The sequence below is a fragment of the Vibrio sp. THAF64 genome (assembly GCF_009363455.1).
Lineage (GTDB): Bacteria > Pseudomonadota > Gammaproteobacteria > Enterobacterales > Vibrionaceae > Vibrio > Vibrio coralliilyticus.
The window spans coordinates 1324438-1382108 of sequence record NZ_CP045355.1 but is presented as its reverse complement, the minus strand read 5'-3'; the positions used below and the strand labels follow the sequence as shown (position 1 = coordinate 1382108).

The 57671-nt window shown below is 44.5% G+C and carries 57 protein-coding genes (2 of these 57 only partly in view); 29 read left to right on the top strand and 28 right to left on the bottom strand.

The window, feature by feature from the left end; translation table 11 throughout:
- The 5 genes from FIU99_RS06290 to FIU99_RS06270 form a co-directional block, all read left to right on the top strand.
- Positions 1 to 422 carry the 3' portion of a hypothetical protein gene (locus FIU99_RS06290; RefSeq protein WP_039951626.1) on the top strand. It extends 127 nt beyond the left edge of the window, so 422 of the gene's 549 nt are visible here — the last part of the coding sequence; its start codon lies off the left edge, out of view; its stop codon occupies positions 420 to 422.
- A gap of 259 nt (positions 423 to 681) precedes the next feature.
- A complete protein-coding gene (locus FIU99_RS06285; protein ID WP_006958958.1) occupies positions 682 to 1926 on the top strand; it encodes a styrene monooxygenase/indole monooxygenase family protein in 1245 nt (414 codons plus the stop codon).
- A 356-nt stretch (positions 1927 to 2282) separates the two neighbouring features.
- Positions 2283 to 3269 carry a cytochrome-c peroxidase gene (locus tag FIU99_RS06280; protein ID WP_006958959.1) on the top strand — a complete coding sequence of 329 codons (987 nt, stop codon included), beginning with the start codon at positions 2283 to 2285 and terminating at the stop codon, positions 3267 to 3269.
- Between the two features lie 234 nt (positions 3270 to 3503).
- Complete coding sequence (locus FIU99_RS06275) at positions 3504 to 4493, top strand: hypothetical protein (RefSeq protein WP_039951628.1); 990 nt, start codon at positions 3504 to 3506, stop codon at positions 4491 to 4493.
- A 20-nt stretch (positions 4494 to 4513) separates the two neighbouring features.
- Positions 4514 to 4858 carry a hypothetical protein gene (locus FIU99_RS06270; RefSeq protein WP_152472130.1) on the top strand — a complete coding sequence of 115 codons (345 nt, stop codon included), beginning with the start codon at positions 4514 to 4516 and terminating at the stop codon, positions 4856 to 4858.
- A 6-nt stretch (positions 4859 to 4864) separates the two neighbouring features.
- On the opposite strand, the gene FIU99_RS06265 is transcribed toward FIU99_RS06270, so the two are convergent.
- The 3 genes from FIU99_RS06265 to FIU99_RS06255 all read right to left on the bottom strand — a co-directional run bounded on the left by FIU99_RS06265 (position 4865) and on the right by FIU99_RS06255 (position 7142).
- Positions 4865 to 5173 carry a hypothetical protein gene (locus FIU99_RS06265; RefSeq protein ID WP_038162375.1) on the bottom strand — a complete coding sequence of 103 codons (309 nt, stop codon included), beginning with the start codon at positions 5171 to 5173 and terminating at the stop codon, positions 4865 to 4867.
- A gap of 77 nt (positions 5174 to 5250) precedes the next feature.
- The gene (locus FIU99_RS06260) at positions 5251 to 6021 is read right to left on the bottom strand and encodes an ABC transporter substrate-binding protein (RefSeq protein WP_099609846.1); all 771 of its coding nucleotides are present in this window, start codon (positions 6019 to 6021) and stop codon (positions 5251 to 5253) included.
- Positions 6022 to 6113: 92 nt separating this feature from the next.
- Positions 6114 to 7142: an AraC family transcriptional regulator gene (locus tag FIU99_RS06255; RefSeq protein ID WP_006958964.1), complete on the bottom strand. Its 1029-nt coding sequence runs from the start codon at positions 7140 to 7142 to the stop codon at positions 6114 to 6116.
- Positions 7143 to 7291: 149 nt separating this feature from the next.
- Between FIU99_RS06255 and FIU99_RS06250 the strand changes: the two genes are divergently transcribed.
- A complete protein-coding gene (locus tag FIU99_RS06250) occupies positions 7292 to 8305 on the top strand; it encodes a DUF2804 domain-containing protein (RefSeq protein WP_039951768.1) in 1014 nt (337 codons plus the stop codon).
- Positions 8306 to 8322: 17 nt separating this feature from the next.
- Positions 8323 to 9171 carry a sterol desaturase family protein gene (locus tag FIU99_RS06245; RefSeq protein ID WP_006958969.1) on the top strand — a complete coding sequence of 283 codons (849 nt, stop codon included), beginning with the start codon at positions 8323 to 8325 and terminating at the stop codon, positions 9169 to 9171.
- Positions 9172 to 9209: 38 nt separating this feature from the next.
- Here FIU99_RS06245 and FIU99_RS06240 read toward each other — a convergent pair whose 3' ends face one another.
- Both FIU99_RS06240 and FIU99_RS06235 read right to left on the bottom strand, forming a co-directional pair.
- Positions 9210 to 9674, bottom strand: coding sequence for a hypothetical protein (locus FIU99_RS06240; RefSeq protein ID WP_006958971.1), 465 nt, complete (start codon positions 9672 to 9674; stop codon positions 9210 to 9212).
- 11 nt (positions 9675 to 9685) lie between these two features.
- Complete coding sequence (locus FIU99_RS06235; RefSeq protein ID WP_039951631.1) at positions 9686 to 10021, bottom strand: DUF805 domain-containing protein; 336 nt, start codon at positions 10019 to 10021, stop codon at positions 9686 to 9688.
- A 187-nt stretch (positions 10022 to 10208) separates the two neighbouring features.
- On the opposite strand from FIU99_RS06235, the gene FIU99_RS06230 reads away from it, so the two are divergent.
- A complete protein-coding gene (locus FIU99_RS06230) occupies positions 10209 to 11243 on the top strand; it encodes an AraC family transcriptional regulator (RefSeq protein ID WP_006958973.1) in 1035 nt (344 codons plus the stop codon).
- Positions 11244 to 11257: 14 nt separating this feature from the next.
- Here FIU99_RS06230 and FIU99_RS06225 read toward each other — a convergent pair whose 3' ends face one another.
- Positions 11258 to 12004: a helix-turn-helix domain-containing protein gene (locus tag FIU99_RS06225; RefSeq protein ID WP_006958975.1), complete on the bottom strand. Its 747-nt coding sequence runs from the start codon at positions 12002 to 12004 to the stop codon at positions 11258 to 11260.
- A gap of 22 nt (positions 12005 to 12026) precedes the next feature.
- Positions 12027 to 12488, bottom strand: a complete 462-nt coding sequence (locus FIU99_RS06220) for a carboxymuconolactone decarboxylase family protein (RefSeq protein ID WP_006958977.1) — start codon at positions 12486 to 12488, stop codon at positions 12027 to 12029.
- Positions 12489 to 12763: 275 nt separating this feature from the next.
- Between FIU99_RS06220 and FIU99_RS06215 the strand changes: the two genes are divergently transcribed.
- Complete coding sequence (locus FIU99_RS06215) at positions 12764 to 14404, top strand: methyl-accepting chemotaxis protein (protein WP_006958982.1); 1641 nt, start codon at positions 12764 to 12766, stop codon at positions 14402 to 14404.
- 139 nt (positions 14405 to 14543) lie between these two features.
- Entirely contained in the window at positions 14544 to 15275 is a 732-nt protein-coding gene (locus FIU99_RS06210) for an ABC transporter substrate-binding protein (protein WP_006958984.1), read from the top strand.
- A 61-nt stretch (positions 15276 to 15336) separates the two neighbouring features.
- Here FIU99_RS06210 and FIU99_RS06205 read toward each other — a convergent pair whose 3' ends face one another.
- Positions 15337 to 16536 (bottom strand): hypothetical protein, encoded by a 1200-nt coding sequence (locus FIU99_RS06205; protein ID WP_006958986.1) that lies wholly within the window; start codon positions 16534 to 16536, stop codon positions 15337 to 15339.
- Positions 16537 to 16673: 137 nt separating this feature from the next.
- On the opposite strand from FIU99_RS06205, the gene FIU99_RS06200 reads away from it, so the two are divergent.
- Both FIU99_RS06200 and FIU99_RS06195 read left to right on the top strand, forming a co-directional pair.
- Entirely contained in the window at positions 16674 to 17030 is a 357-nt protein-coding gene (locus FIU99_RS06200) for a hypothetical protein (RefSeq protein ID WP_006958988.1), read from the top strand.
- A gap of 68 nt (positions 17031 to 17098) precedes the next feature.
- The gene (locus FIU99_RS06195) at positions 17099 to 17698 is read left to right on the top strand and encodes a thiol:disulfide interchange protein DsbA/DsbL (protein ID WP_038512417.1); all 600 of its coding nucleotides are present in this window, start codon (positions 17099 to 17101) and stop codon (positions 17696 to 17698) included.
- A 34-nt stretch (positions 17699 to 17732) separates the two neighbouring features.
- Here FIU99_RS06195 and FIU99_RS06190 read toward each other — a convergent pair whose 3' ends face one another.
- Together FIU99_RS06190 and FIU99_RS06185 are read right to left on the bottom strand one after the other, a co-directional pair.
- Positions 17733 to 18710 carry a Gfo/Idh/MocA family protein gene (locus FIU99_RS06190; protein WP_006958991.1) on the bottom strand — a complete coding sequence of 326 codons (978 nt, stop codon included), beginning with the start codon at positions 18708 to 18710 and terminating at the stop codon, positions 17733 to 17735.
- Complete coding sequence (locus FIU99_RS06185; RefSeq protein WP_006958993.1) at positions 18707 to 19006, bottom strand: putative quinol monooxygenase; 300 nt, start codon at positions 19004 to 19006, stop codon at positions 18707 to 18709. Before FIU99_RS06185 ends, FIU99_RS06190 begins: the two co-directional genes overlap by 4 nt.
- Before the next feature lie 99 nt (positions 19007 to 19105).
- Between FIU99_RS06185 and FIU99_RS06180 the strand changes: the two genes are divergently transcribed.
- Positions 19106 to 19996: a LysR family transcriptional regulator gene (locus tag FIU99_RS06180; protein ID WP_039951634.1), complete on the top strand. Its 891-nt coding sequence runs from the start codon at positions 19106 to 19108 to the stop codon at positions 19994 to 19996.
- A gap of 46 nt (positions 19997 to 20042) precedes the next feature.
- Positions 20043 to 20729, top strand: a complete 687-nt coding sequence (locus tag FIU99_RS06175) for a DNA-3-methyladenine glycosylase I (protein WP_006958999.1) — start codon at positions 20043 to 20045, stop codon at positions 20727 to 20729.
- 1 nt (position 20730) lies between these two features.
- On the opposite strand, the gene FIU99_RS06170 is transcribed toward FIU99_RS06175, so the two are convergent.
- Entirely contained in the window at positions 20731 to 21189 is a 459-nt protein-coding gene (locus FIU99_RS06170; RefSeq protein ID WP_006959001.1) for a MarR family winged helix-turn-helix transcriptional regulator, read from the bottom strand.
- 119 nt (positions 21190 to 21308) lie between these two features.
- Here FIU99_RS06170 and FIU99_RS06165 point away from each other — a divergent pair, with 119 nt between their 5' ends.
- Complete coding sequence (locus FIU99_RS06165; RefSeq protein ID WP_006959002.1) at positions 21309 to 21731, top strand: organic hydroperoxide resistance protein; 423 nt, start codon at positions 21309 to 21311, stop codon at positions 21729 to 21731.
- Positions 21732 to 21795: 64 nt separating this feature from the next.
- Here FIU99_RS06165 and metE read toward each other — a convergent pair whose 3' ends face one another.
- A complete protein-coding gene (gene metE / locus FIU99_RS06160; RefSeq protein WP_006959004.1) occupies positions 21796 to 24075 on the bottom strand; it encodes a 5-methyltetrahydropteroyltriglutamate--homocysteine S-methyltransferase in 2280 nt (759 codons plus the stop codon).
- Between the two features lie 276 nt (positions 24076 to 24351).
- On the opposite strand from metE, the gene metR reads away from it, so the two are divergent.
- A complete protein-coding gene (gene metR / locus FIU99_RS06155; protein WP_152472129.1) occupies positions 24352 to 25263 on the top strand; it encodes an HTH-type transcriptional regulator MetR in 912 nt (303 codons plus the stop codon).
- Positions 25264 to 25294: 31 nt separating this feature from the next.
- Here metR and FIU99_RS06150 read toward each other — a convergent pair whose 3' ends face one another.
- The 3 genes from FIU99_RS06150 to FIU99_RS06140 form a co-directional block, all read right to left on the bottom strand.
- Entirely contained in the window at positions 25295 to 25495 is a 201-nt protein-coding gene (locus FIU99_RS06150; protein ID WP_006959008.1) for a DUF4250 domain-containing protein, read from the bottom strand.
- A gap of 70 nt (positions 25496 to 25565) precedes the next feature.
- Positions 25566 to 26246, bottom strand: a complete 681-nt coding sequence (locus tag FIU99_RS06145) for a hypothetical protein (protein ID WP_039951635.1) — start codon at positions 26244 to 26246, stop codon at positions 25566 to 25568.
- A gap of 139 nt (positions 26247 to 26385) precedes the next feature.
- Positions 26386 to 28875, bottom strand: a complete 2490-nt coding sequence (locus FIU99_RS06140) for an EAL domain-containing protein (protein WP_006959013.1) — start codon at positions 28873 to 28875, stop codon at positions 26386 to 26388.
- Positions 28876 to 29087: 212 nt separating this feature from the next.
- Here FIU99_RS06140 and FIU99_RS06135 point away from each other — a divergent pair, with 212 nt between their 5' ends.
- Positions 29088 to 31367, top strand: coding sequence for a YgiQ family radical SAM protein (locus FIU99_RS06135; protein WP_006959015.1), 2280 nt, complete (start codon positions 29088 to 29090; stop codon positions 31365 to 31367).
- A 168-nt stretch (positions 31368 to 31535) separates the two neighbouring features.
- The gene (locus FIU99_RS06130) at positions 31536 to 33548 is read left to right on the top strand and encodes a methyl-accepting chemotaxis protein (protein ID WP_039951637.1); all 2013 of its coding nucleotides are present in this window, start codon (positions 31536 to 31538) and stop codon (positions 33546 to 33548) included.
- A gap of 53 nt (positions 33549 to 33601) precedes the next feature.
- On the opposite strand, the gene serC is transcribed toward FIU99_RS06130, so the two are convergent.
- Together serC and FIU99_RS06120 are read right to left on the bottom strand one after the other, a co-directional pair.
- Complete coding sequence (gene serC / locus FIU99_RS06125) at positions 33602 to 34684, bottom strand: 3-phosphoserine/phosphohydroxythreonine transaminase (RefSeq protein ID WP_006959019.1); 1083 nt, start codon at positions 34682 to 34684, stop codon at positions 33602 to 33604.
- A 125-nt stretch (positions 34685 to 34809) separates the two neighbouring features.
- Positions 34810 to 36078, bottom strand: coding sequence for a DUF945 family protein (locus tag FIU99_RS06120; RefSeq protein ID WP_006959021.1), 1269 nt, complete (start codon positions 36076 to 36078; stop codon positions 34810 to 34812).
- 178 nt (positions 36079 to 36256) lie between these two features.
- Here FIU99_RS06120 and FIU99_RS06115 point away from each other — a divergent pair, with 178 nt between their 5' ends.
- The 3 genes from FIU99_RS06115 (at position 36257) to FIU99_RS06105 (ending at position 39430) form a co-directional block, all read left to right on the top strand.
- Positions 36257 to 38197: an ATP-binding protein gene (locus FIU99_RS06115; protein ID WP_006959023.1), complete on the top strand. Its 1941-nt coding sequence runs from the start codon at positions 36257 to 36259 to the stop codon at positions 38195 to 38197.
- Positions 38198 to 38206: 9 nt separating this feature from the next.
- Positions 38207 to 38704, top strand: coding sequence for a response regulator (locus FIU99_RS06110; protein ID WP_006959028.1), 498 nt, complete (start codon positions 38207 to 38209; stop codon positions 38702 to 38704).
- 171 nt (positions 38705 to 38875) lie between these two features.
- The gene (locus FIU99_RS06105; protein WP_006959030.1) at positions 38876 to 39430 is read left to right on the top strand and encodes a hypothetical protein; all 555 of its coding nucleotides are present in this window, start codon (positions 38876 to 38878) and stop codon (positions 39428 to 39430) included.
- Between the two features lie 87 nt (positions 39431 to 39517).
- Here FIU99_RS06105 and FIU99_RS06100 read toward each other — a convergent pair whose 3' ends face one another.
- Positions 39518 to 40105 carry a TfoX/Sxy family DNA transformation protein gene (locus FIU99_RS06100; protein WP_029236136.1) on the bottom strand — a complete coding sequence of 196 codons (588 nt, stop codon included), beginning with the start codon at positions 40103 to 40105 and terminating at the stop codon, positions 39518 to 39520.
- A 346-nt stretch (positions 40106 to 40451) separates the two neighbouring features.
- On the opposite strand from FIU99_RS06100, the gene FIU99_RS06095 reads away from it, so the two are divergent.
- The 5 genes from FIU99_RS06095 (at position 40452) to FIU99_RS06075 (ending at position 45856) form a co-directional block, all read left to right on the top strand.
- The gene (locus FIU99_RS06095; RefSeq protein WP_006959033.1) at positions 40452 to 41372 is read left to right on the top strand and encodes an HDOD domain-containing protein; all 921 of its coding nucleotides are present in this window, start codon (positions 40452 to 40454) and stop codon (positions 41370 to 41372) included.
- A 30-nt stretch (positions 41373 to 41402) separates the two neighbouring features.
- A complete protein-coding gene (locus tag FIU99_RS06090) occupies positions 41403 to 42308 on the top strand; it encodes a lysine exporter LysO family protein (RefSeq protein ID WP_006959034.1) in 906 nt (301 codons plus the stop codon).
- Positions 42309 to 42419: 111 nt separating this feature from the next.
- Positions 42420 to 42935: a hypothetical protein gene (locus tag FIU99_RS06085; protein WP_006959035.1), complete on the top strand. Its 516-nt coding sequence runs from the start codon at positions 42420 to 42422 to the stop codon at positions 42933 to 42935.
- A gap of 141 nt (positions 42936 to 43076) precedes the next feature.
- Positions 43077 to 44723 carry a pyridoxal-dependent aspartate 1-decarboxylase PanP gene (gene panP / locus FIU99_RS06080; RefSeq protein ID WP_006959036.1) on the top strand — a complete coding sequence of 549 codons (1647 nt, stop codon included), beginning with the start codon at positions 43077 to 43079 and terminating at the stop codon, positions 44721 to 44723.
- 278 nt (positions 44724 to 45001) lie between these two features.
- On the top strand, positions 45002 to 45856 hold the full coding sequence (locus FIU99_RS06075; RefSeq protein ID WP_019276064.1) for a MurR/RpiR family transcriptional regulator: 855 nt from the start codon (positions 45002 to 45004) through the stop codon (positions 45854 to 45856).
- Between the two features lie 36 nt (positions 45857 to 45892).
- On the opposite strand, the gene FIU99_RS06070 is transcribed toward FIU99_RS06075, so the two are convergent.
- Together FIU99_RS06070 and FIU99_RS06065 are read right to left on the bottom strand one after the other, a co-directional pair.
- Positions 45893 to 47140 (bottom strand): iron-containing alcohol dehydrogenase, encoded by a 1248-nt coding sequence (locus tag FIU99_RS06070; protein WP_006959038.1) that lies wholly within the window; start codon positions 47138 to 47140, stop codon positions 45893 to 45895.
- Between the two features lie 424 nt (positions 47141 to 47564).
- The gene (locus tag FIU99_RS06065) at positions 47565 to 48263 is read right to left on the bottom strand and encodes a spondin domain-containing protein (RefSeq protein ID WP_152472128.1); all 699 of its coding nucleotides are present in this window, start codon (positions 48261 to 48263) and stop codon (positions 47565 to 47567) included.
- A gap of 642 nt (positions 48264 to 48905) precedes the next feature.
- Here FIU99_RS06065 and FIU99_RS06055 point away from each other — a divergent pair.
- Positions 48906 to 49241 carry a hypothetical protein gene (locus tag FIU99_RS06055; protein ID WP_045985114.1) on the top strand — a complete coding sequence of 112 codons (336 nt, stop codon included), beginning with the start codon at positions 48906 to 48908 and terminating at the stop codon, positions 49239 to 49241.
- 673 nt (positions 49242 to 49914) lie between these two features.
- Positions 49915 to 50232: a hypothetical protein gene (locus tag FIU99_RS06050; RefSeq protein WP_152472126.1), complete on the top strand. Its 318-nt coding sequence runs from the start codon at positions 49915 to 49917 to the stop codon at positions 50230 to 50232.
- Positions 50233 to 50270: 38 nt separating this feature from the next.
- Here FIU99_RS06050 and FIU99_RS06045 read toward each other — a convergent pair whose 3' ends face one another.
- Entirely contained in the window at positions 50271 to 50945 is a 675-nt protein-coding gene (locus FIU99_RS06045) for a Rha family transcriptional regulator (RefSeq protein WP_152472125.1), read from the bottom strand.
- 591 nt (positions 50946 to 51536) lie between these two features.
- Between FIU99_RS06045 and FIU99_RS06040 the strand changes: the two genes are divergently transcribed.
- Positions 51537 to 53102, top strand: a complete 1566-nt coding sequence (locus FIU99_RS06040; RefSeq protein ID WP_172974058.1) for a P-loop NTPase fold protein — start codon at positions 51537 to 51539, stop codon at positions 53100 to 53102.
- Between the two features lie 32 nt (positions 53103 to 53134).
- Here the strand turns inward: FIU99_RS06040 and FIU99_RS06035 are convergent, their stop codons facing one another.
- The 7 genes in view from FIU99_RS06035 to FIU99_RS06005 are tightly spaced (at most 38 nt apart) and all read right to left on the bottom strand, a layout consistent with a single transcriptional unit that may run on beyond the window.
- Entirely contained in the window at positions 53135 to 55024 is a 1890-nt protein-coding gene (locus tag FIU99_RS06035) for a hypothetical protein (RefSeq protein WP_152472123.1), read from the bottom strand.
- Positions 55025 to 55060: 36 nt separating this feature from the next.
- The gene (locus FIU99_RS06030; RefSeq protein WP_100207327.1) at positions 55061 to 55165 is read right to left on the bottom strand and encodes a GpE family phage tail protein; all 105 of its coding nucleotides are present in this window, start codon (positions 55163 to 55165) and stop codon (positions 55061 to 55063) included.
- A gap of 38 nt (positions 55166 to 55203) precedes the next feature.
- On the bottom strand, positions 55204 to 55491 hold the full coding sequence (locus tag FIU99_RS06025) for a phage tail assembly protein (protein ID WP_152472122.1): 288 nt from the start codon (positions 55489 to 55491) through the stop codon (positions 55204 to 55206).
- Entirely contained in the window at positions 55475 to 56155 is a 681-nt protein-coding gene (gene gpM / locus FIU99_RS06020; RefSeq protein ID WP_152472121.1) for a phage terminase small subunit, read from the bottom strand. The genes FIU99_RS06025 and gpM overlap by 17 nt, the downstream gene beginning before the upstream one ends.
- A 10-nt stretch (positions 56156 to 56165) precedes the next feature.
- A complete protein-coding gene (locus FIU99_RS06015) occupies positions 56166 to 56531 on the bottom strand; it encodes a phage tail tube protein (protein ID WP_019274354.1) in 366 nt (121 codons plus the stop codon).
- A 3-nt stretch (positions 56532 to 56534) separates the two neighbouring features.
- Positions 56535 to 57668: a phage tail sheath subtilisin-like domain-containing protein gene (locus FIU99_RS06010; protein ID WP_152472120.1), complete on the bottom strand. Its 1134-nt coding sequence runs from the start codon at positions 57666 to 57668 to the stop codon at positions 56535 to 56537.
- Positions 57665 to 57671 carry the final stretch of a DUF2635 domain-containing protein gene (locus FIU99_RS06005; protein WP_152472119.1) on the bottom strand. It continues 176 nt past the right edge of the window, so the window shows 7 of its 183 coding nt (coding positions 177-183); its start codon lies off the right edge, out of view; it ends in the stop codon at positions 57665 to 57667. The genes FIU99_RS06010 and FIU99_RS06005 overlap by 4 nt, the downstream gene beginning before the upstream one ends.

The window sequence follows — 57671 nt, the reverse complement described above, 5'->3', positions numbered from 1 at the left end:
TTGTTAAATCTTCTCAAACTTTCCCATGTAAAAGTCTCGCGTTAGAGATGCAAGACACCAGTTCCGAAACAGCAAAACCTCATGTCCTTAGCTTCTATGTTGACACAGAAGAACCTTACGTAGTGTTTAATAAAATTCCTCCGGGTACTTATTCTATTAAGAACGTTAGATGTAACTCTGGACATCAATCTGTTTTCAACGGAGGGTTAAACTATTTCGAAGATCATGTTGAAATCAAACAGGTCATTAAAGCAAACAAGCTGACACTTTCAGATTACGGCTTTTCAGGTGCAGAATACAGTGACAACTCCTTTAGATTCAGTTTTAATTCAGCGAGTGATAACGTCACCTTGCTCCAAATTCTGTTAGACGAAGAACTAACGAAGGATTGGGATACATATATTCAGGAACCAAGCTCATAATTCACATATCCTTCTTAAGTACCCCTTCAACCTAACAATCATGTAGAGCCATAGTCGAACCTAAAGCTCTACTTCTTAGCCCACAAAAATAGTTATTCGCGGTGATTCTTCATAATAGAGAATCACACTCTATACGGAAAAATCAGCACCTACCCGACATACCCAGTTGCATATAAAGAATGTTCATCACATACTGCTCTCAACCTTAAAAATCGAACAATAAATCATCAAAACAAATACTATTAAGCAAGGGATAGCCATGAGAAATATTACTATTCTGGGTGCTGGGCAGGCAGGCTTGCAGCTGGCGATTGGCCTACAACAACAGGGCTACCAAGTCCGACTTGTCACCGACCGACAACCGCAAGACATTAAGCATGGCTACGTAATGTCGACTCAGTGCATGTTCCATACTGCGCTGGAGTCAGAACGCAAACTCGGTCTGGATTTCTGGCAAGATGATTGCCCTAAAATCGAAGCAATTAACTTGTGCATCACAGCGCCAGATAACCCGGGCCATATCGCTATCGAGTGGCAAGGCCAACTCGACAATCACGCCCAGTCCGTCGATCAGCGCATCAAATTTCCAGCTTGGATGACGCAATTTGAGGAGTTAGGTGGAACTCTGGAATTCAAAACGCTTTCAGAGCAAGATCTCGAACACTACGCATCAACCAGTGATCTGGTCATCGCAGCTACTGGAAAAGGCAACATCGGTGAGATGTTCACACGAGACGAACAGCGCTCCGCCTTCACACAACCACAAAGACACCTTTCTCTGTTCTACATTTCTCACCCGCAATCTGGAAGCCAGCTAGATAAAGTCAAATTCAACGTGATTCCTGGCATTGGTGAGTACTTTGTGATGCCAGTACTCAGCAGCTCTGGCCCTTGTGAAGCGATGCTATTTGAAGCGATTCCAGGTGGGCCAATGGATTGCTTTGATCCTAATTCTTCCCCTCAAGAACGCTTCAATAAAGCCAGAGAGCTACTCCATACCTACCTTCCATGGGAACTTGAACGCATAGACCAAGTGACCTTAACCGACGATAGAGCCGCACTCACTGGCCGTTTTACCCCTGTAGTCAGAAACCCTGTTGCTACATTACCTTCTGGGGCAACGGTATTAGGTCTAGCTGACGCTATTTGCCTCAATGACCCTATCACAGGCCAAGGTTCTAACAACGCAGCAAAAGCGGCACAAGTCTACCTGCACAGTATCATTGAGCAAGGAGATAAACCGTTTGATGAAGAGTGGATGACGGCAACGTTCGAGCAATACTGGGAGGAGGCACAATGGGTCACTCAGTGGACCAATATGATGCTGTCACCTCCACCGCCTTTTGTGCTCAATATTCTAGGTGCAGCGAGTCAGCATCAATCGCTGGCGGACCGTATTACCAATGCGTTTGACGATCCTAAAGACCTGTTCCCTTGGTTTGCTGATGAAACGGAAGCGGCTCTTTACCTCTCTGAGTTATCCGAAAACAGAGCAAATTCGTAAACCTAGTATGCCCATCTTCGCCTTTGAAGTAAGAGCATTCAGAGGCGAAGAATGAATAAGCTCCTTCCTCTTTTTCCCTTAGTTTGGCATTGGCGCTTTTTTGACCTAAATCAACAATAGAGCCTTTAGTTTATTTATTGATTTGTAAATAAAAAGTTATAGCCACCTTGCCAAAGCCTTATGCATCAAAGCCCTTAAGATTATTGTTCATTTTAACATCGATTTTTACCATAAAATCTATCGATATTTTGCGTTTCATCGATAGCTGTTATTTCTTTATGTTGAGTTCCGAGCACGACCCGTTAGAAGCGTGCCGATCTGGTGAGAATAAACCATCACATCAAAAGGAATTCATAATGAAAACACTATTAGCAGTGAGCATATTGTCAGTCTTAACTTTCAACGCACACGCTCAGCGTCAGAACAGTGAACCAATCAAAGTCATTGAGCCCGCCACAGGGTTAGACAGTCAAAAAGTGGAACTCGGAAAAGCCCTATGGTTTGAACCTCGCTTATCCGCTTCTAATACCATCTCATGTAACTCATGCCACAACTTAGCCAAAGGAGGCGTAGACAATTTGCCTAGTTCAATCGGCCATAAATGGTCCATTGGGCCGATAAACTCACCGACGGTTTTTAACTCTGATTTGAATTTTGTTCAGTTTTGGAATGGACGTGCAAAAGATCTTCAGGAACAGGCTGCCGGGCCTATTGAAAACCCTCTGGAAATGGCGTTTAGCCACCAGCTCGCGGTAGACACCCTACAATCCATTCCGCAATATCGCGATTGGTTTAAACAAGCCTACAACGCCGACACCATAACCATCACCGAAGTGACGGATGCTATTGCCACATTTGAAAAAACGCTTAGAACACCTAACGCCCCATTTGATTTATGGCTGAAAGGTGACGATTCCGCTCTCTCAGCGGCACAGATTGAAGGCTATGCGTTGTTTAAAGCCAAAGGCTGTACCGCTTGCCATAGTGGCCCGCTTGCTGGTGGACAGATGTATCAAAAAATGGGGCTGGTTAAGCCTTATGAAACGAGCAATCCAGACATCGGACGCAAAGCCATTACAGGTAAAGAGTTTGATAAGTACGTATTCAAGGTGCCTACGCTGAGAAACATTGAGCTGACTTACCCGTACTTCCACGACGGTTCCGTTTGGGACTTAAAACAAGCGGTAGAAATCATGGCAGACATTCAATTGGGTCAAAAACTCACCAGTGACGAATCTGGAAAAATCACTGAGTTCCTGAAATCACTCACCGGTGAACAGCCACAGGTGACGCTGCCGTACCTGCCACCATCAAGCAACGAAACGACACGACCGAATATCTAGAGAAATAAAGAATTTCAGAATAAAACAAAGGAGTCGCACTGGCTCCTTTTCATTTTTCTCAATAACAACACCAATTTATAAAATTGATGGAATTTAAGTCACAATTCATTGATGAATCTAATGCTAACTTATACATCAGTTTCGCTACCGTATGTTCAGTTCTGACGTATAAACCTTGTTGTGTTGTCTGGCTTATCTCAGGATCTCCACCTTGCTTGGTCTTAGGAGAATAAAATGATAAGGATTTGGTTGATCATTGCTTCGGCAATTTTACTCTCAGCTTGTCAATCTACACCACACAACGAAATCGGGGCTTTTGCTCAAGCAACACAAGAAATTACCTTGCAAGTCGATGAGGTCATCGTCGAAATTAACCAAAGTCATATCAACAAACAACTCATGGATATCGCCACGCAACATGGTAGTGGTCGAGAACCATTGACTAGAGAGACATTGCAGTCAGTCACTCCTCTCTTTGATCAGTCAGCTCAAAAGCAAGTGGCTATCTATCGTGCCAATCACGCTTTGAATCGCTACGCTAAAGGACTTCAAGCGTTAAGCGGTGCCGTTACTCAGGCTGATATCGATATTGCGGCCGCTGAGCTAGCCAGCGCAATGAACGGGATGAATACCAGCTACACTCTTCTCACCAACAACGACGATCTGTTCCAACCCAAAGACATGTCGATTGTGGCAAGCGCTGTTGCTGCAATGGGTACCTCCATCGTTGAAAAACAACGTCAGGAATCCTTGAAATCTGTCATTACTCAGGCCGATGAAAAAGTGAACCTCATTACCGATGAGTTAGTCATCCAATTGGCGGATTCAGGCATGGAAGAGCTGTTGGTATCGAGCAGAAGTACCCACCTAAAACACGCACTTAGGGACTATAGTAAACGATCTTCCAAACAACCGATGACATTCGAACAGAGCTACAACGAGACTCAGGCACTGTACGAGCTGTACACCATCATGTCCCAGACCAAGCTCTCACTACACCAGACCCGACAAGCTATCAAAGCCGTCAAGAAAGCACACAATAGCATCACCAAAGAAGTTCAGGCGGACAGGTTTAACAGCAAAGGCATTATCGCCATCGTCGGCGAACTGAAAAATCAGTGGGAGCGATACGACGACTTCCGAGACGTTGTCACCAGTTGTGAGAAGGGCTACGAGCTAACAGGGGATGACCCTCGCTCTCAAGTTGTGGCCTGCAAACCCTGATATTTTGAAAGGAACCGAATATGGCAGAACTTCCTGAAACCAATCGCCGCTTGAAGGCCGATATCTTGTCGACCATTCTCGAACTCGATAAGCGCTATGAGTTGGAAATGAATGATCAGCTTGCGCTCAACCTAAACAATGCCAGTGCTGAGCTTCACCTGCGGTTGGCTCATATCATTCAAAACCAGCTAAGTGGTACCTCTGCTGAGTTTGACGCGGCATTACAGAGTCTTAGTCGGCTTGCGCAACGCAGCAATGACAAAGCTGATTCATTGGATAATACGACGGAAGTTCTTGGTTCGATAACCGATGCCCTTGATAAGGTAAATAAGCTGGCAAAAAAAGCAGCGAAACTGATGAGTTAGCAATAACTACTTACTGAGTAGTGTTACGCATTCATCAAAAGAGGGGTTGTCACCTGTTCCGATGTCCCATAGCTGCTTAGCTGCGTAATGGGAAAAATTAGGGTCCGCTGGAAACATCGCCTGTCTCAAACGTTTCTTATTAAGATAAAGAACCTTTATTTCTTTTAGTTCTGGCCCAAGAATGTGCCTCGAGTTAGCACATATTTCCGCGAGCCCTTCATATGCATAAGCGTTAACTTCAGCCATATTAATGGTGGCGAATGCATGTGTCGGAACAGCCATAGTGATTAGGATTGTCTTGATGTATTTGTGCATAACTACGCCCTTGCTAGGTTATAGGCCGTAAGTAAATTAAACATTTTGAGTCCCCTAACCTATGTCCAACAGACGAATTAGTCGTTGCTTTGTATCGTTTGTAGAAACTCGGCTTCTGACTGCATGATTTCCTTGTACTCGCCCGTTTCGATGAGTTGCTTTAAACCTGCATTGAATTCACTAACCAGTAATTGACTGCGTTCACTATCAAATCGACTGAATATCACAAACATGTCATCTTCAAGTAAAGGTTTGGAATCTAATTTTATGTATGGCCTTAGTTCTTCAGGTACATAGTGTTTAATGAGGTACAAGCCCCTTTCAACGCCAGTTGGATAAGCGTCTAATCGCCCCTTAGCAATTTTTTGAAAATTGGTTTCTTCTGAGTTGTTAATGTTTACGTCGATACCAAGCTGCTCCATAAAATAGGTCGCGTGATACCCTTGCGTAGCGCCAATTTGATACTTATTTAGATCTTTGGCTTCTTGCCATGAAAACAGTATGTCTGAATGATAAAAGAACTGTACACGTTGGCTGAAAAACGGCTCTGAATAGATAAAATCCTTGATTCTGTCTTCGTTTTTCATCCAAGGGAATGAGCCATCAAATTCACCGCGAATCGCATATTGATAAGACCGCACCCAAGGGTAGTACTCTAACTCGACAGCATATCCGCGAATTTCGAATGCTCTTCGCACCAAAGTTTCTGAGATCTTCAATTCTGGGTCAGAGAGAGAGCTGGTATATGGTTCCCAGTCTCCCACCGCAAACCGAACCGTCTTATCACTGGCAAACGCTGAGAATACACACAGTGAAATGAGTAGAGAGATAAGCCCGAGCAAATTCATAAAAACACAACTATCAATAAAACAATATTAAGTGTAGTTGCAATCTAAATGATTGAAGGGGTTCCTGGCTTCTGAGTTAAATAGCACCTAGATCACAGCGCTCTAAAGCAACTCGGTGCCTTTCCGGACCAGCGCTTGAAACTTCGCCTGAAATTGGCGCTGTCACTGTATCCAAGCCGAAAAGCAATTTCTTCTATCGTCAAATGTGTTCTTACCAAAAATTCTTTAGAGAGCTCAAAGCGAACTTCATCAACAAGCTCTCGATAACTGGTTTGCTCCTGCGTGAGCAACCTTCTTAAAGTCCTAACCGAGCATCCATGCTGGACGGCAATGTCATCAATAGAAGGGAACATACCAACACTCTGATAGAGAAAGGCTTTGATCTGATTACTTAATCGTGTAGGTGATTGCAATACCGCCATCACGGATTCACAAGAATGGAGGTAGGCACAGAGCAAATCTGAATTATGAGAAGCCAACTGCCAATCCATAACGTTCGCTTTAAAAGTTAGCACGCACCGAGGCTGTTCGAATATTACATTACAACGGAAGCGGTCTGCGTAGTGCGTTGCGTAATCAGGTTTTGAGTATGGCAGCTCCAGCTTCTGTAACACCAGTTGCAGCCCGGTCAGTTCAAGAAACAAAGAGGTAATAGAACTGAAAAAATACTCTGTACAAAAAGGAAGTAGCTCACCAATCTCCAAGTCATTTTCAATCTCGATTGATGCGGTCTCATCGTCGCGGGATACTCTTACAGAAAAAACAGGGCCATTGAGATCAAGATATTTAAACCCTGCTTTTATCGCCTCAAAGACGGTTCGACTACTCAAAACCGCGTAACCGAGAATACCAAAATGGCTCAATGTCGCCCGCTCGCCAAGCAACAAGCCTAGACCAATATTGGGGAAATACTTCTGTACATAGTGGAACAGCAAAAGCTTATCCGAATAACTGATATGGCTTTCTTGGCTATGCCAGTCTATATCACTTAAGCCAGAATGGTTTAGTAAGCTATCCGCATCTAGCCCATATTCCTCTACGACACTAAGCAGTAAAGAGATATCTAAGATCCCCAACTGATATCGATGATCAACAGGCAGATATTCTGCGATGACTTCCATGTCTATTCCTCGTGTAATCCAACATTCAGGATAACGGAGTTTACCCTCTCCAATCGTGACAGTGATTCACTTTATGACCGAAAATGACCTGTTTAATAACACTCAAACACGTAACACTGATTGAAATGTTATTGGATTGTGAACTTATCATGATACTTAGCCAAACTGCTCCTGAATACCTTATCCATTCAAATGGAAAGCCGTGTTTTGGTCATTTCGATGGTGTGCCAAAGCAATTGGGAATCCACCGCTTCGAATACCGTAATAACATGGATCGCAAAGTCGGTAAGCTAAAAAAGTACTTTCACTACAAGCAGTTTCAATTTGTCAGCATAACTACACCACGCTATGTGATTGGCCTGGCCATAGCAGATATTCGCTATGTCGGTTCTGCATTTTGTTATGTTTACGACGTCCAGACAGATACTTTGGTAGAGCAAAACTGGTTAAGGCCTCTGAATATCGACAAGCAAATGTCCCTATCTCCACATGAAGGCTACAGCCATATCGCGGCCAAGAAACTAGCGTTTGAGATTACTTACCCCAATTGGCAGGTCAAAGCCAACACCGAGTTATTACAACTCGATGTTTCGCTCCAACCGCCAAGCAGCAGCTTGCCGCTCTCACTTTGCACGCCTACTGGCTATAACGGCTGGACCTATACCAAAAAGCACAACGCGCTGGCCGTTAAGGGAAACATTACGGTAGGTGGAAACCAGATCGACACTTCTCTCGCGTTGGGTGGCTATGACTTTTCGGCGGGCTATATGCGACGCGAGACGAGTTGGCGATGGGCAAGCATCAATGGATGCAGTGACAAAGGCAAACTTGGTCTCAACTTGGCCGCTGGAGTTAACGAAACGGGCAGTCATGAGAATGCTTTGTGGATTAATGAAGAGCGGCACTTACTAGGGGCTGTCCACTTCCATTTTGATCGCCAAGCAACACAAAAGAAATGGCGTATTTTCTCTGATGATGGTCGAGTCGACTTGACTTTTACTCCACTCAACAACAGAAGTGAAAAACTTAACTTGTGGGTTTTGCAGAGCAACTTCCGCCAGTTTATCGGCTACTTTTCTGGCTTTATCAAAGATGAAAACGGCGTACTTCATACATTAGAACAGCAACTTGGTTTAACCGAAGATCACTTCGCTCGCTGGTAACATTTTCGGAGCTTTATATGGATTTCAATACTCTTATCGATAACCCTGAATGGCTTCTGATGCTATTAGCGCCTCTTTTCATTGGTTTGATGTTGGCTGAGTACTTTATCGGGCAAAAGCGAGGCCATCTTCCAGAAAACTCAGCCTATTTTATTCCGGAAGTATTATGTAACTTTGCTCTCGCGGGCATGCATCAACTAGCGGACCTGTTAACTGGACTTTTAATCATTCAACTTTACATGTGGTTGTTTGGCTGGAGACTGATGGACATAGAAATGGGTGTTGCGAGCTTTATTGTTCTGCTCATACTGCAAGATTTCTTCTATTACTGGTTCCATCGCGCCAGTCATCGCATTCGCTGGATGTGGGCTGCGCACGTTGCTCACCACAGCTCTGAACGCATGAACTTCAGCACTGCTTTTCGACAAAGCTTAATGTATCCCATTGCAGGGATGTGGCTATTCTGGGTTCCTCTTGTGATCATCGGATTCGAGCCCAAATGGGTCATTTTTGCCGTATTATTAAACTTAGGTTTGCAGTTCTTCGTCCACACACAATGGATTCGCACTCTTGGACCATTGGAATATCTGTTTAACACCCCTTCTCATCACCGAGTGCACCATGGTCGTAACCCTCAGTACATCGACAAAAACTACGCCGGTGTACTGATTATCTGGGACAAAATGTTCGGTACCTTTGAACCTGAAGTTGAAACTGTACGCTACGGTGTCACAAAACCTGTCGAGAGCTTCAACCCGCTGGTAGTTACATTTAAGGAATGGGGAGATCTCTTTCGCGATGTACGCCAGAAGAAATTATCTTTTCGGCAAAAACTGCGCCTTATATTCTCCCCACCCAAAGACTAAAGAACACTTGCTCCTGATAAAAGCGCTACCTTCGCTCTTTATTGTTGGCAGAGCTCACTGCGTGTATCACCCACTAGCCAAGAAACCCAACGCCTTCTTGAGTTAAAGACAAAAGCTTCATGAAGGCTGATGCCATCAACAATCCAGCCATCCGCTTCGCCTTCGCCAAACTCAGTGAACCTCCACTCTTTGCTGTTAACTCGCTCCCCTTGGGTAAGAGCCTCATTCAGTTTTTTACTCATGACAATCATCGTCATACCGCTCGCACTGCCGATACTCAAACCAGAATCAGCGATTCGACCTATGGCAACTGGGATTTTCATCGTACAGTGGTTGCCAGTTTGGTCCACCCAAGTGTAACTTCCCTCACCCACGCGACCGCGTAACCAAAGTAGTTGACCCGATGTCATATCATTAACTTCCAATACACCAATCGCATCTTCTGGAAAAAGATGGGGGTCTTCATCCGCTATCACTTGATAAGCAAATATAAGCGCGCTCAAAAGTATCCACCTCATAACAAGAGCCCTCTATTATTTATTGGCAAGCTGCTTTGTTGGCTGAGCAGATATGTGAACCAGAATGGTCCAATAGCCGGAATAAAAAACACCAATCCCCATAAGCCAGATTTACCAATATCATGCATACGCCTCACGATTAATGCGACGAGCGGAATGAAACTTGCGACACTATAAAGCACATCAAACCAAGGCAATGAAAAGCCTACATCCAAAGCAATAAGCACCATACTTACTGCCATGTGTACGATTACGAACATCCAAAATTCTCGCCTTGAAGAATGGCCAGAAAAGTCCAAACCTCGTTGCCACGCCAGCCAATAGAAATACATTGTTAATCTCCCCAACACGTAAAATGAGTCTCTATTCTGAGTTCGAAAGGGTAATAAATACGTCCTGAAACTGGTTTTAGGACGTCCTGATACCAGTTTTGGTCTAGTGTGGGCTTCTAATTCAGTTTCATATCGCTATGCTATGACGAATTCAGAAACTATATTCTTACCCAACTCAGGACCAACTATGCTCGCGATTCCCGTCCCTTTTGTTGTATCACTGCTTTTAGGACTGCTGGCAGTGACCTTGTATTTGGGTAACCGAGAGCAAGCCAAATTTGCTTGTGGCTTTTTAATTTTATGTGCCTTAACCACAGCTATAGTTGGATTGAGATGGACCTTCCAATCCCCTCTATTCTTAATTGCTCAACCAATATTCGCAGCTTTGATTCCCATCTCAGCGTGGTACGCGTTTGCACGCACAGGGGACTGGCATTTGAAATCAACATACAAGCATGCCTTAGCATCCATAGTTGTGGTGCTTTTTGTCTTCACCCAAACATTATGGCTTCCACCTCTCGATGAATTGCTAACGGCTATCTACCTTTTTTACGGTATTGCATTAATGAGGGGGGCGTCAGACCAGGATTTGTTGGTTAACGTAACACTGGGACGTTGGGAAGGCGTTCAAAAGGCAAGAATTGTAGCTGGGTGGATGCTCATTTTTTCCGCCCTTATTGATGCTTCTATCTCGCTCGATTTTGCCTATAACCGTGGAAATTTAACGCTTTATATACTGACGCTAGGGCATCTAATCTTGTTACCCGTACTCTCTTTGGCCGTTGTTATCACAGGAATAAACACGACACCGAGTCCTGATGAAACTGACCCTGAGCAAAAGTCGCCAGTGCCTCAACCTGTTATGTCTGAGCATAGAGCAAGGGAAGTTACAGCATTGTTGAATGAAAAGATCCTAGAAAAATCCCTCTATCTAGACCCAGAACTGACGCTCTCACGATTATCTCGCATTATAGGTGTCCCAGCTAAACAGATATCGACGGCCGTCAATCAGGTACATGGAAAGAACATATCAAAGCTGGTCAACGAATATCGCATACATCATGCGCAACAAGCCCTTGCTGAAACCGATGAATCGGTGACACAAATTTTGATGAACTCCGGTTTTCAGACCAAATCCAATTTCAATCGAGAGTTCAGTCGCATTACCGGAACAAGCCCGAGCGAGTATCGAAAGCAGTTAAAACAAAAAGATGGCGAATAACCTAAGAGCTCGAGTCATTTTTGTTTTAACCTGCGACTAAATTGCCCCGGAGTAATCAAGGCGAAATTTTTGAACTCTCTCGTCATATGCGCTTGATCGGAAAAGCCTTGATAGGCGGCCAGTTCGGCTAATGAGAGTTCTGGGTTGTCTCTCAGCTCTTGAATGCTGGCGTGGACTCGACGAAGACGTTGGAAATGCTTTGGGCTCATACCCACCCAATGTTTGAATTTACGTTCTACCTGCCTTTGGTTTTCTCCAAAGCTCTTGCCTATCTTGCCATCCTGCGCAAGATGAATCAGTTTAGCTCTCTCTTCATCCTTAGCTATTTGAGATACGGCTTCCGAGCACCAATCCGTCAGAAGCGCTATTCGCTTGGTATGACTCTGGTACTCGGATAGTTGCTTGCCCAAAGCCTCTGGAGGTTGAAAACAAAACACGTCTTGATGGCTTTCTCTATTTGCTTCAACGAGCTCTTCCAAGAATGAAAACTGCATACCTGGATGAAAACGGACGCCACAAAGCTGAGCCTCGCAGGAAATCGTGATGTTCTTAGTGACTCTGCTATATGGCTGATACATCACGCTTTCACCATATGTTTTGCCTTCTAAACTCACCTGCCCTTGTAGTACAAACATCACCCCAGAGCCTCCATCGCAATAGAGAGGTTTGGAGACAGCTTGCCCACAAGACACTTTAGCCGACCATATTGCCTGAATATGGTCGGCTAGCAGGCCGTCTGGATTGACTATTTCAAAATCCATTTGTTGAGCAATGCTCCTGTCGTTATTCTGCCGACAGACTGCCTATTTCAGGCTTGAACGTTTTGGCAATGCGATTCCAGCTGTTAATTGCATTTATAGCCAGCGTGAGGATAACCAATCCCTGTTCACCAAACATGTTCAGTGTTGCCTGATACGCACTTTCGTCGACATCGCCACCTTTTGTGATACATTCAGCCCAATGTAGCGCAACTATTTCCTCATCGCTATATTCAGGCATATCCCGCCAAGCATTAAGCCCGATCAGACGAGAGTATGACTCTCCTTGCTTTAATGCATCTTTGCTGTGCATATCAATACAAAACGCACACTGGTTAATCTGCGATACGCGAAGCTTAACCAACTCCCATATTGCTATCGAAAGCGTGTTTTGTTGCTCAAACTGGGTGCGAAGGTAATTTTCCTGCTCCATCAGAATTTGGATGCCTTCAGGTGCGGCGTTGAAGTAATTAAGTCTTGGTGTCATATGGGTATCTCCTTGTTTGATACCGATAGACTATCTGTTGCACCAAGTGAAATATTGAATATTTTCGACATCTGCAATGAGCCACAGCCCCCACACAAACTGAAGTTTCATGAATAGAGTTTCCTCTTCTTCCGGTCATATTCATGAAATGAATTGTCCAAATCTTCTAAACTGATATCTTAGTGGCTTTACAGCCTTAAAAAATCAATAAGATAACAGCCTGGGCTTAGGTCAAGTTCAACATATCTAATCAAATCCAAGCAGGAGAAAGTGCAATGGATTACCTCTCAACACTGAAAGTGAAAACACGGCTAGGGATCGGCTTCGGCATCTTAGTCAGTTTGATGGTGACGCTAACCGTTCTGGGTATTCAGAAAGTAAATTTCATCGATATAGTGCTTTCGGAAATGACAGACATTAACTCGGTAAAACAACGCTATGCCATCAACTACCGTGGGAGTGTTCACGACAGAGCCATCGCGATTCGAGATATCGCCATCGCACGCAACCCTCAGGAAATTTCCGCATTAGAACAAGAGATTAAAGAACTGGAAGATTTTTATCGTGAGTCCGAGCAAAACATGCAGGCCATGATAGCGAAAGGGGTGATGTTTACCGCCGAAGAACGCCAGATTCTCGCCCACATAGATCAAATCCAAGCCAAAACACTCCCTCTTGTACGCCAGATCATCGCTGATAAGAAAAACGATCAAGTGATGACAGAAGTTGTTCTCGATCAGGCAAGACCCGCTTTTATTGAATGGCTTAACACCATCAACCAGTTTATTGATTACCAAGAGAACCTGAACCAAACCCTGACTCCTGAAGCTCGTGGCGAAGCTGGCGGTTTCCAAGACTTGATGCTTCTACTGACCGCTATTGCGCTAGCGATTTCTGTCGTTGTCGGTATTGCTATCGAACGTAGCTTCCGCAAGTCTCTGGGCGGAGAGCCCTATGAAGCACAAAGTGCTATCCGCTTAATGGCAGATGGCGATTTGACTCACAATTACGGCGAACGCGTCAGTGGCAGTATTCTTAACTCTCTCTCTGGTATGTCGACGAAGCTCACTCAAATAGTCAGTAACATCGTGTCTGCTTCAGGTCAGTTGGTTGAACAAGTCGATGAAGTGGCAGATGGCTCAAGCCGTGTTTTGCGCTCTGCGCAGCAGCAAGCCAGCTTGACTCAAGAGACAGTAGACAAACTGGACAACATGCGTCACAGCATTGACCAGATTGCCCAAGTAACAACACAGACAGAAAACAACTCTGTCATGACAACAGACAACGCTCGCAGTGGTCGCGAATTAGTGTTTGATGTCGCAGCAGAAATGGAAAATATCTCTGCAACGATCTTTGCGACTGTAGAGCAAGTTAAGCAGTTGGAAGCTCGCACCAAAGACATTGGTGGCATCGTTAACGTGATCAGTGAGATTTCAGAGCAAACCAACCTACTGGCGCTGAATGCCGCCATTGAAGCAGCGCGTGCTGGAGAGTCCGGTCGTGGCTTTGCGGTTGTCGCCGATGAGGTCCGAAGTCTGGCTCAACGAACCAATGATGCAACCTCGCAAATTGAGTCAATGATCAACGAAGTTCAAACTCAAACTGCTGCCAGCGTAATCGCGATGGAAAATACTCAGCCTCAAGTAGAAAAAGGCAAAGAGAAAACTTCTCAAGCCAGCCAATTACTGGTTGATATTGAACATCAGGCCGAAGATACGCTTAGCCATATCCGTGACGTCGTCCAAGCAACCAATGAGCAGGTAGAAGGTGTCAGAGACATAGCAGCGGCTATGGAGCAAATTTCGAGTATGTCGGATGACTCTGTTAACTCCATGGAGAGTAACGAAAACGCTGGCAGAAAGCTCAATCAGCTCGCCAACCAACTCAAACAGGAAGTGGGCTTCTTCAAAATTTAACCCTTCCCCTATCGAACCGAGAACCTCAGACACAAGTCTGAGGTTTTTTCTATGTATACCCTTTCATTTCAGCCTTCATCCGCCTTCAGGTAAATATTGTCTATGCTGTTAAAGCAGCAACTGAGATAAGGAAGAGTCAATGCACAATCTGAAACTGATGTTCTTTAGCCTGATGTTATTAGCGTTACCAGTCCGTGGAGATGTCCTCACTCTCACTTCTCTGGAATGGCCTCCATACGCTGGAAGAAGTCTCGATTCTCAAGGAGCTTCCGTAGCCGTTGTCAAAGCGGCTGTTGAAGCAATGGGGCATGAGCTGACCGTAGAATTTTACCCTTGGGAACGAGCCGTTCACCTTGCCAAGAATCAAGCCAAGTACGCTGGTTACTTTCCTGAGTACTATTTTGAGGCATCCGATCTAATCTTCTCAGAACCGATAGGAACAGGCCCTCTTGGCTTCGTTGAAAACAAAGCTAATCCGATATCATGGAGCAGCTTGCAGGACTTAAAATCGACCAAAATTGGCGTGGTTCGTGGTTATGTCAACACCGAAGAACTCGACAGCATGATTGCCAGTGGCGTTCTTCAATCTGAAGCAGTAACCAGCGACAGTCAAAACCTGAAAAAAGTCTCAGGCCAACGTATCCCTCTCGCTGTAATAGACAGTAATGTTCTCAGCTATTTATTGGCCAGTGATAAGAGCCTCAAAGGAGCGAAGGACAAGTTACAGATGAACGCCAAACTATTGGAAGAAAAACAACTATTCATCGCATTTGGCAATGACGAAACTGGCAAGAAATGGAAATCGATCGTTGACCAAGGATTGAAAAAGATCGATGCCAATCAAATTATGTCTGATTACTTCAATAAATAACCTTTGTGTGACGTAAGCAAATGGGAACGTTGCTCCCATTTGCCGTGTGTACCGACCAGAATCACAGATAACGACGACTGATCGCTGTCCATTCCCTATCACCTATTTTCTCACTTACTGCGTTAACAAAATCTGGAGATAAGCGTCCATCAGTTTCAAAGTTCAATTGACTCATCAAACTGTCTAGACTTGAGCCGGTGTGATTCAAAGCGGAATCCAACTCATACCAAAACGCAGAGCCTTTAAAGTAAAACAACGGGTAATATTGACCTGCACCTTGTTCATTGTAGAGGCGGTTTGCTTCAACCAAGCCTGTTTTTGAGAAAGGAAACTTTTGAGCAAAGCTAAGCCAGAAACGAGTTGGCTCATCCGCAGAATAAGGCGTTGTTTGTAGTGATTTTATCGCGTAGTACTCTGCAAGGCTTTCCGCAGCCCAAGTCGGCCTGCTGGCAGAATCTAAAACATGGACCGACTCATGCGCAGCAATCTTAAGAAGCATCTTCAGTGAAACTGGTGTGAGTTTTCCTTGCTCTAGCCAGGCATTAATCAAAATCATGTTCTGACCAGCGGCTCCACTTAAACTCCCTGATGAGCGGTCCTTTTTGAAGAACGCCATCTGCCAGTCTTGCCGCTGTGTATTAGAGAATACGCTGTTCAAGTAACGTAGCGATGTATCCAATACCGGTTTCCATTGCTCTACTTGCAGCATCACTTGAGGCGCATCGCTGAAAACGGTCACTTTCTTATCATTAATGTTTAGTTCTGTACTTTCCATTCCCCAAACAACAAACAATGGTGGCTCTGATAACTCAGGAATCGTCTGGCAGTTCCGCTCAGGGGTACAAACGCGAATCTCGCTACTCCCTTTCACGCGCGGCAGCGAATTCCACTCACTAATGAAATACCACCCCTCATCAATACTCCGGCTATCAATTTGTTGTGAGATATCCATACCCTGTTCAGACGTGTGTTCCATTTTCAACGACCATTGAATCTGCTGGCATTTCTGAGGACTAGATTGGTCTAAAGCCGTGATCTTACCCGAAGGCAATTGGCACGATATCAACGGCTGGACCGCACTGGCTAAAGCACGAGCAGGTATTATCTCTACTTGCTCTAAACCACTCGTGTCTGCTGTGACGATGACTTTATCAGAATCATCAGGATCAACAGATAATTGATACGTCAGAGACGGTGCAGCGAACACCCCAGTTGACGCAAACAAAGCCAAAAAGAAAAAAGCATCTTTGAAGTTAAACATAAACGAGTGGAGTTGGAGAATTTGCTAGATAGGACATCCAGTGCATAAATAAAGTTCGACCAACAAAACGAAAAACTGAATATTTATCATCGCTGGCAAATCAGTTAAGCTAGGCTCAATTCGCTTTTGGGTTCATTGTGTTGCTAAAGAATCGTTCATTACCTATTGTTTTTCTTGTCACTTTCGTACTGTTCTTCGCTAGTGCAACAGTAGGCGTACAAGCTGGCGAAAAAGCATTAGTTGAGTTGACCCACAGTACTCTAAATCTAGAACGCCTCTCTCAAGTTCACCCGATTGAATGCCCCAAGCCTAATCACAGTGAGGCTCAATCATCGCATCACTGCTGTGCCTCAGTTTGCCTACTGAAAGTACCTTATATCTCCGGACTCACATTAGCAGATGCCATCCCTACTTCACTGGCACTTATCAATCAAGATAAGGCCGAAAAAGCAGTGGCTCGAATTCAGACTCTGTTCCGCCCTCCGATTGCGTAATTCTTAATTTTCACGTTCAACTCCGGTTATATTCCGGCAACTAACTGTATCTATTAGGAATTTATTCAATGAAAAAACTATTCGCCCTATTTGCCACATTAGTATTTGCACTAGCCGCTAATGCCGCTAAGTTCGAAGAAGGAACCCACTACAAAGTGCTCGAAACGGACAAGTCGAAAACTCCGAAGGTCACCGAGTTCTTCTCTTTCTATTGCCCACATTGTTATAACTTTGAACCTGTGATCGACCGCCTCAAAACATCGCTTCCAGAAGGCGCAAAATTCGAGAAAGTGCACGTTGCCTTTATGGGTAGCGACATGGCGATTCCAATGGCCAAATCCTACGCAACCATGGTGGCACTGGATGTAGAAAAGAACTTGGTTCCGGCTATGTTTAAGCAGATTCACGAACGTCGCAGTGCACCTAAAGATGAAAAGGCACTTCGCCAAATTTTTATCGATAATGGTGTTGATGCTAAGAAATTTGACTCGGCTTATAACAGCTTTGTGGTGAATTCGATGCAAAAGAACTTCGACAAGCAATTTAAGCAAAGTACGCTGACAGGTGTACCAGGGGTGTTGGTCAATGATAAATACATTGTTAAAGCCGACAAGATTCGCTCATATGAAGAATATAATGAGCTGGTCAACTACCTGTTGACTCTGTAACAAGAAAGGCCAGAGCTATTGCTCTGGCCTGTTTCTATATTGAAGCTGCCTGTTCCCAGTCGGTTAGCAACTTCATTATCTGATATGAATCTTCAAGAGTAGCACTTGGTCTGCTCAAGCGCTTCTGACCCTCTCCAATGGCTTTGCGTATGTTAGCCACTTGATAGAAGAATCCGTCCCCTTCCGCCTCTACCTCTACTTGTCGCTGTAACGTTTCATACTCTTCCACACTGAACTGATTGCTTTGAGTTGCCAACCAAGGGTTTGAATCAAGTGTGATCGCCCCTTTGCTTCCCAAAATCGTGAAACCATGTTTCAAACCATGATCTTCAGCTGTGTGAATTTGAACTGTGAGAGCATCGCTAAAGCGAATTAACGCAGAAGATTCACAAATATTGCCATCCTGACCAAGGCGACCTAACGCCTGCATCGAGTAGTTATCGAATATTTGATCACCAAACTGCGATTGAAGAATCAAATGCACCAGAGACATTGGGTAACAGCCAAGATTGTATAGCGCACCTTTACTGCCCGGATTGGTAAACTGTGAGATCGCCGCGATATACGAGGCCTGAATTGAGCGAATTTCGCCGATAGCGCCTTTTTTCAGCTCTTCGAGAATAGCGTTGACCAGCGGATGGTTTAGGTACATCAAACCTTCAGCAAAGAAGACACCACTCTGTTTAACAGCATCTAGAGCCTGTTGCGTCTTATCCATATCCACCGACAGAGATTTCTCGCACAGTATCGCTTTGCCTTTTTGCGCCGCTTTGACAACGTACTCATGGTGAACATGGTTAGGCAGTGCAATGTATACGATATCAATTGCGTCATCATTCAAAAGTTCATCGTAGTTCGAATACGCTTTCTCTGGGCGATAGTTCGCCACAAAGTCATCTAGAGGCTGTTGAGAGCGCCCTGCTACTGCGTACAGCTCGCTGCCTTCATCATTATTGATCGCTTCCGCCATCACGCCTGATATAAAACTGGTTCCGAGTACACCCCATTTCATCCTGCTAGCTCTCCACTTTGCGATTCAAATACTTGCACTAAATCCGTTATGCCCAAGGCAATGAATGCTTGGGTATGAGGCATGGTAAAGTGCGCTTCAATCGCCGCTCTATCCTGATACCTTTCCCATAGAATGACACGGCTAGGCTCATTAAGATCGTACGTTGCTTTTGCTTGTAAGCAGCCCGCTTCACTTTCCATGTCGCGACAAAATTGCTCAATGGCATCTTGCGCATGTTGTATTTCCACTTCAGGCTTTATTTTCAGCTCAGCGGTCACGTAAATCATCTCTATCATATCGGCATTCTATTCATTATTCAGACTTCATAATGTAATTATCTCCGTTCAATTGATAAACTTAGCTTTAGTTGATTATTTGTAAACTCTGAGTGTTCAATGGACAAATTCACCAGTATGAAGGTCTTCGCTTACGTGGTCGAACATGGCAGTTTTCGCAGTGCCGCCAGCCACTTTGCTCTTTCCCCGACCATGATCAGCAAGCACATTAGCCATTTGGAAAATCATCTGGCGACTCAACTGATCCATCGAACTACACGTAAACAAACATTGACCGAGTCAGGCCAGCTTTATTACAAAGAGTGCCAACGAATTCTCGAAGATCTTGCCAATGCAGAGAATCTGATTCAAACCTTAGAAAACAGCCCAAAAGGAGTGGTGAAAATCAATTGTCCGGTCACTTACGGCAATAAGGTACTCGCTCCACTCATTGCAGACTTTCTCGCGCAACACCCAAACATCAATGTCGAGATGGAGCTCAGTAACGAACTGATCGACCCACACCTAACCGATGCTGATATGATGATTCGTATCGGTAACCTTGAAGACTCAGCTCTGGTCGCACGTTACCTTGGCGACTACACGCTTATTTTTTGCGCTTCTCCGGCTTACCTTGCGGCAAATGCTCCAATCGAGTCAGTGTCAGACCTCACTCAGCATCAATGTCTCGGCTTTAGTTACAGTGAAGGCAGTGCAAGCATAACGACACAAATTGCCAGTAGTGCCTTTCTACGCGGCCAAACCCGGCTTGCCTCAAACAATGGTGAAGTGTTGCGCAGTGCTGCCCTATCAGGAGCTGGAGTGATGCTGCAGCCTACCATTTTGGTTGAAGACGATCTCGCCAATGGTCGGCTAGTGGAAATTCTCAAACAAGACGTGCCTGCTCCCAAGCCTATTCACTTGCTGTACAAGAGCAAACGACTCTCTTTGAAAAATAGGACCTTTGCCGATTTCATCCTTAATAATTGCCGACAAGGTCAATTGAGATAAGGCATAACAGGCTGTTATGATAATGAAAAATAAAAGGACACAGCACATGACAGTTGAAAAATTTGAACATATCTATCAACGAGCAGCAGAGCGCAAAGGTGGCGAAGACCAGCTGGAAGCCTTGCTTTCAACCCCACTGAGCAAAGAAGAAATTGCGGCCATTCCCAACGATCGCTGGCTATCTGCATTCAGTATGAAGGTATTTCAAAGTGGCATTTCATGGAGTGTGGTTCGAAACAAGTGGCCTAACTTTGAAGAGGTCTTCTTCGGTTTTAAGATCGAACCACTATTGATGTTGTCTGATGAGCAATGGGATAACAAAGCCGCGGATGAACGCATTATCCGTCATCACGCTAAAGTGAAGTCCATACACGCTAACGCACAAATGATTCATGAAGCGTCTCTGGAACATGGCTCTTTCGGCAAAATGATCGCCGAATGGCCAAGCGAAACTATTACTGAATTGTGGAGTTTCCTAAAGAAGAAAGGGAATCGACTTGGAGGTAACACCGGCCCATATAGCCTTCGCCAAATGGGTGTCGACACTTTCATTATGTCTGGAGATGTCGAAGCCTACCTAAGAAACTGCAAAATTATTGAAGGTGGCAGAGACACCAAACGCTCTCTGGATTCTGCCAATAAGGCGTTCGCCGAATGGCAACAACAAAGTGGGCGCAGCCTGACCCAAATCAGCCAGACGATTGCCTTTAGTTCAGGGGATAATCGCGTATAGCCTAAACTAGATTGTTCAGAACCTTCTCGCATAGTTGCTTAAGCGTCACCAGTTCATCGACCTCAAGATCAATTTTGCATCGCATCGCGTTAGGCACTGATTTCGCCGAATCCTTGAGCGCCTGACCAGCATTGGTCAGGTTAAGTACTCTTACACGCTCATCCTCTTGGCTTCTGCCTCTGGCAACAAACCCTTTCACTTCCAGCCTTTTCAGCAATGGGGTCAATGTGCCTGAATCAAGATGGAGCCTTGTTCCCAAATCTTTTACGCTGGCGCCATCTTTTTCCCAAAGCAACATCATCACCAAATATTGAGAGTAGGTAAGATCCAGCTGTTCAAGCATAGGTCGGTAAGCGCGAATTACTGCATTTGCCGCACTGTAAAGCGGGAAACAAACCTGATTATCCAGCAATAGCTTCTCTTCATCCGTCATGTTTTCTACATTTTGACACTTACTCATTCGACACCTATCAAATAAAAACATTTAAATTGCGCACAATATAGTTGCATTCCAGATAATTTTCGATCTAATATTGCAGGCAATTAAATTGCACACAACTCAAATAAAAGGAAGATGACATGACAACTCTATACAAAACTTCAGCTAAAGCGCTTGCAGGTCGTAATGGTCAAGTGAAAACTGACGATGGTTTACTTGATCTAGAACTTGCTTACCCTAAAGAAATGGGTGGCAGTGGCGCAGCGACCAACCCAGAGCAACTATTTGCGGCTGGTTACTCTGCCTGTTTTTCTAATGCCATTTTGCACGTTGCTCGAGAAGCGAAAGTGGCGATCAGTCAAGCACCAGTCACTGCAGAAGTCGGGATTGGCCCAAATGATAATGGCGGATTTGCGCTGACTATTAGCCTCGCTGCAGAAGTGGATTTACCTCAGGAACAGGCTCTAGAATTGACTCGCGTTGCCCATCAGGTGTGCCCTTACTCTAACGCTGTTCGCGGTAATATTGATGTTCAAGTAACTGTGAATGGCGAATCTCTCTAACTCTATCCAAACACAAAAATGCCGATCGATAGATCGGCATTTTCACATCAACGGTGTCCCTTCGTTACGCAAACTCTTTACGCAGTTTTTTCGCCGCCGACACCATATTAGCTAGCGACGCTTCTGTTTCAGCCCAGTTTCGTGTTTTCAAGCCACAATCTGGATTCACCCATAACCTTTTCGCTGGGATCTTCTCAGCCGCTTTGTTGATCAATCCTTCAATCCACTCCTCACTCGGGATGTTAGGCGAGTGAATATCGTAGACACCTGGGCCAATCTCATTCGGGTAATTAAACTCTTCGAACGCTTTAAGGAGCTCCATGTTTGAGCGCGATGTTTCAATCGTAATCACATCTGCATCCAGTGCTGCGACTGAGTCGATGATCTCGTTAAACTCTGAGTAACACATGTGCGTATGTATCTGAGTTTCTGGTTTTGCACTAGCTGCGGAAATTTTGAAAGCATCCACCGCCCATTCTAAATACTCTGTATGGTCACGTTTTTTAAGTGGCAAACCTTCACGAATCGCCGGCTCATCAATCTGGATGATATTGATGCCCGCATCCTGCAGATCAGACACTTCATCACGCAATGCAAGCGCTAGTTGATTGGTGATCTCCTTGCGACTGATGTCCTCACGAGGAAACGTCCAGCAAAGGATGGTTACAGGCCCAGTTAACATACCTTTCATTTGTTTGGACGTCAGCGATTGTGCATAGGTCGACCACTCAACGGTAATAGGCTTCTCACGTTCAATGTCTGCAACGACAATCGCAGGCTTCACACAGCGAGACCCGTAACTCTGAACCCAGCCAAACTTTGTTGTTTGAAAACCGGCCAAGTTCTCTGCAAAGTACTCAACCATATCATTTCGCTCAGCTTCACCATGAACCAGCACGTCGAGATCCAATGCTTCCTGTCGCTTCACGGCGTCTTCGATATGCCCTTTTAGGGCTGCTACATATTCAGAGTCAGACATTTGACCAGTACGGTAAGCACTTCTCTGAACTCGTATTTCGTGAGTTTGAGGAAATGAGCCAATAGTCGTTGTTGGGAAAAGCGGTAAACCTAGCACAGCACTTTGATACTCTGCGCGTTCCTCATAGGGTGCGCTGCGCTCTGCCAGCGATTTGGTGATTTGATTTAATCGCTCCTGCACCTGAGGTTTGTTAACGTGTGTTGCTGTTTTTCGAGCCTCAATTGGAGCACTATAGACAACACATTCTTGAATGGCTTGCTGGTTGCCGTCCAGTGCTTTGCCTAACAAAGCAACTTCATGCACCTTCTGTTTGGCAAAGGCGAACCAACTGCGAACTTCTTCCGACAACGCAGGTTCAAGCTCTAAATCAACTGGGCTATGCAGTAATGAACATGAACTCGCGACCCATAACCTATCACCTAATTGCTGCTTAACAGGCTGCAAAAGCTCAAGCTGTGTGCTGAGATCAGCGCGCCAAACGTTGCGTCCATTAACCACGCCTGCGGACAGTATCCACTCTTTGGGCAAACGAGATACTACGGTGCTCAGTTGCTGAGGTGCGGCTGCTAGGTCAATATGCAAACCATCAACATCGAGTTCAACAATCTTATCTAATGTGTCATCAACGGAATCAAAATATGTTGTCAGCAGCACTTTTATGTCGCTGCGAATCACCTGATACGCGAGTTTGAATGAAGTTAACCAAGGTTTTTCGAGTTCTAGCGACAATACGGGTTCATCTATCTGTACCCATTCGACCCCTTGCTTAGACAGCTTTGACAAGATGTTCTGATAAGCCGTAAGAAGACGCGGTAACAAGGTTAGGCGGTCGAACCCTTCATTCACCTCTTTGCCAAGATAAAGATAGCTGATCGGCCCCAGTAGAACAGGTTTCACGTTGTGACCAGCTTTCGTTGCTTCACTCACCTCTTCAAACAGTTGCGGCCAACTGACGTCAAAACTATCGTCTTCACTGAACTCTGGCACAATATAATGGTAATTGGTGTTAAACCATTTGGTCATGTCTGATGCCGCAGAGCCATTACAATCGCAATTCACCTGCGACTGCCCACGCCCCACTTTAAACAAAGTATCCAGATCCGGGAAGCCATCACGATGGCGTTTAGGCACATGGCCCAACAATAAAGTCGTGGTAAGTACATGGTCATACCAAGCAAAATCACCGGCAGTAACGAAACTCAGATCTGCATCAGATTGCGTCTGCCAGTTCTTGTTACGTAGCTCGGCGCCAACGGCCTTTAACTCAGCCTGTTCAATTTCACCACGCCAGTATTTCTCCAACGCAAACTTAAGTTCACGCTTTTCACCAATTCTTGGGTATCCCAAAATGTGAGTTGTTGTCATAGCCCTAATCCTTCTGGTTTGTAATCGTAGATGTATGTTCTGTTCAGACGGCATAGAAGGCGTCTGGATGGCTAAACTATCTCGCCAACCTAGTGGCGGAACAAGTTCCAATTATTCAACCTGTTTATTAGATTATTTCATGTTACTTATGCCTTACATGTGAAATCTCCATATTCAAAGTCATATGACTTTTTAGACGTCTAGATGTTTACACTCCTAAAAAATGCAGGTAAGTTAGTTATATTCATCATCAGTGATTACGGTTGAAGGGATTTCATGATTGAGCTTAAGCATCTGAAAACATTAGCAACGTTGCGAGATACGGGGTCGTTAACCGCCACCGCAACGACGTTACATCTCACTCAGTCAGCCTTGTCTCATCAAATAAAAGATCTCGAAGCCAGAATTGGCGGTCAGTTATTTCTGCGAAAAACACGCCCGGTAAGGTTTACATCTGAAGGCGAGATTCTTCTGAATTTGGCGGATCAAGTGCTGCCACGATTAGCCCGAGCAGAGAATGAACTTGCCAGCCTGAAAGAAGACGTCAATGGACGCCTGCACATGGCAATTGAATGTCACTCTTGCTTCCAATGGTTAATGCCAGCTTTGAGGGAGTACCAAGTTGCTTGGCCAAGCGTGACTCTGGACTTCTCATCGGGATTTGGTTTCGAGCCTCTGCCTGCGTTGATGAGTGGCGAGTTGGATTTAGTCATTACCTCGGATATCCAGCCTAGGTCAGAAGTCCATTATGAACCCTTGTTTGATTTTGAAATGCGCCTTGTCACCGCGACCAATCACCCGCTTGCGGCAAACACATCTGTCGAACCAAGTGATTTGGAAAACGAAACCATGTTGTCTTATCCGGTACAAAAAAACCGACTGGATGTGGTGAAACATTTTCTCCACCCAGCAGGCATTGAACCAGCAAAATGGAAACAGGCTGATAACACTCTGATGTTAGTCCAAATGGTCTCAGCAAGCTTGGGAGTCGCCGCGTTACCAAACTGGGCCATCAGCGAATTCTCTCGTCAGGGGTTGATAACCAGTATTTCGCTTGGTGATGGTTTATGGCGACGCCTTTTCGCCGCGACTCGCAATTCAGACAAAGATAAACGTTACCTTCAGGCGTTTTTTAATACTGCAAGACAGCAATCGAAGAGTCATTTGGAAGGGATAAAAACGGTATAAAAAAGGAGGCAATCAGCCTCCTTTTTAAGTGTTATCTGTCATAAGATTTGAACTGATTGGTGAGAGGATCATACTGATAGCCGAGGACATCGAGCTTACCAATCACAGTTTCGACATCCATTTCATACATGGTCACAAGCTCTTCAAAGCTGTTACATTCGAGTCTCAGCTTTTCATTAACGATACCAAGCAAGATGATGCTATCTAACCTTCCAACGTTACTCAGATCCATAGCCACACTCCTGTGCTGATCGCCTATCTCAAGCGTAGCTTCAAATCCTCAAATTTAAAGTGAGCCGCTTCTAAAGAACGAACAAGCCTTGATTAAACGTCGTGGCCGAAACCAACGTCAACAATGCTACTGCCAACTGAATTTTGTTGACGGTTTTCGACACAATGATGTGCCAGCACCAGGTGAGGACGGACGTAATAAGAAGAGCAAAACCTATCAACAAAGGCTGAGTCGCCTGAGTAAGGACAGCTTCTTCTAGACCAAAAGCTTTTAAAAGAATTGCTAGGCTCATCAGCATTGCCGAGATAACACCCGTTACTGGTAAAATACGATGAAAAGCCTGAAGCCTAGTGCGGGCTACAGTAAGAAGTAAGTGAGCAAACAGAGCGCCTAGAAGAATGATCTGAACGAATACGTTTAGGCCAGCCGCTAAATCAGGTTGCTCACCAATACCAATCGCGACATACGCCAGCGCCAGGCCATTGGCAAGATACATCACCCACAATGGGCCTTGTACCCGAGTTTTTTTGGTCTGAACCTGCGAGTAAAAGTAAGCAATCGCAAACACCACCATCATGGCTTCGATTTTCAACGACGCGACGGCTAGCCACATAATGGCGAGAACAGGGAGAACTTTATGAATACGACCTCGCTGGCCTGGGCAAATATCTCCTTTGACTAAAATAAGCGTCAAAATTAACTGAGCGCCTAAAAGCATAGGAGGAAACACTGCTAACAATTGTTGAACCATGATGTGAGCTATTACTATTGTTTTTAATGGAAGCGGATAATAGCAGACTTGCTTAGATAAGTGCCACCAGCGTTACCTTACCCCTATCGATACAATGAGTAATCGCTGAAGTACAAATGGTATTTGTCCAACGTTATAGCTACAAAGCATGTACTTCATGCACAGGCTGGCCGCTTAAAAGATACTGAACAATTCTTTCTTGCTCGACAATACCTTTGAATCTCGATTCTTCATCCACCAACACCCATGGAAAAGGTGCTCGCTCAATAAGCGCCTTAACCTCACTCAACGATATGTGCCAGTCCAATAGTGTTTTTGGTGCGGACATCATGCGGTGTGCTGATTTGTGCCACATCGTATGCTCTTTACTGGTCTCATGGTCTGTTCCCATACTTGGTGTCATATGAAGATTCAGCGCAGCTCTATCAATGATACCGACACAATGTTGCGATTCGATCACTGGTACAATATTAATTTCCACATTGCTAAAATAAGTGTGTATCAAGGATAGCGGCTCTCCTGGGTCAATATGAGGAAGCTGCGCCGTCATCAGTTCTGCGATAGTCCCTGCATGACCTTTCTCCATCTCATTGTTCGTTGGTAATTCACAATAGTTCTTAGCAACTCTCAATGCTTCAATTGGCAATGGCTTGGAAAAAAAATAGCCCTGGATGCAATCCACGCCCAAGCTACGCAACGTTAGGTATTCATCTCTTGTTTCAACGCCCTCAGCCACGACCTTAAGTTTTAATTTCTGAGCCAACTGAATAATGGTATTGACGACATGATATTGCCGACTAGCAAAGCGAATGCCTTGGACAAAGCTTCGATCAATTTTCAAAACATCAAAGTAGCTCTTATTGAGATAATCGAAAGACGCACATCCTGTACCAAAATCGTCAACAGCAATGGATACGCCAGCTTTTCGAATCGCTGCAAGCAACTGCTCTTGGTAACTGTCGCCATCAAAATACGCACTTTCCGTAAACTCAATCGTCAACATATCCGGTTTGATGCCACTTTGATCGATGAGCTGGGCGCTGTGGCGAAGGATCTCCGCGATGTCTTGCTTGGTATTGAATGAACGATTGACAGATAGCCCAACATGGTCGCCAAACAGTTGCTGCAGCTCCGGTAGCACAGACATAGCTTTTCGGTTAACGACGTCATCCAAACTGACAATTAAATCAAGGTCTTCGACAATATTGATAAGCTCCTGCGTTGATGCACTCGTCGTTTCGTTGACAGGAAAACGACATAGGGCCTCAAATTTGTCGATTCTACCCTTCTTAATATCGATAATTGGCTGGAAAAAAACGTCGATTGTCTCCGCCAAGATGGCTTGCTCGACCCAACTCTCTAGCTGCTTTTTACGCTCCACTTGTTCATGGATCTCGCGATCATAAAACGCAATCCTCTTACTTTCGCCAGAATGGAGTTCAAGCAGAGACTGCAATGCATGAGACAACAGCTGCCTGGGCGACTTGGCATCTGAGTGCATTACGGAAACCCCTGTTAGACCAAACTTGAGCGATTGAGCGACAGTGCCCTGAGCATGCTTGAAGCTGTGGAAAAAGGCTTTAATCATCTTCCTAATAGCGCGAACATTTTCAGTCCCCTGGGAGTTTTCTACACTCAATGTCACCGCAAACCGACCATCACCAATATAGCTTGCATACGGAACCAAGGAGTTTTCAGCAATGTAGCTAGCAAACTGACGTTTAACCTCTTGCTCATTCGCCAACGGAAACTGCGGTTGTAACGCCAGCATTATCAGCAACTCTTCACCTTGGTTATCACCATACTCTTTGTCCAGCTGCTCTAAAAACCGCTCTGGAGACGGTAATTGAGTCAGTAAATCAACACCGCCAGTTTCTCGGTCGTCAATTCGGTGAAGCTGATTAGATAAATCTGCACACAACCCCAAAAAGTAAGATTCACCGTTTCCCGGCTCAATCTTATGAATAGTTAATTCTTGGGGTAGGACGGAGTTGTCCGCTTTTTTAGTCAGCATAGGACCACTCCAGTGACCATGCCGTTCGATGCTGTGCCACAGGTCACGGTAATAATCTGCGCTAAGTTTTTCTGCGTTCAGAATATTCGTTTTTAAGCCCAGAATATCTTCGAGCTGATGGCCTGTAATTCGCTCAAAATGGCGGTTACACGCAAGGATTCGGGTTTCTGAGTCCGTCACTAAGACACCATGGTGTCTGTTCTCAAATACAGAATAAAAAATATCCGCTGCGACCATTCTCGATGGAATAACCAAACACGGAGCAACCACGCCTTTTAGCACAAACTCACTTTCCGCTTGGATGATGAACTCTACGTAAGTGAACAAGCTATTGGGTGTAAGTAAGCAGCAATGGAATGAATGAGTTTTGTCGGAAGCTAATGCGGACTTAAACATAGTACGAGCCATACGACGCTGAGTCGTCGGCAGCAGCTTGAGTAGCTCCTTGGCTGAAATGGTGGGTTTATGACAGCCAAAGAGCCGTTTCATCGCCTCGGGCTCGCAACTAAACTCCTGAGTAACAAGATCTAGCTGCCAGGTGTACGTTTGGTATTTGCGCTGACGATGGGGGGCTGCTTTCTCTTCCACAGCTATCTCGGAATCTACGCCATGCATAAGCACACACCTCAAATTTTATATTCATCACCACCCTATAATATTAGTCCCATATGAAGGCGTAATCCGTTATATAGCTAACACAACTAACAACAACCTGATGCATAACTAATAGGACGTGCATTAGGCATGAAGAATCTAGGGACATGTTGAGGTAGATAGTAGTCTCTCAAGCCGCTATAATTCGCGCTCCCTGGAACAGAGAACAAAATATGTACAGCAATATCACCCCTATTCATGAGCACAAAAAATACTGGGCAGAGTGCTTCGGTAATGCCCCTTTCCTACCGACAAGTCGTAAGGAAATGGATGCCCTAGGATGGGACAGCTGTGACATTATAATCGTGACTGGCGACGCTTACGTGGATCACCCAAGCTTTGGTATGGCAATTATCGGTCGCCTGCTTGAAGCTCAAGGGTTTCGTGTCGGTATCATTGCACAGCCTGAATGGCACAATAAAGATGCTTTCACTCAATTGGGTCGACCAAATCTGTTCTTCGGCATCACTGCTGGCAACATGGACTCAATGATCAACCGTTATACAGCTGACCGTAAGCTACGCCATGATGACGCCTATACACCAAACAACGAAGGCGGTAAACGCCCTGATCGCGCGACATTAGTATACTCTCAGCGCTGTCGTGAAGCTTACAAAGGTGTGCCGCTTGTTCTTGGGGGAATCGAAGCCAGCTTACGTCGTTTAGCCCACTACGATTACTGGTCCGATAAAGTTCGTCGCTCCATTTTGTTTGACGCAAAAGCAGATATCTTACTATTTGGTAACGCAGAGCGCGCACTGGTTGAAGTTGCCCACCGATTGGCTGATGGTGAAGAGATTGGCACGATGACTAATATTCGCGGTACGGTTGTCAGCCTGCCAGCGGAGCCAGAAGGCTATAAGATCATTGACTCTTCACGTATTGAAAAACCGCGTAAAGAAGCTTTCATCCCACCGAACCCATATACGGTAGAAGAACAGTGTGACACCAAAGCGAAAACTGAAGAGCCTGAAGCGAAGCCTATCGCTATTCGTCCTTCTCGTCACGATGCAGCAACAACTGCGGTACGTATCCCGCATTTTGAAAAGCTGAATAATGACCGAATTCTCTACGCTCATGCCAGCCGTATTATGCACCTTGAGACTAACCCATATTCTGGTCGCGCATTAATTCAACGTCACGGTGATCGTGAACTTTGGGTTAACCAAGCTCCGATTCCTCTTTCAACGGAGGAGATGGATTACGTTTTCGGCCTGCCTTACGCACGTGTACCGCACCCGAAATATGGTAAAGCAAAGATTCCTGCCTACGACATGATCAAAACCTCCGTGAACATCATGCGTGGCTGTTTTGGTGGCTGTTCTTTCTGTTCTATTACTGAGCACGAAGGTCGTATCATCCAAAACCGTTCTCAAGAGTCGATCATAAACGAGCTTGAAGAAATCCGAGACAAAGTACCAGGCTTCACTGGTACCATTTCCGACCTTGGTGGTCCAACGGCAAACATGTATCGACTCGGCTGTAGCGATCCGAAAGCTGAAGCAAACTGTCGCCGTCCATCGTGTGTTTTCCCTGGGATCTGTAACAAGCTGAATACCGACCACAAGCACACTATCGATCTGTATCGCGCAGCACGTAAAGTGGAAGGTGTCAAAAAAGTGATGATAGCTTCTGGCGTTCGTTACGATTTGGCCATCGAGTCACCTGAATACGTTAAAGAGTTAGTTACTCACCATGTTGGCGGTTATCTGAAGATCGCACCTGAGCACACAGAAAAAGGTCCACTGAACCTAATGATGAAGCCTGGCATGGGAACTTACGATCGTTTCAAAGAAATGTTTGAGAAGTACAGTGCAGAAGCAGGCAAGAAGCAGTATCTGATCCCTTACTTCATCTCTGCGCACCCGGGCACCGAAGATGAAGACATGCTGAACTTAGCGCTGTGGCTTAAGAAGAACGACTTCGAGTGTGATCAGGTACAAAACTTCTATCCATCACCGATGTGTAACGCCACATCGATGTACTACTCGGAAACCAATCCACTTAAGCGTGTTAAGTACAAACAACGCGAAGAAGTGCCAGTAGCGAAAGGAGAGCGCCAGCGCCGCTTGCACAAAGCCCTACTGCGTTACCATGATCCGGCTAACTGGCCGCTAATTCGCGAAGCGCTTATTAGCATGGGCAAAAAGCACTTAATTGGTGACAAACAGAGCTGTCTGGTACCAGCAGAAGACAATGGAGCCCTGACTCCCGCACAGCGAAGAAAATCTGGTCGTCATGGCTCAAACCGTTTCGCGACTAAACATACAAAAAGTCAGCCAGGGTTTGAAAAGATGAACGGCTCTGGTCAGAAAAAACCAAACAATAGCCGCAACTCAGGTAACGGTGGTAAACCAACAGGTGGTCGAAATGGTAAGCCGGGCGGTCATAGTAACAGTAAGCCACCAGCGGGCGGAAAACCTTCGGCAGGTCGCAAGCCTAAACGTCGATAAGCAACCCACTCTGACACATTTTAAAATCGCAGCTTAGGCTGCGATTTTTTATTGTCATCAATCCCTTCTAACTCGCCTACTACGGATAAATTTATTAATTATTTGCGCCTTGGTTCATAGGTTCCATACTTAGTTCATTGGAATCCAACTCCCGATGGAGAGATAGAGATGAACGTTCGTCTGTCCCATGCCCTCTATATGGGCTTTTCAATAATAATAATTACCACCCTGATTTTAGCTTTCATCGTCTGGTCTCTCGTCAACAAATCTGCCACCATTTCACAGGAAATAGAGTCTGATGATGTACCCGGAGTGTTGGCCTACTTCAACGTATTGGATGCAATTGGAAGCCTACAAACTAACGCCCTCGAATATCTCAATGGCGATGCAGGGCAACGCAATGCTTTTGAAGAGAATGCCAATGAATTCCAGCAGCAATACTTGCGATTACGTGCGCTAGAGTCGGCTAAAGCCTCCGACGTCGAGAAAATGGATCGCATCATTAGCCTAGCGAACCAATACATTGAACGCATTAACCAAGGCATCTTCACCAAATTCAACCCCGCCGATGAACAGCAAGCTATCGATAAAATCAATCAGCTGACCAAAAACATTGGGGCACCGTTGGAGGATTTACTCGATCAACTCGCAGAAAAGCGTTTTACCGAAGCCTATAAAAGCACCGAGCTCGATAGGACTTTGAATCAAGACTTACCGAGTATTCGTTATTATCTTGAGTTGGTCGACGAAGCCGGCGATATGATTGCAACGCTCAATGCCTACATTATGGGTGACCCAGCAGCACGAGACACCTTTAACAATGATGCCGGCGCCTTTGCAGGATATCTCGATAAACTCCGTCCTCTAGAACCAGATCCGCAAGCTTCAAGCCAAATCGACGAGGTTGAACAGTATTACTACGACATTATTCGTATTGCTCAGGAGGTCTTTGAAGGCTACGACCCTTCGGGTAAGAGATCAGCAAACATGCTGGTCGGTGAATTGAAGCAATCTATTATTCTTCCGCTGGAAGAAATCCTCAATAACTCGGCCACAGAAGAAACCAACGACTCTATCCAAGCCTTAGCAGAACTCAACAACAATATGTCGACCATTATTTTCTGGCTGACCATAAATGTTATTGTGGTGTTGGTTGTCGGCATTGCTGTCGCTTGGGGCCTACTAAACATCATCCGTCAGAGACTAGATGTGATTGCAGCAAAAGCCAAGTCCATTGCTGACGGTGATTTGTCAGAACCGCCGATCAATGAAACCAACAAAGATGAACTGGGTGAACTCGCTCGTGCAATTGATGCAATGCAACAGTCTCTCAGAAGTGTGTTATCCAATATCACAAGTGTTGCTTCTGAAGTTGCTAGCAACACGCAAATGGTCGAGGACACAACTAAATTGGTTGCTTCTGGTATTGAGGAACAAGCAGACAAAGCTACACTAATCGCCAGTGCTGTCGAAGAGATGACTGTTACCGTCAATCAGGTTGCAGATCAAAGCACTGACGCTGCAGCAAGTTCACGTCAGGCTGGTGAGGAAGCAACCAATGGCGGTAAATTGATGCAAGAAACCGTCAATGGCATGAATCGGATCTCCGAAGTCGTCAATGAAACCGCAGAAACTGTCGACAGTTTAGGTAAACGCGGAGAAGAGATCGGTAACGTCATCAAAGTCATTAACGATATCGCCGAACAAACCAACTTGCTCGCGCTCAATGCAGCCATTGAAGCCGCACGAGCTGGTGAACTTGGTCGAGGGTTTGCCGTGGTCGCTGACGAAGTACGAAGTCTGGCTGAAAGAACCTCAAAAGCGACAGAAGAGGTAGGCGGTTTGATAAGCTCGATTCAGAACGAAACACGTCAGGCCGTAGAGCGGATGAGCGAAGGGACTCATTTAGTTGCAGAAGGTGTAACCCTCTCTAATTCTGCCGGGGATGCCCTAACACAGATCGTGTCCCGTGCTCAGGATGTGAACCAAATGATCGATATGATCGCAACTGCCGGAAATGAGCAAGCTACAGCAGCACAAGAGATGTCGCGTGACATCAATACCATCAGCCAAATTGCCGACAACTCGGTTCGCACCACTCAAGATGGCGCTCAAGCGGTCAGCCAGCTTTACCGAAAAGTCGAGGAACTGGAACAAGTTGTCGCTCGTTTTAAACTTTAATCAATAAAAAAGGCTTAGCCTCAATGGCTAAGCCTTTACTTTATCTCTCCGGATTACGCGTTTGCTGCTTCAAATTCCTTCATGAATTCAACCAGAGCTTTTACACCTTCTACAGGCATTGCATTGTAAATTGAAGCACGCATACCACCGACAGCACGATGGCCCTTCAACGAAACAAGGCCTTTCGCTGCAGCCTGTTCTAGGAATAGGCCATCCAGTTCAGGTTTAGCAAGCTGGAAGGGTACGTTCATTCGTGAACGATTCTGAGCGCAAACTTCGTTTTTATAGAAATCAGAGCTATCAATACATTCATAAAGAATCGCTGCTTTCTCGCGGTTAATCTGCTCCATAGCCGCGACACCACCCTGCTCTTTCAACCACTTAAACACCAAGCCAGACAAGTACCAAGCGAAAGTCGGTGGCGTATTAAACATTGAGTCTTTCTCTGCCAACATCTTGTAGCTGATGAAGCTCGGTAAAAGTTCATGAGCAAGATCCAGCAAGTCATCACGGACGATGGCAATACAGATCCCCGCAGGGCCAATATTCTTTTGAGCACCAGCGTAAATAACCCCGTATTGAGAGACGTCGATCTCTCTTGAAAGTATGTTGGATGACATATCCGCAACGATGGGTTTATCCGTCTTAGGCAGTTCTGAAATCTCGATACCATCGATAGTCTCATTTGGACAAAAATGTACATAAGCGGATTGAGGGTCAATCTTCCATTCTGATGCATCAGTGACCGCCAATTTACCTTCTTTTGTGGTTTTGGCATTAAATACATCCACTTCGCAGTATTTTTCTGCTTCTTTGATTGCACTTTCTGCCCAGTATCCTGCATCAACGTAGGTCGCTTTCTTAGCACTACCTAATAGGTTTAATGGGACAGCAGCAAACTGTGCACGAGCACCACCCTGACAGAACAAGACTTTGTAGTTGTCAGGAACATTCAGTAGGTCACGAAGATCTTGTTCTGCATCCTCAGCAACCTTAATAAACTCTTTGCTTCGGTGGCTAATTTCCATCACAGATGTGCCCAATCCGTTCCACTCAACGAATTCGGATTGTGCTTTTTCCATTACAGCTCTAGGCAGCCCCGCTGGTCCGGCACTAAAGTTATAAACATTGTCCATTTCGAGATTCCTTGCTCATGCTTTCAATAAGTAATGACAGGATTAATAGCACGTTTTCTCACGTATAAAAAGCAAGAAAAGAGGTCTTTAGACCTCTTTTTCATGTAAGTGATAAAAATCCTAACTTATGGCTGCATCATTGCTGGCAATAGTATCGCCATCAAAGGTATTTGCTGCCCGTTTTCGAATACAAGATTGCCATCTTTTAGCTCAGCCTGAATCTGGTAGCCCTTATCGTTCTGACTAACAAACTCCATCACCATCGCTTCATCGACACCCTGTTTAATGAAAGGATACTGTTCAACCAAGCCATTGGAGAAAAACGTGTCTAAGTTCCCCGTTAAAGAAGGAAGAATGTTGGCAGGGTTTTGAGTGACATTGGTGGTTCCTTCTGGAACGGTAATTTTCCATGTACTTTCGAACTCGCCATTGTCACCTAAGGTCAGAGCCATCTTATTCATAGATAGGTAGAAACCTTTAGAAAATAGGGTTTCCACGTAAGGAATCGCATCTTGGATATCGTCAGCCGTCAGCACCGGATTATTCTGATACATACTAACCAAATGCTCAAATGAGCTGCTGTCTAAATCGCCGAATTCTAAATCCAGCACCAAGTTGTCCACCTCGTCTTCAGACATAAGTAATTTATCAACGCTCACAACATGTTTGCTATTTACACGTTGAGAGGCATCATCAAGTGAAGAAGCAAACTGATACTGACCACTTTTCAGAGAGAACAAAGGGGCTTGTGTGGAATCGAGAACCGACACTTCCGCAATGTTGATTTTCTGGTCGCCCAGCCAAAAACTGTTTTGCTTTCTGCCAAGGCCCGAGCCTGTGATGTTCGACAGCAGCATCTTTTCACCTGTATCGAAATCGACTTCAACGGAAGGAATGTTAAGGTCGTAGCTGACTTCTCCCAACACCGTAACATGGCCTTTCAGAGACGAAGGTGTCACTGATACCATAGCGCCCCCGTCACCTTCGGTTGTTTGATGCCAGTTACCCAGCTCCAACGAGTAGTCCGTATTGCCGTTAAGTTGAGTCACCGTTGTCATCGTTAAAGGAAACTGCTCCGCATTTTCCAACGTGGACTCTGCTTTCAAACTAAACAAACCGTGAGTGACATGGCTATTCACGACGAATTCCGTCGGCAAGCCATCAATTTCCAGTTGGCTGGCAAGCTCAGGATCCGCAACCGTGTAACGAGTTTGTACTTCAGAAGAGAGGTAGCCGCGGTTGTAGGAAACAACTTCAGCTTTCACTGAATCATTGCTTAGATGCGTAATGCCATCATGGATAACATTTTGTCCAATTTGTCCTACCGCCAGAGGCCAACATAAAGCCAAAGCGATTGCGCCACCAATAGCGCCGTATTTTTTCAACTGATGCATGTAATTATCTTCACTTAGGTATTTCTTGCAGTTTACACCAAAAAACATTGAGTTAAATCAGAGTATTGGCTTTCTTCACAAATCGAAGACGAATCTAAAACCTGTGTCTCAGTCACTCTGAGTAATCCTTGTTAGAGTAATTTCAGATCAGGGAGTTCATTAGAGACAGGCGACAACAGTGAATCAGTATGCCTTACTGTGCTTAGACAACAATCCTATTAGTGTAGAGCAACTGCGACGAGAGCTGGGTCAATTCGCGGCAAGGTTCGACATACATACGGCTGATACAATCGAAGACGCACACGCTTCGCTGGCTTACTGTCAGGAAAATCAGCAACCTGTCGCGCTGGTACTGGCTAGCCATCATGAAAACTTTAATGGCGCTGAATTTCTGATTCAGTTAGACAAAAGCCACCATACACAAAGCGCACGTAAGATTTTGATCAGCTGCGGACAAGACATACAAGCGATACTGTCTGCCGTCAATGAAGGTAGACTGGATCATTGTCTGACTAAACCGTTGCAGGACAACTTGGTATACAAAACGGTCAAAAAAGAACTCACGACTTTCATTCTAAAGCACGACGAAGAAAACCTTCTCGCATATAGTCAAATACTCGATCAACAGCGTCTTCTTAGAGCACACATCGAACTCAAAATGCGCAGCTATCGCGAGGGTTTTATCACTGATCATCACACGCTCTCCGATCAAGAGCTCGCTGAGCAAGTTATCTCAGCTTTGCATGAGTTCTTCTCAGATCAGGACGACACTCGCGCTTGCCGAACCTATTCATCTGAACATCTGCTCACCATTGAAGGAGAAGAAAATCAATTTCTCTGGTTCATTACCAAAGGAGAAGTTGCGCTATATAAAAAAGACGAACTAGGAATACAGCGCGAGGTGGTCAGACACAACAAAGGTAATATTGTCGGAGGGATGTCGTTTGTCACGGGTGAGCCCTCATTCTCGACAGCACTGACTTTAAAACAAACTGAGGTAATAAAACTCGACCGAGACATTTTCGCTAAAGTCATGCATTCCAACACCACCCTGCTTCCTTTGTTTACTAACCTACTTCTGCGTCATTTCAATCGTCGCCTGCAGCGCAGTATTAATACTAAGCTCGAACTGCAAAAGACGCTTGAATCCCTAGAGTCTGCCCATCAACAACTCATTGAGCGTGAAAAGATGGCAATGCTAGGCCAATTGGTCGCGGGCGTTGCCCATGAGCTAAACAATCCTGTAGCGGCAATTCTTCGCAGTACGGAAACGCTAACGGCTAACATTCATAAATTAGTCAGTGATGATAATGGTCAATCCAGACTCAAAACTCTAGGAGCGGATATTCTGGCTAAATCTCTCGATTCCAAACCGAGGTCAACTTCTGATGAACGGCAACTAGCCAAAAATATAGAATCTCAGGTGGGTGAACGTCGAATCGCTAAAAAGCTGGTCAAACTCGGGTTAGAAGACAATCAAGAATGGTTGAAGCGTACTCAAAGCAACCAAGCTGAAGTAGCGCATGAGCTCGACCTTCTTGAGAGTTATCACATTACAGGAGCAACTTTACGATCCATCAATGTTTGTGCTCAACGTATCGCCGACATGGTCAAGAGCCTTAAAGGCTACGCTCGCCCAGACGATGAGACGTTTCGATTATCTGACATTCATGAAGGAATTGAAGATACGCTGGTCATCTTTGAAAATAAACTCAAGATGCACGGCGTAGAAAAAGTGTACGGTGATTTACCACTAATGCAGTGTATGCCAATGGCTTTGCAGCAAGTCTGGACTAACCTCATATCCAACGCCATTGACGCTCTTCCTGAAAGAGGGACACTTTTGATTCAATCTGAGACTCGCAGCTATAACGACCAACAATGGGCTGTTATTTCAATTGAAGACAATGGTTGTGGTATTTCCAAAAAGCTACAGCGTCAAATTTTTGCCCTCAACTTTACCACTAAAAAGGAAGGCAACTTTGGATTAGGCATTGGCCTATCAGTTTGCCAGCAAATTGTGCATCAACATGGGGGGCGGATTGAAGTTCAGTCTGAACCTAATCGATTCACCAAAATGTCAGTGTGGCTCCCCTTGCAGACACACGACACAATGTGAGGACTCAACATGACTAAATACCTAATCTTATGTGTCGATGATGAGCGCGAAGTGCTAGACAGTGTGATTCAGGATCTCGACTGCTTTGAAGAGCACTTCGACCTTGAAGCTGCAGAATCTGTCGCGGAAGCGAAATCTATCATAGAAGAAACTGAGCAGGAGGGAGGGAAGCTAGCGCTCATTCTTTGCGACCACATAATGCCTGAGCAAACTGGCATTAGCTTTCTCATTGAACTTAATGACAATGCATCCACTCAAACGGCACGCAAAGTATTGCTAACTGGTCAAGCCGGATTGGAAGACACAGTAGAAGCTGTGAATCACTCCAGCCTGCATTTTTACATTGCCAAACCTTGGCGAGGGGACAACTTACGCGATGTCATCAAAAAACAACTTACCCAATATATGATAGAGAACAATGCTGACTTGATGCCTTGGGCTGCCATTCTCGATACAGAACAGATATTAGATGCTGTCGCAAAAAACCGAATCAATTTTGGAGAATAGATCACCAAATTGTGCGTATTTTGGCATATTGATTGCTTCAACATGTAAATAACGACAAAACAATGACATTTTTGTAGTGTAGGACTACAACAATGCATTATGATGTCTCGATATGGCAGCGCTCCGTCGCACCAAACCAAGGAAATTAACAAGAATAGGTTTTTCTTTCGTATGCGTAAAACAATCTTAGCTGCAGCCCTTGTGCTAGCATCTGGTCAAGCTTTTGCAGAGACCGACCCAAACAGCCCAACCGTAATGAGTAACTTCAGCTACGATTACCTGGAAGCTCGCATTGGCGCAAGTCCTGTAACGTTCGGCGCGGCTGCAAGTAAATCTATCCACCCAAACGCTCATGTGATTGGCCGTGTTGATTCAGAGTTTGAAGGTGATTATGACGCGGCAGCAGGCTTTGGCTTCCACGCACCAATCAACAACTGGGCTGATTTTACTGGTGAAATGCTATTCCGCCTTGTCGATTTTGGTGGCAAAGAAGGTAAAGGCACTGACACGGGTATGGAATTGAACCTAGGGGTTCGTCAATGGCTAGGTCCGCAACTAGAAGTAGGCGGTAAAGCAGGCTACGTCTCCATCGAAGATAACGATGACTGGATTGGTTCAGCGTACGTACGCTTCCACTCAACAGAGCTTTTCTCAATTGGTGCTGAAGCGCGCATCAATGATTTCTATGGTGACCAGCTAATGTTCACAACGCGATTCAAGTTCTGATAACACATTTCAGAATGAGATAACCAAATACTAAAAAGCCGAGGTCATTGACCTCGGCTTTTTTATGTCTGTTACTCAGCAAGTGTATTACGCACAACTCGCTAGAAGCTGACGTTTACGCGGTTCTTGGATAAGCTTCCAATGTACACCATCAATGGCACCAGCAAATTTCCAAAGTAGCTTAACATCGACATCATTGCCGTATGTCGCTTTCACTTTAGAGAACACTTCAGGTGCACCGAGCTCCAAGAAGGTGTCAACATCAACAACACCCGCTTTTTTCACCATGCGCTCTAGTGTGAGCTGCATGTTCGGCAAATCTCTTAAACGACGACTTGCTGACGACTTCTTATAGTGACGCTGAGACACCGAAAACTTAATCGAATTCTCAACAATCTCATCTAAAAGCTCATTTTTATTATTAAATAGATGAGTAATATCGTAATAATTCACCGTCGCAGTCGTTTGTTTTTTAACATGACGGTACTTGATACAGCCCAAATCCGTCAATTTGTCATCTAAATAGTCACCACCTCGAATAAACACTTTGTCAGCACTCATTAGGGCAAACATTGCGTCTTGTTTGAATAAACCCGTTCCACCAAACATTGAACGTTTTTGGAAACTACCAAACTTGTTAACGTAATTAATAAATTGTTGCTCTGTCATATCCATTGATCCTTCTAATCTAGAAAACCCCGATTATTTATGATCACCAGATAGCAGCAGCTTTAAGCGAAAAATGTAAATCAGCCAGCGAAGCTATGGTTTATGTTTTTATTAGCATACCGACTGCAAGTACTATAAATGATAGTTAACGTTACAAAATAAGTCTGTGCACAGCTCACACCAATAAAACTAAATTCATATAAATTCGGGACTGACATCACACTAGTGTCGTTTCCATACTTCACTGCAAAAAATACATCGGACAAAAACTCTCAATTAACTTATCAATAATTTGCATAATAATGGTCCGGGAAGTTAAACTGTAACTAGTAGAATCTTTAGCTGATCAAGCATGAACCACCTATCTTTTTATTGGCTTCCTGAAAACAATGAACTTCTGGTTAAAGGCATCGAGTCTGAATTTTCAACATTAGTTGAACACGCCATCAACTCGGGCAAGATTACCCTGCCACCGATATCAGATGTTGTTTTAAAAATACAAAAATTATGTACCCAAGACGCAACTACAGTATTGGACGTTGCGGATAGCTTGCTCGAAGACCCAGGCCTTGCGGCCATTGTTATCCGAGTCGCTAATTCGGTCATCTTCAACCGCCGCAATATTACGTGTACCGACTTGGTCACGGCGGTATCACGTCTCGGCATTTTACGAGTGCGTGATATTGTGACCGCACAAGCCATCGAACAGCTTAAGCACTCCGTGAATTTAAGCCGTAGCTGCAATGAAGTTCTGATTAACAGTGCTCATAACTCTAGAGAATTGGCAGCTACCATGGTGATGGTGGTGAAAGGTTTCAAAGAGTCAAACGACCCAAGATATAGCAATCTGGAAACAGATAAGGCTTTATTGACAGGTTTATTAGCTGATATTGGCTTATTTTGCATCGTGAACGAATACCATATGTACTTGGAACAAGGTAATTACCTCGCAGAAGACATTGCGTTCCAGATATTTAATAACCAGTGCTCCAATGCAAGTCGCCTTGTTCTAGAACATTGGGGTTTTGATAGCGATTTCCTCGAAGTCGCCACCAATCAAACCACGCAAAGGCAAAGTGTGGATGTCAGTTACCTAGACATCGCCCGTATCGCCAATCATATCCTGATGTTTCGTCGCCAAGATGACAAGATCGATGAACACACCGTTGAATTTGACCTGACTGGTGCAGATATACTGTACAAACTCAGTAATTTAAGTGATATTGAGTTCAATACACAAATCAATGAGTTAATTAGCGCTAGCGGACTCTAGCGCTAAACGTACCAGTACACAGGAAGCCACATGTTTTCAGGGATGATATTCATCTTTGCCCCACTCGTTGTGGGGTATCTGATATCGATTTCCAAACCATCAATTCTCGATAAAATCAACGCCACGACCTCCAACCTCATCTATGTCATTTTGGCATTAATGGGGCTGAGCCTCGCGGCGCTCGATAATTTGGGTCAAAATCTACAACTGATCCTTCAATATGTAGCAGTCTTCTTCGTTTGCCTGAGTTTGAGTAACTTAGCTGCACTCCCCTTTATCGACAAACTTCTCCCAATTGAAACAGATGCCAAGCAAACCAAACTCCCTTTGTCCGGTATGGCTATGGAATCGGCCAAGCTGATCGTTGTTGTTGGTGGTGGGTTAGTCGCAGGCTTAATGCTTCCTATCGATTTGAGTTGGGTCGATACTGCCAGCGAATGGATTTTGTTTGTCCTACTCTTTTTCATTGGCATTCAGTTGCGCAACAGTGGCCTGACTCTTCGCCAAATACTGCTAAACAAGCATGGCATGATCATCGCCCTAGTGATCATTGCCACGTCGATGATAGGCGGTGCGATTGCAGCCATGATTTTAGACATCGATCTTTACCGTGGCTTGGCAATGGCATCTGGATTTGGCTGGTATTCTTTAGCTGGCATTCTGATGGGTGATGCTTTTGGCCCTGTCTACGGTGGAGCCTCATTTATGATTGAACTCCTCCGAGAACTGGTTGCCTTAGTATTGATTCCCCTCGCTATACGCACTAAGCCCTGTACAGCGATTGGCTATGCTGGTGCAACGGCGATGGACTTTACGTTACCCGTTATACAGACCACTGGTGGGGTACGTTGTGTACCAATTGCGATAGTGAGTGGATTTATATTAAGCCTATTAGTGCCCGTATTGATGCTTTTCTTTGTCTCTCTTGCAGGCTAGATCGCATGATTTTATGTTCAGATTCACTATATTAGGGCTCAACCACACGTTATAATTTAGCGCTTGCTAATTTAGTGGGTTTATAATAACTATTCTTCAAAAGGAATCATTATGACACGTCTACTTATTGCTTTGCTGCTGGGCGCGACCTCTACTATGGTTGCCGCAGCTGACAATGCATGTTTGTCCAAGAAATACGACGCCTATGTTGATGCTTCTCTACACTGGTACGAAGATCTCGCAAAGCTAACTTCTGAACAATACCCTGACTTAAAAGAAGTCAGTGAGTGGTTTCTGGAAGGTCGAAAAAACCATTTTGAGTTGAACCGCGCTGCTGTTCACTACTACCTTGAAAACGACCCATCTAAGATTGCTACCAGTCAGCCCGTTGAAGCTTGGCTTCAGCTGGAGCAGAAGGACATTAAAACCTTGTCCTCGCGTAGCGATGAACTCGGTCGACTGGCGCAGGTCACCTTCAGTGATCGTCAATCAAAGCCGCATGAGAAGAACTACGATCTTCGCTCGGCTTTCGCAGATTTGTTGAGCCATCCAACAAAAATTGATGATGCGTTAAAGCGCTACAATGAAGCGATTAAAGACCTAGAAACCATTTCATGTGATACATAATGGATATTGCCGCTGGACCTTTTCTTCAGCGGCAACGTTCAAATCACAGTATCTAAGATCAAACAATTAAGACGGGACTTTGCGCCCGTTTTCGTTTAGATTGTCCCGCTGCAACAAAAAAGATAAGAGCAATGTAGCTGTATGGTATCGGAACATAAAACGGCTGACGCGAGTTTCGAGAGTTTACTCCGAATCTTTACCGTCCCTGAAGGGCCAGACTCAACACTGACAAAAATCGAAGAAAAGTTATCGCAAAACCTGAACCAGTTTTTGCGCGAACATATCGTCGCGGAAGAAAAGCCACTTAGAGAAATCGAAAAAGACTTCTCCAATGCGTCACTTCCAGAGCAACCCGAATTCGTTTCCGAGCATACTCAACATTTGCTTGATACCTTAGTATCACATTCAGTTCATACTTCTGCACCGAGCTTTATCGGCCACATGACTTCGGCACTGCCCTACTTTTTGATGCCACTGTCTAAGATCATGATCGCGCTCAATCAAAACTTGGTCAAAATCGAAACATCCAAAGCTTTTACACCTTTAGAGCGCCAAGTACTTGGTATGCTTCACCGACTGGTATACAACCAGAACGATGAGTTTTACGCTAAATGGATGCACAGTGCTAATCATTCTCTGGGTGCTTTTTGTTCTGGTGGAACTATCGCCAACATTACGGCACTTTGGGTTGCGAGAAACAACGCCTTAAAAGCTACAGGTGATTTCAAAGGTGTAGAAAAAGAAGGGCTATTCAAAGCCATGAAACATTATGGCTATGAAGGTCTTGCTGTATTAGTTTCTGAGCGCGGGCACTATTCATTGAAAAAAGCGGCAGACGTTCTTGGTATTGGACAAGAAGGTTTGGTTGCCATTAAAACAGATACTAATAACCGTATTTGTCCTCAAGCGCTGCAGGAAAAAATAACTCAGCTAAAACAGCAAAACATTAAGCCCTTTGCAGTGATTGGTGTTGCCGGTACAACAGAGACTGGCTCGATTGACCCAATCGCCGATATCGCGGCTATTTGTCAGCGTGAAAGTTGCCATTTCCATATTGATGCAGCATGGGGCGGTGCGACCCTGATGTCTAACAACTATCGTCACCTCTTGGACGGCGTAGAGTTAGCAGACTCGATAACCATTGATGCTCACAAACAGCTCTACATTCCTATGGGTGCGGGCATGGTGCTGTTTAAAGATCCAGAAGCCATGAAATCTATCGAGCACCACGCACAATATATCTTGCGTAAAGGCTCGAAAGACCTAGGCAGTCACACGCTAGAAGGCTCTCGTTCTGGTATGGCCATGCTGGTTTATGCCGCGATGCATATCATCAGTCGCCCTGGTTACGAGCTACTGATCGATCAAAGTATTGAAAAAGCCAAGTACTTCGCCGAGTTGATCAAACAGCAGATCGATTTCGAACTCGTCTCAGAGCCGGAACTGTGTCTACTGACCTATCGATACATTCCAGCTGAGATCCGCAGTGCTCTTGAAAAAGCCGGTCCTAAGCAGAAGTCGGAAATAAATGAGTTGCTCAATGAGCTGACAAAGTTCATTCAGAAACGACAACGCGAAACAGGTAAGTCTTTTGTTTCTCGAACTCGCCTCAACCCCGAGCAATGGGACAGAATGAATACCATTGTATTCCGAGTTGTACTAGCTAATCCTCTTACTGGACGAGACATCCTGAGCATGGTTCTCGAAGAGCAGCGAGAGATTGCAAAACAAGCACCAAAATTGATGGCGAGGATCCAATCCGCCGCTCAAAAAATCAAAGAAAACTGAAAATTTCTTTCGAAAAAGCTGTAACTTGCCGAACATCGACAGCCTCAAACCGCGAAAACCTTTGCATATAACACGCATTTATGTAGTTTTGGCAAAATTTAGTTTGAGGCTTGTCATATTCTCACTAATTGAACCGTATAAAAATTACTGTAAACCTTTTGCTTAGGTTTATACTGGACGCATGGCGCTGGATAGTTATTGCCTTTAGGTGACGACTTGTGACCTCTTTTACCAACAGGCATATCCAGTGAGTTGTTCTCTATACCCTCGTGAACACTATGAATACATTAGAAAAAATTCAGAAAAACCTAGAGAATTTCAGCAAGTCTGAACGTAAGGTTGCCGAAGTCATCATGGCATCTCCTCAGACTGCGATTCACTCTAGTATCGCTACACTGGCTAAAATGGCTGATGTGAGTGAGCCAACTGTTAACCGTTTTTGCCGCCGTTTGGATACCAAAGGTTTCCCCGACTTTAAACTTCATCTGGCACAGAGCCTCGCAAATGGTACACCTTATGTGAACCGCAACGTTGAGGAAGATGATGGCCCAGACGCCTACACACATAAGATTTTCGAATCAACCATGGCTTGTCTCGATGTAGCCAAGAATAGCCTCGATTCAATGCAAATCAACCGTGCCGTTGACCTGCTAACTCAAGCAAAACGCATTTCGTTTTTTGGCCTTGGTGCTTCTTCTGCCGTTGCTCGTGATGCGCAAAACAAGTTTATTCGTTTTAATATCCCGATTACCTGTTTTGAAGATATTGTCATGCAACGCATGAGCTGTATTAACTGTACAGATAATGACGTGATTGTACTGATTTCTCACACTGGCCGAACTAAAAGCCAGGTCGAAATTGCCAACTTAGCACGCGAAAATGGTGCAACGGTCATTGCGATCACAGCAAAAGATTCACCTTTGGACAAAGCGAGCTCATTGTCGATTTCACTTGACGTACCTGAAGACACAGACGTTTACATGCCGATGGCGAGTCGTGTTGTACAAATGACTGTGATTGACGTGTTGGCAACCGGCTTTACCCTTCGCCGAGGCTCTGGCTTTAGAGAAAACCTCAAACGCGTCAAAGATGCGTTGAAAGACTCTCGGTACGATAAGCTGTCCCAATTTTAAAAAGGAGCGCATTAGCGCTCCTTTTTGTTTCAATGTTTAAGAGTTCTGTAATCGAACTTCTACGTCAGCCAAGCCACTCTTCACAATCTGAGCGCTTGACTGCTCACTCGACTCTGCTAAAAGACAATCATCATTACAATTGCATACCTGTTGAAGAATATAAGTTAATCTCTGCTTAGTAAGTGGCAATGGATTTCCTTTGATCGCCACAGACTTAAGTGCATCTTCCGCAACAGCATCAAAAGACGTACTACACACGCCAAACTGACTCAACGTGGGTAAGGAAAGTTTATCAAGCATCATGTTGGCCCATAGTACCCCATCTTCCCGTTTAGCATTCACTCTACCCGTCAGCAAAATCGCCATCTTCTTGTAACGAGCTAAAACGTCGTGCCTTTCTGCATCCTGTGCTGCTTTTATGTTTTCCGTCATCACATGGGGTGCAAGCCTCGCCGCAATCACGCTATGAGGTGCTTCGAGCTTGCCACCCAAGGCGGAAGCCAGCCCATGCGCTGCGCCAAGTTTGGCATTAGTGCTAGCCATTCCCCCCAGCATAGCAACAAAAGAGAGGTCAGAGCGAGCTTGCGGTTTGTCTTCAAGGCACCCGGACAGAATCGAAGTACTCAGCCTGCGAAGTCCTTCTTCACATATCATATCGGTTAGTGGGTTTGGGTCACCACAAACATAGGCTTCCATTAAGCGAGTAAAAGTCTCCATTGCTCCACGGCCCGATTTGTAAGAATCGGTCCCATAGGTCAATGTCGGGTCAACGATGGCCACATCCGCCAGCATCTCCGGACTACGTAAACTCACTTTGACTTTGTCCTGTCCTGAACGTAGCACTGCATTACGGGTTACCTCAGAGCCCGTACTTGCTGTCGTTGGGATAGCGATAAAAGGGATAGGTTTAGCCTTTAACGGCACATTACGCCCGACGACTTCCACATAGTCATAAACGTCGCCTTGGTTGGGAATGATCGCCGCTAAGGCTTTCCCCATGTCTAAAACACTTCCGCCTCCCATGGCAACAACCATATCTGGTTTGAATTTCCGCCCCACTAAAGCAGTTTCTTCAATCATTACGATGTTAGGTTCACCAGAAACGGAAACGTGCTGATAGCGCATCCCCTGCGACTTGATGTAGTCGACAACCATCTCGACTCTATCTAGACTTTGGCCTGAGACAAGCAACACGCTGTAACCATATTGATTAAGAATAGAAAGAGATGACTGTAAGGCACCTTCACCAAAGACAATACGGGTGGAGGTCATGAACTGGAACATACCTAAGACTCCTTTCTTAAAATTAATTATTAATTTTCAGAAACTTAGATAGAAACCCAAAACACAAAAATTAAAAATGGCGACAAAGTGGCGACGGATTTCTAACTATGTTCATCATGCTTCATAGAACAACATGATTTTAGTTTAGTTTTATTGTCTTATGTCATCGCGTCAGTTTTCTTAGAAGATAACTTCTTTAAATTACGACTTGTAACGCATACTTCTGCGAATCGTAGGAAAGTTGCTAAGACGTCCTGCCGTAGAACTTCAAAGAAAAACACAAAAAACCATTATATATCAAAAACTTACTATATATCACATGTATATAAAAACAGTTAAAAATGGCGATTTAGAACCCTATTTAACGTAGTTTTTCAATGAGTGCCGCCATTTTTGTCGCCACTTTTCGACTTTAAATTCAAGGTTACTGACGTTTAAAAGTAAACGTTCCTATGTGTGCACTAGTACTCCTATGAACACCATTTAGGAAATCAGTATCGGCAGCATTAGATGTTAGAAGACTAACGTTGGACTTTGGAGAACTATCAACATTCGCTGACGTAAAAGTCGCACCATCATCAGTACCAGAATCATATACTTTTAGTTCAACTGTCAAATCGTCCACCCACGCTCCATTTTGGTACAAATTCAAGCTATCTACACCCACAAACCAATCTGGACTCGGAGCCACCATTGTAATAACACTAACTAGTGGAAAATCCGTGTCCACGCTAAACTGCACTTGCACCTGTGTCTGCCCAGTAGCCAATCCATTGCCTTCAATAAGCGACTGACTATTGCCTGAATTTTGAATGTCTCCTATTTCTGACTTAATTGAGTTAGTTCCTCCTGTTTCAGCCACTTCTTCTAGACCAGTGGTAGCTAGAGTCCCACTTTTAAACAAACTTGCAGCAGAGTTATGCGTCATGCCAATCAAGGGAGAAAAATGGGCATTGCTCGGATAATTTGTTGGGAAGGTTACAGAGCTCCAATTGCTCGTGAACGTTAATACATATGATGCTGATGTATTAGAATTTGAGTTAGATTCATCTCCACAGGCAACAAGACTAAGACCAAATAGAAATATCAAAACCGTTTTTGAGGTAAATTTGTTCCATTGCATATCCAATCTCCATACATTTCGGTACGTTCTTTTGTAGACCGTCTTTTTTGAAGATGCATTTCACACAATGGAAACATTTAATTAACATAAATGTCGCTAGGCTTAAATTCTATTGGGGAGGCTAGCTAACTTTCGTTGGGCTGAAGCTCTTTTTCTAAGTTAGAACAGGCTACTCGCCTGATACTTGGCCAACACTTTACGAACGTTCTCCTATACCTATAGTTCACGTAGGTCTCAATACTCTAGGTAGAAACCGCTATGTCGCCATCTTTTTAGGAAAGCCTTTAGACATTGAACTTCACTTGTGACGTAAGTCCACACCTAACAAAGCAAATAAGACAAGCATTTAACATTCAACATATCAATACTATAGAATGACGCTTCCTGATTCTGTGCTTGTAAAAGCACTGCAACTCGACCTAAAAACTATAAGGAAAAAAGAATTGAATTCTGAAGTTGTTTTAGCTAGTAGGTGGTCTAGGTTTTGGGCTGGCTTTTGTGACAGCCTTATGTTGTTCATTTTCCGAAAGGATAAACGTTGTATACATGACTTAATCGCTAGTTCTCAAGTAATCAATATTGCAGTAACTAATAAAGACGAATCCAAAAATACCGACAATGATTAAATTGAGAAAGAGATCAATGAAAAAACTTTTAGCTCTATTGGCCACAACTCTGTTCACTATCCCATCTATTGCATCTGAGGATGTTACTCATTGGACTGTCACAATTTCAAAAGTCCATGTAAATGACGAAACGGTAAAAATTCAGACACTTGGCGCAAGCCAGCCTAACCCTTCAAGTTCTCAGTGGTCTTGTACAAACGGTTGGCTAAACCTAGATGGTTATTCAAACGCGATTGCTGCAGGACTAAAGTTTTCAGCCGCTATGGAAGCATACAAATCAAAAACCACAGCACGAGTAGGTGTAAAGGGAAGCGGTAATGATTGTGTACTTACTTACATAACCATCAACTGACCAACTTATCACTAAACGCCAAGAACAAGAACTAAAAATAGCAAACAAGGTTTAACAAAAATGATATCTAAACTAAAAGCAATATGTGTGTTACTACTTATTGTAAATTCAAATGTAGTATTGGCATCGCAGTACGTCGGCACTGTAAGAAATGTAGTCTGCCACTCGAAAAACATTAGTTCACTCTGTCAGGTTAGATTAAACAGTTCTATACAAGGGAGCACATGCGCCAACAATGAATGGACTTACGTCTTCGATGGTTCGACACTCGAAGGTAAAAACCTGCTCTCAATTCTTATTTCAGCTCAGGTTTCTAAAAGCACAGTCGTTATTGGTGGTACAGGTTCTTGTTCTTTAAATAATGAATCTGAAGATATTCGCCATGTTTTTATAGATACGCCTTAAGCGCAGAAACATCGCCGAGCCTAAGCTCGGCGTTTTCTTTAGGACAGACTACTCGCTTCATGTCTCATCAGCGCAATCCTGCTGCTCTCCTACTTCAATACAAATGCTCACTTCGCAAGCACACAACCTAGTTTTAGCTTTCTAATTACGCGCTTTAAATCACAAAATAATATATAAAGCAATGATTGCATTGATAATATTAATAATTCTATGTATGAATAGCTCAGCACTCAAGTGCTAATCTCATAACTTCTATAAAGGATTGATAATGAAAAAGATTCTGCTAGCAACTCTTCTGGCTTCTGTAAGTTCATTCGCGTTTGCAACAGCAACTGACTACGGCGAAATTTCCAAACTTTATACAAACAATCAGGGACACATTGCGATTCAGCTAAATCGCGGGTTTCCGAAAGCAGATGAGCTAAATACATGTTCTAACCACTCTGGCTGGGCTGGTCTGCACTCTCCTGATCCGACAATCAAAGAGCTGTTAGTTGCGGCTAAATCTTCTAACCAAGATATAACGATCGTTACCAATGGGTGTGAAGGCGATTGGTTAAAGATATACTCACTTGTCGTCGAATAGTCTTTAATTTGAGCCTCTTTCGAGGCTCTTTTTCTAAGTTAGAACGGGCTGTTAGCCTGATACTTGGCCAACACTTTACGAACGTTCTCCCACAGCTCATTTAGATCTCGATACTCTAGGTAGAAACCGCTGTCGATGAACTCTGATCCGCTGGATTCAAACCACGGCTTGTCTTCACCTTTGCCCCCTATTCCTAATTCAAACTTCGCGCAGAACTTCCCGCCTTTTGGTCTTATCTGAAACTTAATGTGATATGTCCAGTGGCTTTCTGCTGGGCAACGCTTGTAGAGTGCGGGTAGCCAGCCAGAGTCATAGAAGTTAGGTAAACAGGTTTCGGGGAGTTGGTATTGAGCGGGAGGAAGTGTCGGCATGGCGCTGCGGAGTTGATTGGCCATCTGGTTGAATGCGTTTATATAAGCTTCCTTTATCTGCGCTGCTTTCTTTCCGGTAAAGCCCATGACCAAGAACATAAAACCATCTTTTGTCATCTCAAAAGCTTTTCGAAGCTCACCTTTTTTGTCTCGATATTCAACGTGCGTAAAATTGCGCGCGTTAAACTCATCAGAACATTCAAGGCTATTGAGTTTGCGAATAACATCTCGATGCTGCTTATTAAAAGCTTCTGCGACTTTAAGAGATGTGGTACGAATTTTCTCACCTTGGTTAAAGACAAGATCAGGTACAGTCAATGTAAGGGAAGTTGTATTAGGCATGATGGCCTCCTTGAGATTTAGTCTGCTAAATCACCACTCGGAGTTCCTACGCTTCGGGTGGTGAGCTGAACAGGGGTAGGAATACCGCTCTCAAGGACACGGCCAGCCGAAGCTGCCCTGCCCAACCCACCATAATTCAGTTGCATTTTGCCTAGTCGTTAAGCAAAGCCACCATGTTTAGGTGTGCCGAAGCCGCACATAAAAAAACCAGCAAAAAGCTGGCGTCTATGCGCCTTGAGATAAACAAAACAGGTTCCTACGCCCGACACTGGATTTTGCCAGTGCCTTTGAAGTTTATCGCTATGACGTGAATTGTGTCAACATATGTTCACATACTCTATCGTTTTCAATCATTTATTGATGTTGCATATAGTGTAGAATGTATCGTTCATTACCGGAGTAGATATGTATATCTTGATTAGCCCCCCTACCTTAACCGTGACTTTTTGCATTCTTATCGCTTTAAGGCTTGCTTACGATATTGTAACCGGAATACTCTCATTGGAATTTGGTATATATTCTACAACAGTCATCTTATTATTTTCTTTGATAATTTTGTTCAGTACATCTGTCATATACTTCGGTATTTACATGAAAACAAAAACATTAAACCATAATAATTCGGATACCAATAAAATGGATATAACTAAAAACAACTGGAAAGAAAAATACTCATTGGATAATTGCTACTTAAATAACAAAGACTATATTAAGTTTTTATCTCATTATTTGAAAACACAAAATTCATCAATGGTATTGAATATCAAAAGTGAGTGGGGGACAGGTAAAACTCACTTAATGCGCCAACTTTACACACATCTAAGGTATACTGAAAAAAAATATTGTATATATATAGATGCTTGGATTTCTGACTTTTCTGATGACCCGGTTTTGGTTTTAGTTAGTGAACTTCTCGAACAATTAAAACAAATTAGCCCAAGCTTTTCCGCTCATGATAAAGAGCAAGAAGTTCTTAAAGCTCTGGGAAATTATAGCATGTTAGCATGGAATACAGGTATTAGTGGTGTAGGAGTCTACCTAAGTGGTAAATTTGACAACACCGCCATTTATGAATCGTTTAATAATTTTAAATTCAAAAATCTACCACCTAAAGTTGTAGGGCATAAACTAAATGAATCTTATAAAGCTCAAAGAGATGCTATTGAAGATACAAAAAATGCGTTTAAAGCTCTGTTTGCGAATGAAAAGGTGTTTGTCTTTGTTGATGAGTTAGACAGGTGTAAGCCAACTTATGCTATAGCGATGCTTGAAACAATCAAACATTTTTTCGATTTAGATAACTTCATTTTTGTTGTTGCAACTGATAGGACTCAGCTTTATAACTCAGTTAAAGCTGTTTACGGCAGCTCTTTTGATAGTCAAGAGTACCTTTCTAAGTTTTTCACTAGGAGCGCAGAGTTACCAAAACCATGCGTAAAAACATACCTAAATCGCATCACCACCCCTCAAGAAAAGGAACTTCTTAAAGAACATGGTTACCTAGTCTTCAGCAGGGTTTCGATTGAGAACGAAATAATAAGTAATGCAGCTGAAATCGCTAAATCTTATGGACTTTCACTTCGAAGAGTTGAACAAATCTGGGCAAAATTCATGTCAATATTATCATTTCATGCGTTTGAGGAAAACGAAAAAATCGGAAAGCTAAACCTAGACTCTTCATTATTGTTCCAGCTTTTAGTTGAGTATGAGATTCCCAAATATAATTTTCTTTACAACGCTAGAAAGAAAAAAAAATTTAATGTTAAAGATTTATTTCATGAGATATCAGCTCAGGATCAACGTCAAAAGCCAAACAGCACTAAGCTATCAAGTAGTGAAGACAGCCTCCACGTTCTTACTGAAGTTGCAAAACTAAATAGAGCAAGTCATGAACCGTTACCAATCAGTCTATCATCAGATTTAACTGCATTATGGGAGCTAATTTCCGTATTGGATAACAAATATGATCTTTACTCTATAAGCGCTTTAATTGGTATGAGAGACAAAGATAGCCAATATTATAATGATATTTTTATGGTAACAGATAAACAAACTGTAGATAAATTATCGAATGCCTTTAGTAGGGCGGATATAAAATTACCTTCCTATATTGGCTTTTATTACAATGCGATTGAGCTTTTTGCTTTAATTGAATAGACCCTATTCAATAAAACTAATCCTAATATGAACTAATAACTCCACCCCAGACTCCCTACATCCAAGTTAAGCTCAGTTCCCTTTTCACTCTTAGCTTTGTCTACTGTGACTGGTTTATCTGACTTAATCCGTAGTTCCACCTCAGATTTGCTGTTTAAGGTCTGGCTAGTAAGTGGTTGGTAGGCTTGATATCGCTTTGGCGTAGTCAGATTTCCTGACTGATACGCATGGTGTTGTGAACTGGTTGTTTCACGGCGGTCTGTTGTTTCTTCAGTGGTAATGCCGAGTTTGGCGTTTTTGTCTTTAATGCCATCGAGCTTGCTGGCGAGGCTATCGACCTGTTTACCTGCCTGTTCAGTTTCTATTTTCCAACCTTCTGGAATCAGTGAATCTGGCAGTTTGTTTATAAGGGCTTTGAACTTTTCCCATAACCAGCCCACCTTTTCCCCTACCCACTTGATGACCTTATCTAAGCCAACAAACTTATCGACTAAGTAAGTTATGGCGATAATCGCTGCGCCTACCGCTGCCACAATCATTCCGATCGGGTTAGCCATGATCACAGCGTTAAGGCCTATCATCGCAACTTTAAAGATGGCGAGTGCCGCCACAATGCCTTTGACATTTTGAGTAACCCAAATAAGCCCTTTACCTAAGAACGCAAAACCTCGATACAGGCCGTCGACGGTTTGGATGAGCTTTTCAATAAACTCGGTGCGCCACTGCGCGTTTTTAAACTTGTCTGAGAAACGGGTAAAGACTTTGGTGACTTTCTCCATCACTGGCGCAAGTGCAGCAAACTTCATTGAACGAACACTTTCCTGAATTTTCTGCAGAGCGTCGTTGTATGCTTCCGCCTTTGAAGCGTCTTCAGCTGTCGCACCTCCGCCAAGGGCATTAAGTTCTTTACGCGCAGCGGTTAGCCCCTGTGTACCTTCGCGGAGCATGATTAACATTTTGCGTCCATCCTGCCCGAACGCGGCATCGGCAAATGCCATCTGCTCTTGAGGTGACTCTAGCTTTGAGAACGCATCAAGCAGCATTTCGTAGGCTTGCTGCGTATCTTCTGCTACCTGTAAGTCTTTATGGAGTGAGTTACCGCTTTTCTTAAGGAATGAACCTAATGCGCCTGTTCCTGTCTCCTGCAATACGCCTAAGCGTTTAGTAAACCTGAGCATAGAGCCTGACAGCGCATCGCTTTCAACACCTGCATGATTAGCTTGGGATTGCATGGCTTGCAGCTCTTCAATTGGCAGGTTCAGGTTACCGGCGACTTTCGCCAGTTTGTCCATCTCGTCTGCAGTGCTGTTTACCTCTGAGACCAATCCAGCCAAGCTCACGCTACCCAACAAAGCGGCGCCCTTGCCTACCGTGGCGGAGGCAACATTTGGTAAGCGTATTGCACCATTAAGCTTTTGAATGGGCTTCATTGCACCCTGTAAGATCGAGTACTTCTTGCTAAGGCGCGCGATCTCTTGGCCGTGCTTTTTGTAGCTTCGGTTTAGCCGATCGCTTTCGCCTTCCAGGTCATACATTTTCACGCCTGTCTGGCTAAGCTGTTTACCTAGCCGAACTAGATTGTTCTTGTAGCTCGTTTGCTCTGAGTTAAGCTTGTCTAACTTATCCTGCTGTTTACTGATCTTCTCTGTCAGTGCAGCACTTGGGCGCGTCACCGATGCCGCTTTGGCTTTGAGTTGGGTGAGCTTTTCGTTAGTGGCTGCAATCGCGAGGGCGTTCTTACTTATCGCTTTCTGCGAGCTTTTGAATGAAGCGATCATACCTAGTGCAGCGGTGTCATCTGCCTGCGCCTTTTGCACCTTCTTGATGACCTTCGCGTAGTGATCAGATTCGCTAGAGATACCCTTGAGCGGTGCGGATATCTTGTCTTTCATCCCCATCACAACTGACAAATTCATTTTCATGGTGATATCCCTTATTGGTGATGCAAAAAAGAGAGCTTATTCGCTCTCTTTCTGTTCGTGTCTAACTCTGGCTTTTTCCCGAAACAGTAATAAGTCTTCGTAGCTAAGCCTATCCAATTCGCTTGGCTGCCAGCCCAGCACTACTGCTATGTCTGCGTAGTAGTCTTCAACGTGTTCGATTACTGTTTCGTGTTGACGAAAAAAGAGGCGATTTCAGTCAGTACTGGGGCCCAGTTCTCTGGCGCGAAGTTGAGCATATCTCGCTCATTCAAGCAGGTGATTCTTGGCACCAGAATCTGCCCTGTTTCGAAATCCATCTCACACACTTTGATGAGGTTTAAACCCCGCAGGTTGCCCGAGTGCGGTTTGGTGATTTCAACTTCTTCAATCATCTCGCCGTCTTTCTCATGCGGTACTGCCAACTTGACCTTTTTCACTTCGCTACTGTGTTTAATCGGTGTCGCCATAGCCCAGTTCCTCCTTCAGTTCTTTGAGTTTGGTTTTGCAGCCGCCTTTGTCCGGGTCCAGCTTCATCACCTGTTCATAGAGTTGGTACGCCAGTTCGCGTTCGCCTTCTTCGTAATGCCAGTCACCGACCAAGCGATACATCTTCACTTTCAGTGGTGCATTGGTTGCCAGCTCACCAGATTGCAAATCTTGCACAGCATTGAGCAAGTAACTACGTTCATACTCTTTGTTGGCTTTGTGGGCTTCCAGAGAGTAATTGAATACATAGCCGCAATAGGCAGTCTGGCCATTCATTTTCCAGTTGTGTGGTGTTTCCAGCCCTGCACCGATGGCGTTGCGAAAATCATCATGAATGGTTTCCAGCAGTCCCAAATCGACATGCCACATGAAGAACCACCACAGCACATCAAGATTGGCGTAGTTGCCCTGATGCGTTTCAAGCAGAGTTTCGACGGTTGAGCGGTACTTCTCGATCAAAGACTCTTTGAATGGGTCTTTCTCTTTAGAGCCCGCCAAAGTTCGAACGTAAGATAAATCTTGTTTGAGCATCAATTGGATTTCTTCCCAGGGCTTACTCAACGCCGATGGTCGATTCGATTGTTCTACCGGCATGACTTTAGGCTTGTTGGTGAGCGCCTGACGCTTCATGAGTATTGAATACATGGCTCGCTCCTTATTGTGGGATCAGCTCGTAACCATAGAACATGACTTCCAGCTGCCCTTCCTTCACGGCCAACGTGAGCGGGTCGCCCACCCACGCATCGGTTAAGGTGTATGTTTTGCCACTGTTTGTCTCGAGCGTGATGTTTTCATCGACGAACTTTTTAATAGCATCTTCATCGGTGTTGCTGGCGTGGGCGATGACGCACTTAATGGATGGCGCCTCTTCATAAGACTCGCTGTGGCCAAGCACACCATCGTCACCCATAACTGGTTCACGCTTGAGGTTACCGAAGTTGATTTCCGCGCCTTCTTTGATTGGTAAGCGCCCCAATGAACCGGCATTAAGTACAGCGCGGCTAGTAATTGTTGTTCCCATGGCTTACTTCCTGAATTGAATCTTACCTGCAACGATGATCAGTCCATTCACGAACTGCGGTGAATCCTGATAGTTGATGCGTTGTTTGTTGGTTTGGTCGAGCTCGACAATCAAAGACTTTTTGTAGCCATCAAAATCTTGCACGATGCCCTGATATTCCAGTTCTCGATACAAAGAGAGGAGTTCACTTTTGAACATGCTTGGCGTAACAATGACCTGACCGGGTGCGAACTTGGTGCCGTCCTTTGCGACTTTGTGGCGCGCGTATTTGCTCAGGATGCGTGAACGCTGCTTCTGGCGAAAATACATTGCAGTCGCTGGTGTCATGATGTCGAGGTAACTGTTGTCAGCAATACCTGACGCATTCTCGGTATACGCAGTAACAGGGCGCTCAATCTGCACTTCTTTGCTTGGCGTGACCGTGTAAGTCCCCATTCCTTCATGAAGCAGTAAGTTACGCTCTGCCCAGTCAAATTCCGTTTCCGCCGTTGAGTACACGCCACTCAGTTTGAGGGTTTGCAGTGGTCGGCATGGGTCATTGGCCAATGAAGGGGCAATTTGCCCTGCCCAAGCGGCAACGGCTTCTGCATCCGACAACACCTGATTCGAAGAATCACCCAAGCTATCAATCGACATAAAGCTGATCAGAGGACAATTGCTTTTCGAACCAAAGGTCACCAGCTCCGAGTGTGTGCCCTTCTTTGGTAGATACGCCAGACCAGGGATTTGATTGAGCGCGTCGTAGCGCTTTTCCAAGAACTCTCCCAAGTCACGAATGGTGGTCTCGTCATTTAATGAACAAATGATGTGGTGATACTGCTTATCGCCCAATGCTGCCAGCGCAGACATGGTGTCATTGCTGGCCACACTCACGGCATACACGGGCATGGTTTCATCCTGCTTTCGGAAGAACTTCACCATCTTAACGACATCTGAGTTGCCAAAGTGCTCAGCGGCTTTTGCATCATCCATGCAAAGCTTTACTGTGTTCGCCCCTACCGCGGCACCATCGACGGCATTGCCGATCACTAGACAAAGTTGCTGGTCTTCAGCACTGTTAGCCAGACTGTTATCAATCTCGACATACATGCCTGGGACACGAGCATTGCTCGGCACTTCTGAGAAGCTGATACTCATTCT

Coding starts and splice junctions, on each gene's coding strand:
- serC (WP_006959019.1), bottom strand. CDS start 34,684: ATGGACAATGTTTATAACTTTAGTGCCGGACCAGCGGGGCTGCCTAGA.
- metE (WP_006959004.1), bottom strand. CDS start 24,075: ATGACAACAACTCACATTTTGGGATACCCAAGAATTGGTGAAAAGCGT.
- FIU99_RS06100 (WP_029236136.1), bottom strand. CDS start 40,105: ATGGATATGACAGAGCAACAATTTATTAATTACGTTAACAAGTTTGGT.
- FIU99_RS06090 (WP_006959034.1), top strand. CDS start 41,403: ATGTTTTCAGGGATGATATTCATCTTTGCCCCACTCGTTGTGGGGTAT.
- FIU99_RS06075 (WP_019276064.1), top strand. CDS start 45,002: ATGAATACATTAGAAAAAATTCAGAAAAACCTAGAGAATTTCAGCAAG.
- FIU99_RS06040 (WP_172974058.1), top strand. CDS start 51,537: ATGAAAACAAAAACATTAAACCATAATAATTCGGATACCAATAAAATG.
- FIU99_RS06070 (WP_006959038.1), bottom strand. CDS start 47,140: ATGTTCCAGTTCATGACCTCCACCCGTATTGTCTTTGGTGAAGGTGCC.
- FIU99_RS06085 (WP_006959035.1), top strand. CDS start 42,420: ATGACACGTCTACTTATTGCTTTGCTGCTGGGCGCGACCTCTACTATG.
- FIU99_RS06170 (WP_006959001.1), bottom strand. CDS start 21,189: ATGAGTAAGTGTCAAAATGTAGAAAACATGACGGATGAAGAGAAGCTA.
- FIU99_RS06095 (WP_006959033.1), top strand. CDS start 40,452: ATGAACCACCTATCTTTTTATTGGCTTCCTGAAAACAATGAACTTCTG.
- FIU99_RS06165 (WP_006959002.1), top strand. CDS start 21,309: ATGACAACTCTATACAAAACTTCAGCTAAAGCGCTTGCAGGTCGTAAT.
- FIU99_RS06120 (WP_006959021.1), bottom strand. CDS start 36,078: ATGCATCAGTTGAAAAAATACGGCGCTATTGGTGGCGCAATCGCTTTG.
- FIU99_RS06270 (WP_152472130.1), top strand. CDS start 4,514: ATGGCAGAACTTCCTGAAACCAATCGCCGCTTGAAGGCCGATATCTTG.
- FIU99_RS06105 (WP_006959030.1), top strand. CDS start 38,876: ATGCGTAAAACAATCTTAGCTGCAGCCCTTGTGCTAGCATCTGGTCAA.
- FIU99_RS06285 (WP_006958958.1), top strand. CDS start 682: ATGAGAAATATTACTATTCTGGGTGCTGGGCAGGCAGGCTTGCAGCTG.
- FIU99_RS06280 (WP_006958959.1), top strand. CDS start 2,283: ATGAAAACACTATTAGCAGTGAGCATATTGTCAGTCTTAACTTTCAAC.
- FIU99_RS06255 (WP_006958964.1), bottom strand. CDS start 7,142: ATGGAAGTCATCGCAGAATATCTGCCTGTTGATCATCGATATCAGTTG.
- FIU99_RS06035 (WP_152472123.1), bottom strand. CDS start 55,024: ATGAAAATGAATTTGTCAGTTGTGATGGGGATGAAAGACAAGATATCC.
- FIU99_RS06135 (WP_006959015.1), top strand. CDS start 29,088: ATGTACAGCAATATCACCCCTATTCATGAGCACAAAAAATACTGGGCA.
- FIU99_RS06195 (WP_038512417.1), top strand. CDS start 17,099: ATGAAAAAACTATTCGCCCTATTTGCCACATTAGTATTTGCACTAGCC.
- FIU99_RS06150 (WP_006959008.1), bottom strand. CDS start 25,495: ATGGATCTGAGTAACGTTGGAAGGTTAGATAGCATCATCTTGCTTGGT.
- FIU99_RS06245 (WP_006958969.1), top strand. CDS start 8,323: ATGGATTTCAATACTCTTATCGATAACCCTGAATGGCTTCTGATGCTA.
- FIU99_RS06140 (WP_006959013.1), bottom strand. CDS start 28,875: ATGCATGGCGTAGATTCCGAGATAGCTGTGGAAGAGAAAGCAGCCCCC.
- FIU99_RS06130 (WP_039951637.1), top strand. CDS start 31,536: ATGAACGTTCGTCTGTCCCATGCCCTCTATATGGGCTTTTCAATAATA.
- FIU99_RS06235 (WP_039951631.1), bottom strand. CDS start 10,021: ATGTATTTCTATTGGCTGGCGTGGCAACGAGGTTTGGACTTTTCTGGC.
- FIU99_RS06220 (WP_006958977.1), bottom strand. CDS start 12,488: ATGACACCAAGACTTAATTACTTCAACGCCGCACCTGAAGGCATCCAA.
- panP (WP_006959036.1), top strand. CDS start 43,077: ATGGTATCGGAACATAAAACGGCTGACGCGAGTTTCGAGAGTTTACTC.
- metR (WP_152472129.1), top strand. CDS start 24,352: ATGATTGAGCTTAAGCATCTGAAAACATTAGCAACGTTGCGAGATACG.
- FIU99_RS06045 (WP_152472125.1), bottom strand. CDS start 50,945: ATGCCTAATACAACTTCCCTTACATTGACTGTACCTGATCTTGTCTTT.
- gpM (WP_152472121.1), bottom strand. CDS start 56,155: ATGTATTCAATACTCATGAAGCGTCAGGCGCTCACCAACAAGCCTAAA.
- FIU99_RS06015 (WP_019274354.1), bottom strand. CDS start 56,531: ATGGGAACAACAATTACTAGCCGCGCTGTACTTAATGCCGGTTCATTG.
- FIU99_RS06260 (WP_099609846.1), bottom strand. CDS start 6,021: ATGAATTTGCTCGGGCTTATCTCTCTACTCATTTCACTGTGTGTATTC.
- FIU99_RS06065 (WP_152472128.1), bottom strand. CDS start 48,263: ATGCAATGGAACAAATTTACCTCAAAAACGGTTTTGATATTTCTATTT.
- FIU99_RS06210 (WP_006958984.1), top strand. CDS start 14,544: ATGCACAATCTGAAACTGATGTTCTTTAGCCTGATGTTATTAGCGTTA.
- FIU99_RS06050 (WP_152472126.1), top strand. CDS start 49,915: ATGAAAAAGATTCTGCTAGCAACTCTTCTGGCTTCTGTAAGTTCATTC.
- FIU99_RS06180 (WP_039951634.1), top strand. CDS start 19,106: ATGGACAAATTCACCAGTATGAAGGTCTTCGCTTACGTGGTCGAACAT.
- FIU99_RS06145 (WP_039951635.1), bottom strand. CDS start 26,246: ATGGTTCAACAATTGTTAGCAGTGTTTCCTCCTATGCTTTTAGGCGCT.
- FIU99_RS06265 (WP_038162375.1), bottom strand. CDS start 5,173: ATGCACAAATACATCAAGACAATCCTAATCACTATGGCTGTTCCGACA.
- FIU99_RS06185 (WP_006958993.1), bottom strand. CDS start 19,006: ATGATAGAGATGATTTACGTGACCGCTGAGCTGAAAATAAAGCCTGAA.
- FIU99_RS06205 (WP_006958986.1), bottom strand. CDS start 16,536: ATGTTTAACTTCAAAGATGCTTTTTTCTTTTTGGCTTTGTTTGCGTCA.
- FIU99_RS06175 (WP_006958999.1), top strand. CDS start 20,043: ATGACAGTTGAAAAATTTGAACATATCTATCAACGAGCAGCAGAGCGC.
- FIU99_RS06025 (WP_152472122.1), bottom strand. CDS start 55,491: ATGGCGACACCGATTAAACACAGTAGCGAAGTGAAAAAGGTCAAGTTG.
- FIU99_RS06250 (WP_039951768.1), top strand. CDS start 7,292: ATGATACTTAGCCAAACTGCTCCTGAATACCTTATCCATTCAAATGGA.
- FIU99_RS06055 (WP_045985114.1), top strand. CDS start 48,906: ATGAAAAAACTTTTAGCTCTATTGGCCACAACTCTGTTCACTATCCCA.
- FIU99_RS06110 (WP_006959028.1), top strand. CDS start 38,207: ATGACTAAATACCTAATCTTATGTGTCGATGATGAGCGCGAAGTGCTA.
- FIU99_RS06275 (WP_039951628.1), top strand. CDS start 3,504: ATGATAAGGATTTGGTTGATCATTGCTTCGGCAATTTTACTCTCAGCT.
- FIU99_RS06010 (WP_152472120.1), bottom strand. CDS start 57,668: ATGAGTATCAGCTTCTCAGAAGTGCCGAGCAATGCTCGTGTCCCAGGC.
- FIU99_RS06225 (WP_006958975.1), bottom strand. CDS start 12,004: ATGGATTTTGAAATAGTCAATCCAGACGGCCTGCTAGCCGACCATATT.
- FIU99_RS06230 (WP_006958973.1), top strand. CDS start 10,209: ATGCTCGCGATTCCCGTCCCTTTTGTTGTATCACTGCTTTTAGGACTG.
- FIU99_RS06215 (WP_006958982.1), top strand. CDS start 12,764: ATGGATTACCTCTCAACACTGAAAGTGAAAACACGGCTAGGGATCGGC.
- FIU99_RS06190 (WP_006958991.1), bottom strand. CDS start 18,710: ATGAAATGGGGTGTACTCGGAACCAGTTTTATATCAGGCGTGATGGCG.